The organism is Roseixanthobacter liquoris (genome assembly GCF_043195135.2).
Lineage (GTDB): Bacteria > Pseudomonadota > Alphaproteobacteria > Rhizobiales > Xanthobacteraceae > NCEH01.
Genome location: NZ_JBAFWP020000002.1, coordinates 113,593 through 168,987, shown reverse-complemented (window position 1 = coordinate 168,987; position 55,395 = coordinate 113,593). Strand labels below are relative to the sequence as shown.

At 64.2% G+C, this 55,395-nt stretch carries 57 protein-coding genes and 1 pseudogene (2 of these 58 cut by a window edge); 24 read left to right on the top strand and 34 right to left on the bottom strand.

Annotated features, from left to right (window positions below; all coding sequences use genetic code 11):
• The 11 genes and pseudogenes from V5F84_RS22640 to V5F84_RS22590 form a co-directional block, all read right to left on the bottom strand.
• Window positions 1-467: pseudogene (locus V5F84_RS22640) on the bottom strand (efflux RND transporter permease subunit) (its annotated part extends 16 nt beyond the left edge of the window); the annotation flags it as partial.
• A gap of 395 nt (window positions 468-862) precedes the next feature.
• Window positions 863-1,108 carry a hypothetical protein gene (locus V5F84_RS22635; RefSeq protein ID WP_394044405.1) on the bottom strand — a complete coding sequence of 82 codons (246 nt, stop codon included), beginning with the start codon at window positions 1,106-1,108 and terminating at the stop codon, window positions 863-865.
• A gap of 32 nt (window positions 1,109-1,140) precedes the next feature.
• On the bottom strand, window positions 1,141-1,536 hold the full coding sequence (locus tag V5F84_RS22630) for a hypothetical protein (protein WP_394044407.1): 396 nt from the start codon (window positions 1,534-1,536) through the stop codon (window positions 1,141-1,143).
• A gap of 780 nt (window positions 1,537-2,316) precedes the next feature.
• Window positions 2,317-2,958, bottom strand: a complete 642-nt coding sequence (locus tag V5F84_RS22625) for an NrsF family protein (protein WP_394044409.1) — start codon at window positions 2,956-2,958, stop codon at window positions 2,317-2,319.
• Window positions 2,955-3,512 carry a sigma-70 family RNA polymerase sigma factor gene (locus V5F84_RS22620; RefSeq protein WP_394044539.1) on the bottom strand — a complete coding sequence of 186 codons (558 nt, stop codon included), beginning with the start codon at window positions 3,510-3,512 and terminating at the stop codon, window positions 2,955-2,957. The genes V5F84_RS22625 and V5F84_RS22620 overlap by 4 nt, the downstream gene beginning before the upstream one ends.
• A 115-nt stretch (window positions 3,513-3,627) precedes the next feature.
• On the bottom strand, window positions 3,628-4,119 hold the full coding sequence (locus V5F84_RS22615) for a DUF411 domain-containing protein (RefSeq protein ID WP_394044411.1): 492 nt from the start codon (window positions 4,117-4,119) through the stop codon (window positions 3,628-3,630).
• A 146-nt stretch (window positions 4,120-4,265) separates the two neighbouring features.
• A complete protein-coding gene (locus V5F84_RS22610) occupies window positions 4,266-4,847 on the bottom strand; it encodes a c-type cytochrome (protein WP_394044413.1) in 582 nt (193 codons plus the stop codon).
• 140 nt (window positions 4,848-4,987) lie between these two features.
• The gene (locus V5F84_RS22605; protein ID WP_394044415.1) at window positions 4,988-8,152 is read right to left on the bottom strand and encodes an efflux RND transporter permease subunit; all 3,165 of its coding nucleotides are present in this window, start codon (window positions 8,150-8,152) and stop codon (window positions 4,988-4,990) included.
• On the bottom strand, window positions 8,149-9,552 hold the full coding sequence (locus V5F84_RS22600; RefSeq protein WP_394044417.1) for an efflux RND transporter periplasmic adaptor subunit: 1,404 nt from the start codon (window positions 9,550-9,552) through the stop codon (window positions 8,149-8,151). The genes V5F84_RS22605 and V5F84_RS22600 overlap by 4 nt, the downstream gene beginning before the upstream one ends.
• Entirely contained in the window at window positions 9,549-9,956 is a 408-nt protein-coding gene (locus tag V5F84_RS22595) for a FixH family protein (protein WP_132034848.1), read from the bottom strand. Before V5F84_RS22595 ends, V5F84_RS22600 begins: the two co-directional genes overlap by 4 nt.
• A gap of 128 nt (window positions 9,957-10,084) precedes the next feature.
• Entirely contained in the window at window positions 10,085-10,453 is a 369-nt protein-coding gene (locus V5F84_RS22590) for a hypothetical protein (RefSeq protein WP_132034846.1), read from the bottom strand.
• Window positions 10,454-10,688: 235 nt separating this feature from the next.
• Between V5F84_RS22590 and V5F84_RS22585 the strand changes: the two genes are divergently transcribed.
• From V5F84_RS22585 to V5F84_RS22555, 7 genes are all read left to right on the top strand, one after another.
• Entirely contained in the window at window positions 10,689-11,072 is a 384-nt protein-coding gene (locus tag V5F84_RS22585) for a hypothetical protein (protein WP_132034844.1), read from the top strand.
• 89 nt (window positions 11,073-11,161) lie between these two features.
• Window positions 11,162-12,631: a multicopper oxidase family protein gene (locus tag V5F84_RS22580; protein ID WP_132034842.1), complete on the top strand. Its 1,470-nt coding sequence runs from the start codon at window positions 11,162-11,164 to the stop codon at window positions 12,629-12,631.
• A gap of 15 nt (window positions 12,632-12,646) precedes the next feature.
• Window positions 12,647-14,527: a DUF3141 domain-containing protein gene (locus V5F84_RS22575; RefSeq protein ID WP_132034840.1), complete on the top strand. Its 1,881-nt coding sequence runs from the start codon at window positions 12,647-12,649 to the stop codon at window positions 14,525-14,527.
• A gap of 16 nt (window positions 14,528-14,543) precedes the next feature.
• Entirely contained in the window at window positions 14,544-15,128 is a 585-nt protein-coding gene (locus V5F84_RS22570; protein ID WP_132034838.1) for a Spy/CpxP family protein refolding chaperone, read from the top strand.
• Window positions 15,129-15,203: 75 nt separating this feature from the next.
• Window positions 15,204-15,497, top strand: a complete 294-nt coding sequence (locus V5F84_RS22565; protein WP_509277237.1) for a DUF2933 domain-containing protein — start codon at window positions 15,204-15,206, stop codon at window positions 15,495-15,497.
• The gene (locus tag V5F84_RS22560; protein WP_132034834.1) at window positions 15,494-16,171 is read left to right on the top strand and encodes a methyltransferase family protein; all 678 of its coding nucleotides are present in this window, start codon (window positions 15,494-15,496) and stop codon (window positions 16,169-16,171) included. The genes V5F84_RS22565 and V5F84_RS22560 overlap by 4 nt, the downstream gene beginning before the upstream one ends.
• Window positions 16,164-18,548, top strand: coding sequence for a heavy metal translocating P-type ATPase (locus V5F84_RS22555; protein ID WP_132034832.1), 2,385 nt, complete (start codon window positions 16,164-16,166; stop codon window positions 18,546-18,548). The genes V5F84_RS22560 and V5F84_RS22555 overlap by 8 nt, the downstream gene beginning before the upstream one ends.
• Before the next feature lie 32 nt (window positions 18,549-18,580).
• On the opposite strand, the gene V5F84_RS22550 is transcribed toward V5F84_RS22555, so the two are convergent.
• The 9 genes from V5F84_RS22550 to V5F84_RS22510 all read right to left on the bottom strand — a co-directional run bounded on the left by V5F84_RS22550 (window position 18,581) and on the right by V5F84_RS22510 (window position 26,111).
• Window positions 18,581-19,858, bottom strand: coding sequence for a type II toxin-antitoxin system HipA family toxin (locus tag V5F84_RS22550; protein ID WP_394044422.1), 1,278 nt, complete (start codon window positions 19,856-19,858; stop codon window positions 18,581-18,583).
• A complete protein-coding gene (locus V5F84_RS22545) occupies window positions 19,855-20,163 on the bottom strand; it encodes a helix-turn-helix domain-containing protein (protein ID WP_245504813.1) in 309 nt (102 codons plus the stop codon). The genes V5F84_RS22550 and V5F84_RS22545 overlap by 4 nt, the downstream gene beginning before the upstream one ends.
• Before the next feature lie 254 nt (window positions 20,164-20,417).
• Window positions 20,418-20,813, bottom strand: a complete 396-nt coding sequence (locus tag V5F84_RS22540) for a hypothetical protein (protein ID WP_165933833.1) — start codon at window positions 20,811-20,813, stop codon at window positions 20,418-20,420.
• 320 nt (window positions 20,814-21,133) lie between these two features.
• Window positions 21,134-21,373 (bottom strand): hypothetical protein, encoded by a 240-nt coding sequence (locus V5F84_RS22535; RefSeq protein WP_132034830.1) that lies wholly within the window; start codon window positions 21,371-21,373, stop codon window positions 21,134-21,136.
• A gap of 119 nt (window positions 21,374-21,492) precedes the next feature.
• Window positions 21,493-21,777 carry a copper-binding protein gene (locus tag V5F84_RS22530; protein WP_132034828.1) on the bottom strand — a complete coding sequence of 95 codons (285 nt, stop codon included), beginning with the start codon at window positions 21,775-21,777 and terminating at the stop codon, window positions 21,493-21,495.
• Between the two features lie 20 nt (window positions 21,778-21,797).
• Window positions 21,798-22,271: a cupredoxin domain-containing protein gene (locus tag V5F84_RS22525; RefSeq protein ID WP_132034826.1), complete on the bottom strand. Its 474-nt coding sequence runs from the start codon at window positions 22,269-22,271 to the stop codon at window positions 21,798-21,800.
• A gap of 35 nt (window positions 22,272-22,306) precedes the next feature.
• Window positions 22,307-23,707: a multicopper oxidase family protein gene (locus tag V5F84_RS22520; protein WP_132034824.1), complete on the bottom strand. Its 1,401-nt coding sequence runs from the start codon at window positions 23,705-23,707 to the stop codon at window positions 22,307-22,309.
• Between the two features lie 13 nt (window positions 23,708-23,720).
• Window positions 23,721-25,130 (bottom strand): TolC family protein, encoded by a 1,410-nt coding sequence (locus V5F84_RS22515; RefSeq protein WP_394044426.1) that lies wholly within the window; start codon window positions 25,128-25,130, stop codon window positions 23,721-23,723.
• A gap of 495 nt (window positions 25,131-25,625) precedes the next feature.
• The gene (locus V5F84_RS22510) at window positions 25,626-26,111 is read right to left on the bottom strand and encodes a hypothetical protein (protein ID WP_394044428.1); all 486 of its coding nucleotides are present in this window, start codon (window positions 26,109-26,111) and stop codon (window positions 25,626-25,628) included.
• A gap of 804 nt (window positions 26,112-26,915) precedes the next feature.
• Here V5F84_RS22510 and V5F84_RS22505 point away from each other — a divergent pair.
• The gene (locus V5F84_RS22505; protein WP_394044430.1) at window positions 26,916-27,551 is read left to right on the top strand and encodes a hypothetical protein; all 636 of its coding nucleotides are present in this window, start codon (window positions 26,916-26,918) and stop codon (window positions 27,549-27,551) included.
• A gap of 125 nt (window positions 27,552-27,676) precedes the next feature.
• Here V5F84_RS22505 and V5F84_RS22500 read toward each other — a convergent pair whose 3' ends face one another.
• The 6 genes from V5F84_RS22500 to V5F84_RS22475 form a co-directional block, all read right to left on the bottom strand.
• Window positions 27,677-28,300 carry a hypothetical protein gene (locus V5F84_RS22500; RefSeq protein WP_132034814.1) on the bottom strand — a complete coding sequence of 208 codons (624 nt, stop codon included), beginning with the start codon at window positions 28,298-28,300 and terminating at the stop codon, window positions 27,677-27,679.
• Window positions 28,301-28,437: 137 nt separating this feature from the next.
• Complete coding sequence (locus V5F84_RS22495) at window positions 28,438-29,454, bottom strand: HNH endonuclease (RefSeq protein ID WP_132034812.1); 1,017 nt, start codon at window positions 29,452-29,454, stop codon at window positions 28,438-28,440.
• 178 nt (window positions 29,455-29,632) lie between these two features.
• Window positions 29,633-31,933 (bottom strand): S8 family peptidase, encoded by a 2,301-nt coding sequence (locus tag V5F84_RS22490; protein ID WP_394044433.1) that lies wholly within the window; start codon window positions 31,931-31,933, stop codon window positions 29,633-29,635.
• A gap of 133 nt (window positions 31,934-32,066) precedes the next feature.
• Window positions 32,067-33,137: an AAA family ATPase gene (locus V5F84_RS22485; RefSeq protein WP_509277236.1), complete on the bottom strand. Its 1,071-nt coding sequence runs from the start codon at window positions 33,135-33,137 to the stop codon at window positions 32,067-32,069.
• 151 nt (window positions 33,138-33,288) lie between these two features.
• Window positions 33,289-33,981, bottom strand: a complete 693-nt coding sequence (gene scpB, locus V5F84_RS22480) for an SMC-Scp complex subunit ScpB (protein WP_132034807.1) — start codon at window positions 33,979-33,981, stop codon at window positions 33,289-33,291.
• A gap of 1 nt (window position 33,982) precedes the next feature.
• Window positions 33,983-34,930, bottom strand: coding sequence for a DUF1403 family protein (locus tag V5F84_RS22475; RefSeq protein ID WP_132034805.1), 948 nt, complete (start codon window positions 34,928-34,930; stop codon window positions 33,983-33,985).
• A 234-nt stretch (window positions 34,931-35,164) separates the two neighbouring features.
• On the opposite strand from V5F84_RS22475, the gene V5F84_RS22470 reads away from it, so the two are divergent.
• Genes V5F84_RS22470 through V5F84_RS22460 form a run of 3 tightly spaced genes read left to right on the top strand, consistent with a single transcriptional unit; the run spans window position 35,165 to window position 36,908 of the window.
• A complete protein-coding gene (locus V5F84_RS22470; RefSeq protein WP_394044438.1) occupies window positions 35,165-35,419 on the top strand; it encodes a type II toxin-antitoxin system Phd/YefM family antitoxin in 255 nt (84 codons plus the stop codon).
• The gene (locus V5F84_RS22465; RefSeq protein WP_394044440.1) at window positions 35,419-35,823 is read left to right on the top strand and encodes a type II toxin-antitoxin system VapC family toxin; all 405 of its coding nucleotides are present in this window, start codon (window positions 35,419-35,421) and stop codon (window positions 35,821-35,823) included. Before V5F84_RS22470 ends, V5F84_RS22465 begins: the two co-directional genes overlap by 1 nt.
• Window positions 35,823-36,908 carry a site-specific integrase gene (locus V5F84_RS22460; RefSeq protein ID WP_394044442.1) on the top strand — a complete coding sequence of 362 codons (1,086 nt, stop codon included), beginning with the start codon at window positions 35,823-35,825 and terminating at the stop codon, window positions 36,906-36,908. Before V5F84_RS22465 ends, V5F84_RS22460 begins: the two co-directional genes overlap by 1 nt.
• Before the next feature lie 47 nt (window positions 36,909-36,955).
• On the opposite strand, the gene repC is transcribed toward V5F84_RS22460, so the two are convergent.
• The 7 genes from repC to V5F84_RS22425 all read right to left on the bottom strand — a co-directional run bounded on the left by repC (window position 36,956) and on the right by V5F84_RS22425 (window position 43,776).
• On the bottom strand, window positions 36,956-38,233 hold the full coding sequence (gene repC / locus V5F84_RS22455; RefSeq protein ID WP_394044444.1) for a plasmid replication protein RepC: 1,278 nt from the start codon (window positions 38,231-38,233) through the stop codon (window positions 36,956-36,958).
• Window positions 38,234-38,514: 281 nt separating this feature from the next.
• Window positions 38,515-39,543 (bottom strand): plasmid partitioning protein RepB, encoded by a 1,029-nt coding sequence (gene repB / locus V5F84_RS22450; protein ID WP_394044446.1) that lies wholly within the window; start codon window positions 39,541-39,543, stop codon window positions 38,515-38,517.
• On the bottom strand, window positions 39,543-40,757 hold the full coding sequence (gene repA, locus V5F84_RS22445; protein WP_394044448.1) for a plasmid partitioning protein RepA: 1,215 nt from the start codon (window positions 40,755-40,757) through the stop codon (window positions 39,543-39,545). The genes repB and repA overlap by 1 nt, the downstream gene beginning before the upstream one ends.
• Before the next feature lie 496 nt (window positions 40,758-41,253).
• Window positions 41,254-42,342, bottom strand: a complete 1,089-nt coding sequence (locus tag V5F84_RS22440; RefSeq protein WP_394044450.1) for a hypothetical protein — start codon at window positions 42,340-42,342, stop codon at window positions 41,254-41,256.
• Window positions 42,339-42,776, bottom strand: a complete 438-nt coding sequence (locus V5F84_RS22435; RefSeq protein WP_394044452.1) for a type II toxin-antitoxin system VapC family toxin — start codon at window positions 42,774-42,776, stop codon at window positions 42,339-42,341. The genes V5F84_RS22440 and V5F84_RS22435 overlap by 4 nt, the downstream gene beginning before the upstream one ends.
• Window positions 42,773-43,051, bottom strand: a complete 279-nt coding sequence (locus V5F84_RS22430; RefSeq protein WP_298313925.1) for a type II toxin-antitoxin system Phd/YefM family antitoxin — start codon at window positions 43,049-43,051, stop codon at window positions 42,773-42,775. The genes V5F84_RS22435 and V5F84_RS22430 overlap by 4 nt, the downstream gene beginning before the upstream one ends.
• A gap of 371 nt (window positions 43,052-43,422) precedes the next feature.
• A complete protein-coding gene (locus tag V5F84_RS22425) occupies window positions 43,423-43,776 on the bottom strand; it encodes a MarR family transcriptional regulator (RefSeq protein WP_394044454.1) in 354 nt (117 codons plus the stop codon).
• Between the two features lie 89 nt (window positions 43,777-43,865).
• Between V5F84_RS22425 and V5F84_RS22420 the strand changes: the two genes are divergently transcribed.
• The 13 genes from V5F84_RS22420 to virB11 are packed head-to-tail and all read left to right on the top strand — an operon-like array spanning window position 43,866 to window position 53,984.
• Window positions 43,866-44,381 (top strand): hypothetical protein, encoded by a 516-nt coding sequence (locus V5F84_RS22420; RefSeq protein WP_394044456.1) that lies wholly within the window; start codon window positions 43,866-43,868, stop codon window positions 44,379-44,381.
• A 3-nt stretch (window positions 44,382-44,384) separates the two neighbouring features.
• Complete coding sequence (locus V5F84_RS22415) at window positions 44,385-45,047, top strand: lytic transglycosylase domain-containing protein (RefSeq protein WP_394044458.1); 663 nt, start codon at window positions 44,385-44,387, stop codon at window positions 45,045-45,047.
• A 5-nt stretch (window positions 45,048-45,052) separates the two neighbouring features.
• Window positions 45,053-45,355, top strand: coding sequence for a TrbC/VirB2 family protein (locus V5F84_RS22410; protein ID WP_394044460.1), 303 nt, complete (start codon window positions 45,053-45,055; stop codon window positions 45,353-45,355).
• Window positions 45,356-45,360: 5 nt separating this feature from the next.
• On the top strand, window positions 45,361-45,699 hold the full coding sequence (locus tag V5F84_RS22405) for a VirB3 family type IV secretion system protein (RefSeq protein ID WP_203193655.1): 339 nt from the start codon (window positions 45,361-45,363) through the stop codon (window positions 45,697-45,699).
• Complete coding sequence (locus V5F84_RS22400; RefSeq protein ID WP_394044462.1) at window positions 45,692-48,058, top strand: VirB4 family type IV secretion/conjugal transfer ATPase; 2,367 nt, start codon at window positions 45,692-45,694, stop codon at window positions 48,056-48,058. Before V5F84_RS22405 ends, V5F84_RS22400 begins: the two co-directional genes overlap by 8 nt.
• The gene (virB5, locus tag V5F84_RS22395; RefSeq protein ID WP_394044464.1) at window positions 48,058-48,753 is read left to right on the top strand and encodes a P-type DNA transfer protein VirB5; all 696 of its coding nucleotides are present in this window, start codon (window positions 48,058-48,060) and stop codon (window positions 48,751-48,753) included. The genes V5F84_RS22400 and virB5 overlap by 1 nt, the downstream gene beginning before the upstream one ends.
• Window positions 48,750-48,983 carry an EexN family lipoprotein gene (locus V5F84_RS22390; RefSeq protein ID WP_394044466.1) on the top strand — a complete coding sequence of 78 codons (234 nt, stop codon included), beginning with the start codon at window positions 48,750-48,752 and terminating at the stop codon, window positions 48,981-48,983. The genes virB5 and V5F84_RS22390 overlap by 4 nt, the downstream gene beginning before the upstream one ends.
• Before the next feature lie 3 nt (window positions 48,984-48,986).
• Window positions 48,987-49,919, top strand: coding sequence for a TrbL/VirB6 family protein (locus V5F84_RS22385; protein WP_348935366.1), 933 nt, complete (start codon window positions 48,987-48,989; stop codon window positions 49,917-49,919).
• Between the two features lie 39 nt (window positions 49,920-49,958).
• Window positions 49,959-50,240, top strand: coding sequence for a hypothetical protein (locus tag V5F84_RS22380; RefSeq protein ID WP_394044469.1), 282 nt, complete (start codon window positions 49,959-49,961; stop codon window positions 50,238-50,240).
• On the top strand, window positions 50,240-50,911 hold the full coding sequence (locus tag V5F84_RS22375) for a VirB8 family type IV secretion system protein (protein ID WP_394044471.1): 672 nt from the start codon (window positions 50,240-50,242) through the stop codon (window positions 50,909-50,911). The genes V5F84_RS22380 and V5F84_RS22375 overlap by 1 nt, the downstream gene beginning before the upstream one ends.
• Entirely contained in the window at window positions 50,908-51,768 is an 861-nt protein-coding gene (virB9, locus tag V5F84_RS22370; protein WP_394044473.1) for a P-type conjugative transfer protein VirB9, read from the top strand. Before V5F84_RS22375 ends, virB9 begins: the two co-directional genes overlap by 4 nt.
• Window positions 51,769-51,777: 9 nt before the next feature.
• A complete protein-coding gene (virB10, locus tag V5F84_RS22365; RefSeq protein ID WP_394044475.1) occupies window positions 51,778-52,950 on the top strand; it encodes a type IV secretion system protein VirB10 in 1,173 nt (390 codons plus the stop codon).
• A 14-nt stretch (window positions 52,951-52,964) separates the two neighbouring features.
• Complete coding sequence (gene virB11, locus V5F84_RS22360; protein ID WP_394044477.1) at window positions 52,965-53,984, top strand: P-type DNA transfer ATPase VirB11; 1,020 nt, start codon at window positions 52,965-52,967, stop codon at window positions 53,982-53,984.
• 1,334 nt (window positions 53,985-55,318) lie between these two features.
• Here the strand turns inward: virB11 and V5F84_RS22355 are convergent.
• Window positions 55,319-55,395 carry the 3' portion of a hypothetical protein gene (locus tag V5F84_RS22355; protein ID WP_394044479.1) on the bottom strand. The gene runs 727 nt beyond the window's last position, so only the last 77 of its 804 coding nucleotides appear in the window; the start codon falls outside the window, past its right edge; the stop codon is at window positions 55,319-55,321.

Sequence of the window (55,395 nt, the reverse complement as noted above, 5' to 3'; positions counted from 1 at the left end):
AGCGCAGGATCGGATACTCGCGCGTCGGTTGCCACTTCCCCGGGCACACCCCAACCCTTCACCGGGGCGTAGATGGCCGGAATCACCACCAGGGTGAGCAGCGTGGAGGACACCATGCCGCCGATCATCGGTACGGCGATGCGCTGCATCAATTCAGAGCCGGTGCCGGTGCTCCACAGGATGGACAACAGGCCCGCCGTGATGGCGACAACCGTCATCATCTTCGGACGCACCCGCTCCACGGCGCCGAGCATGATGGCCTCATGGAGATCGGCGCTGGCAAATGGGTATCCTTCCCGCGCGCGCTTCTCGCGAAGCTCGCCCAAGGCCTAGTCGAGATAGATCAGCATGACGACACCGGTCTCCGCCGCGACCCCGGCGAGCGCGACAAAGCCCACCGCCACCGCGACCGACATGTTGAAACCCAGCCACCACATCAACCAGATGCCGCCCACGAGGGCGAACGGTGTTATGCGACACACGGGACGGACAAGAAGAGCAACGGCCTGCTGCAATCATCAACTATGCGGCTGAACAACTTAGCGTCGATGCGCACCTGTACACCTTCTATGCACAGCGAACGCAGACGCACTTTGATCACGGTGGTTTCTGAACGAGTATCTTGGTCTCCGCGTCGCCACCAGGGACGATCGTCGCCCCACTCTTGTAGCTGCAATTAAAGCCGCCGCCGCTGTCGATCATGGAAAGGCGCACAGCGAGGGCGAAGGGGCTCGGTGGCGTCGACACCGTACGTGCTGCGATACGTCCGCCTTAGGTCGTCGCCGCACCGGCCTCTCCCGTCGCCGCGTGCTTCGGTCAATTACCCCTTCTTCTCCGGTTCAATTGGTGCATTCTTCCGTTGTTACTCGTTCGGATAAGAACCATGATCACTGCCCATCGAGCTCTGCATCATCATCTTGTTGCAGGTCTCCATCATCTGGTTCATCCGCGTCATCATATTCATCATTCCCTTCATGTCGCCGCCTCCCATCATGTCGGAGCCTTTTGTCGGGCCGGATGGGGCGTACTCAGCGTACAGGGGAGAGGCAAGGGCGAGCCCGCCGACGAGTGCGAAAGCAAGGGCGAAGATCTGTACGGACTTAGGCATGACAGGTTTTCCTTTCAGCGAGGGCCGTGACATCAGGGCTTGTCCACCGCGGGGGTGACGTCGACGGCCGAGACCGAGAGGGCCGGCGTGTTTGGCGGACCGTCTAAAGGAGCGACCAGCTGGAGCGGGGCCGTGGTCGGCGCGGGCTCCGGTGCATTATCACCCGGGGATAGCCGTGAGCCGGCTGATCCACCCGACATCTTGCTCATGCAAAGGCCGAGCGCGCACATGGCAACACAAGGCAGCACAGTGAGAAGAAGCGGCGCGATCCCGGCGCCCACCAGCCAGTTCCACTTGAAGACGAGGCCCAGACCGAGCGCGGTCAAGCCAAACATGAGCAGCCCCCGGCGACTGCCGGGAATGGAGCGGATCGCATTGGTTGCGGCGCATATGGCCGAATTCGGCGCAGAGCCGGTCGCGGGTGTCATGGATAATTTCCCATTGTTGCGACGCCGAATGATTGGCGACGGGGGATCGTTGAGGGCCTCGCGCCGTGGAGACGCCGAACTTCGAACGCCTCGCTGCCACAGGCCGGCGCCAGGTGTTTGTGGGCTGTTTCCAAGACCGACGGCTAACAGCGCGAGCGCGCCCGACCATCGCGCGATCGGGGAAGGTCACGGGTTCCCGAAATAGAGAGTGGGTAGCCCTTAACAGGTGGCCGCAGGCTCTCTGATGTGTCACTTGCAGACGTGTGACTTGCATGTCCACGGCTGGGACTTCGGTCCGCCTTGGTAGGTGCAGTTCCCCCAAGCACTGTCGTTCCGCCTGACAGGTGCAAGTCCCCCAGGCATCTTCGGTCCGCCTTGGTAGGTCCAGGCGGCAGATTGCTCGCCACTTCCGCATGGAGCCGCCTGGGCAAATGGGGTCGTTTCCTCGATCGTCCGAGCTTCGGTGGAGGACGACTGCTTGTTCGAAGTGGCGGCAGCATTTGCAATGCCGGAGACCGCCAGCAACGGCAGCAGCAACGTGGCTGCGAGAAGGCGTTTCATGATCATGGTCCTAGTCCTTATCGGTCAAAGAGCTCTTCGCGTGCTCTGACTATGAGTTCGGAGGGACCGACAGATCGGACACAGTTTCACAGGAATGTGAGATGGCAGAACCAGCGACGGAGAATGGCTTCGCGAGCCTGGACGTACCCTGATCGAGTAAGCAGAAACATAGCCCGCGCCGTCGTGCGGCCTTGGCGCACCACCGTGCCCAGGAGCAGCTCACCAACGCAGGAGCCATGGCCCGAGCTTGGCACCGGCGAAGCTACACAAGGCGATGGTCCCGCCGTACCAGAGGGCGACGAACGGCAGCGAGTCGTCCATGCAATGAAGCGCGTAGCCAGTCGCGCTCACGGCGCCGGCGATCAGGCCCACCAGGGCGCCTGTGCGCACAAGATCCGTCGGCGCCGTCCTACGCACCGCCCAGATGATCACAGCAAACGGTACGATGGCGATGGTGGGAATGGATAAGAGACATTCGAGCCATTGGTCTCCGGTGATCATCTTGTTCCAATGCGAACTCGGCGCCGATGAGAGACTGATGGCGGCGAGCAGCATGATCGCGATGAACGGCAACACCATCAAAGCGATCGATGTCTTTCGTTCCCCGCCGGGACGGGATAGCCTGATCAGGTAGATGGATGCCGGAACGAGGATTCCCATGGTGAAAGCGAGCTTCAAGAACAGGGATGTCAGGGCCCCCGCTTCGTCCAAGTCCGCACGAATGCCAAAAGTGAACAGCATGGCGCCAAGCGCCACTATAGCTCCGACGACGACGGCTGAGCTGAGCGTCCGCACGAATTGCCGACGGTCTACCCGCTCGACATTCGCACCCAGCATGGAGATCAAATCATCCGTCTTCATGTTCTCTTCTCCCGCGCGATCACGGCGGCCAGGGCCCTCAACCCCCGTTGTATGTTGACCTTTACTGCCGATTCCGAAGTGCCGCACTGCGCCGCAGCCTCGGTCACACTCAAGCCGTCCAGCTTCACGCACTGGATTGCGCACCGCATGCGATCCGGGAGCTGCCTCAGAAGCCTGTAAAGATCATATGCGCTTTCCACTTCGACGTGATCGTCATGCGCCATGAGCTCCCCCACGTCGTCGATGGGCACTTCCTTGAGGGATGCGCGTGTTCGGCGCAAATGGTCGACGAGCTTATAGCGCGCGATTGCATAGACCCAGGGTGTGAATAGCTCGTCAGGATGATAAGTATGCCGCCGTGTGTGCACGGCCAGGAGCACCTCCTGTACCAAATCCTCCGCCTCGGATGCATCCCGAGCGATACGCGCCAACCTTGTTTTGTAATAGCCGCGCAAATACCCGCTGAGCCGATCGAGAAGCATTCGATGCGCGGTCGAATCTCCGTCGAGACCAGCGGTCATCAGGCCCTTCAGCTCGGCCTCGCTCGCCGTCATGCGCGACGCTTGTCTCCGATCAGGCGTCACCTGGCGGCCAGCTCCCATGGGAGTGGTCATTATAGGGCCTTCGTTTGCCGGTGGACGTGGCCCGCGGCGAGGGACCCTCGCCCAGTCATAATTCCTGAGCACCGCGATAGTGCGCGAACGTGCGATTCCCTGCTTGCCCGAACAGAACCACCTCGTAGGTCTCCGGCGCCTTGCCGGGAGCCTCCATGCCGGGCGATCCAAGCGGCATCCCGGGAACGGCCAGACCTGTCGCCTGTGGGTGCTCGGCGAGGAGCTTCTTGATTGCGCCCGCCGGCACATGGCCCTCGATCACGTACCCGCCGATCTGTCCCGTGTGGCAAGCAGCCAAGGCGTTCGGCACGCCGAGCCGGACCTTGAGAGGAGCGAGATCCGCAAGATCCACCACCTCGACCGTAAAGCCGGAACGCCTCAGATGCGTCACCCAACCGCCACAGCAACTGCAGGTCGGGTCACGGGTCACGACCATCCTGGGCAGCATCTCAGCCGCCCAAGTGGCTCGCGACACGGTGAACATGGTGGCGACTTGCGTGGCACCAATTATCAACTCCCGACGTGTGCAAAGTAGATTTGGTTTCATGATGTTCTCCCGGTTAGGCTGCCTCGACGAAGACCTCAGCAGCCTGGCTTGATCCACGCGCTGATCTCTTCCGGCACGGCGAAGATCACCGATGCACGATCGCCCATCATGCCGGCGTCGAGGATGGCCGGCGCATTCCTTTCCGGTCATTCGCCACCCGAATCCGTCTTGAAGCGGAGATTGCGTTCCCAGAATTCATGTGTCCGGCCATCGGCTGTCGTGACACGGTAGGTGTTGCGGCAATAGGTGATTGCCTGCACCCGCTGAGCAGGTTCAAGCCGGCGCAGATTGGGGACGAGGCCGCCCCCCATCATCCCACCCATGGAAGCGGCGGGCGGCTCGGCTGCCGTGCGACCCGGAGCAGTCGCATCCTTGAGGAAGGCGATGAGGTCGGCGCGCACGTCGGCCTCCTTGATGCCCGGAAAGGTCATCCGATTTCCCGGAATCATATGTGCCGGATCGGCCAACCACGGATCGAGAGAGGCTTCATTCCAGACGACGTCGGCAGTCTTCAGCGCCGGCGAGTAGCGTTCGAAGCCTGCCAGGCTTCCAGCCTTGCGTCCCCATAGCCCGGCAAGGCTCGGCCCGGTCATGTTGCGGTCGGGCGCGAGCGAGTGGCACGCGGCACAGGCCCGGTAGGCTTGGCGGCCACGGGCGACATCACCTTCTGCCGCGAGAGCGGGTGAGACCAGGATGCAGACGATCGATACGGTGAATAGTGAACGCATGATCCGCCTCACCGGAACAAGAGGTATTTCACGAGGGCGGCAATCACCAGACCCAGGACGATGAGGCCGACGATGCCGAACAGGCCCATGCCCCACATCATCCCTCCATTCATCATGTCGGACATCATGTTCTCCGCCCTTCATTCCGCAGCGCCGAGCGCGGGATCGCGCACCCGCGCAGCGGCCTCCACCTCCCTGGGCAACTGCCAGCCCTTCACGAGGGCGTAGATGGCCGGGATCACCACCAGGGTGAGCAGCGTGGAGGACACCATGCCGCCGATCATCGGCACGGCGATGCGCTGCATCACCTCCGAGCCGGTGCCGGTGCTCCACAGGATGGGCACGAGCCCCGCCATGATGGCGATGACGGTCATCATCTTCGGACGCACCCGCTCCACGGCGCCGAGCATGATGGCCTCGTGAAGGTCGGCGCGGGTGAAGGGGCGTCCCTCCCGCGTGCGCTTCTCCCGAACCTCTCCCAAGGCCTGGTCGAGATAGATCAGCATGACGACGCCGGTTTCCGCGGCGACCCCGGCGAGGGCGATGAAACCCACCGCCACCGCGACCGACATGTTGAAGCCGAGCCACCACATCAGCCATACGCCGCCCACGAGGGAGAAGGGCAGCGAGAGCATGACGATCAGCGTCTCGGTCAGGCGCCGGAAGTTGAGATACAGCAGCAGGAAGATGATGAGCAGCGTGACGGGGACGACGATCTGCATCCGGGCCTCGGCCCGCTGCAGATATTCGAACTGTCCGCTCCAGCCGAGGGATGTGCCCGGCGGTAGAGCCACGGACGCGGCCACCGCCTTCTGCGCGTCGGCCACGTAGCCGCCGAGGTCGCGGCCCGCGATGTCCACGTAGATGTAGACGGCGAGTTGGCCGTTCTCGGTGCGGATCGAGGTGGCGCCGCGCGTGAGCTCCACCCTCGCCACCTCGCCGAGCGGGACGGATCCGCCGCCGGGAAGCGCAACCTGGACCTCGGTGGCGATGGCACGCGGGCTCGAGCGCAGGTCGCGCGGGTAGCGGATGTTGACCCCGTAGCGCTCCCGCCCCTCGACCGTCGTGGTGACGGTCTCTCCGCCCAGAGCGGTGGCGATCACGTCCTGCACGTCGCCGACGGCGAGGCCGTAGCGGCCGAGCGCCGAGCGGTCCGGGACGATGTCGAGGTAATAGCCGCCGATCACCCGCTCGGCATAGGCACTGGAGGTGCCCGGCACGGTCCTCAGCACGGCCTCGATTTGGCGTGCGATCTTCTCCATCTCGGCGAGGTCGGTGCCGAACACCTTCACGCCGACGGGCGTGCGGATGCCGGTGGAGAGCATATCGATGCGGGCGCGGATCGGCATGGTCCAGGCGTTCGAGACCCCCGGGAACTGGAGTGCCTTGTCCATCTCCGCCTTCAGGCTGTCGAGGGTGACGCCGGGGCGCCACTGGTCCTTCGGCTTCAGGTTGATGATGGTCTCGAACATCTCGGTCGGCGCCGGGTCGGTGGCGGTCAGGGCGCGCCCCGCCTTGCCGTAGACGGTGTCCACCTCCGGGAACGTCTTGATGATGCGGTCCTGCATCTGGAGAAGTTCCCCGGCCTTGGTGACGGAGATCCCCGGCAGGGTGGTGGGCATGTAGAGCAGCGTACCCTCGTCGAGACTCGGCATGAACTCGGAGCCGAGCTGGCGCGCGGGCCAGACGGTGACGGCCAGGGCCGCGAGGGCAAGGAGGATGGTGAGCGTCTTCGCCCGGAGCACGCCGCGGATGACGGGGCGATAGATCCAGATCAGGAAGCGGTTCACGGGATTGCGGTGCTCGGGGATGATCCGGCCACGGACGAAGATCACCATCAGGGCTGGCACCAGCGTAATCGACAGCAGGGCCGCCGCCGCCATGGCGAAGGTCTTGGTGAAGGCGAGCGGGCCGAACAGCCGCCCCTCCTGCGATTCCAGGGTGAAGATGGGCAGGAAGGAGACGGTGATGACCAGCAGGCTGAAGAACAGCGCCGGACCGACCTCGCTCGCGGCCTCCACCAGGATGTCGATGCGGGATTTGCCCGGCGGCGCGCGCTCCAGGTGCTTGTGGGCGTTCTCGATCATGACGATGGCCGCATCGATCATGGCGCCCACGGCGATGGCGATGCCGCCGAGGCTCATGATGTTCGATCCGATGCCCACCAGCTTCATGGCGGCGAAGGCCATGAGGATGCCGACCGGCAGCATGAGGATGGCGACGAGCGCGCTGCGCAGGTGCAGGAGGAAGACGATGCAGACCAGCGCGACGATGATGCTCTCCTCCACTAGCGTGCGCGTCAGGGTGTCGATCGCCGCGCCGATGAGGTTCGAGCGGTCGTAGACGGGCACAATCTCGGCCCCCTTCGGCAGGCTGCCCGCAATCTCCCTGAGACGCTGCTTTACGTTGTCGATCACCGTGAGGGCGTTGGCGCCGAAGCGCTGCAGGACGATGCCGCTCGCCACCTCGCCCTCGCCGTTGAGCTCGGCGATGCCGCGCCGCTCGTCGGGACCGATTTCCACCCGCGCCACGTCTCTGAGGCGCAGCGGAACGCCCCCGTCCGACTTCAGGACGATGTCCTCAATATCGGTCGTCGAGCGGATGTAACCGCGGCCGCGCACCATGAACTCGAACTCGGAGAGCTCCAGCGTGCGCCCGCCCACGTCACGATTGCTGGCGCGCACGGCATCACGCAGCATCGCCAGCGAGATGCCCTGCGCGCGTAGCCGCAGCGGATCAACGACGATGTTGTATTGCTTGACGAAGCCGCCGACGCTCGCCACTTCCGCGACGCCCTCGGCCTTGGAGGCGGCGAACCGGATCACCCAGTCCTGGAGCGAGCGGAGCTCTGCCAGGGTCATGTCCTTGGCAATCACTGCATACTGATAGACCCAGCCCACGCCCGTTGCGTCCGGGCCGAGGCTCGGGGTGATGCCGGAGGGTAGGCGCTGGGCTGCCGTGTTGAGATATTCGAGCACACGGCTGCGCGCCCAATAGGGATCGGTGCCGTCCTCGAAGATGACATATACGAAGGAGGCGCCGAAGAAGGAGAAGCCGCGCACCACCTTCGATTTGGGCACGGTGAGCATGGCCGTGGTGAGGGGATAGGTGACCTGGTCCTCCACCACCTGCGGCGCTTGGCCGGGATAGTCGGTGTAGACTATCACCTGGACATCGGAGAGGTCCGGGATGGCGTCGAGCGGCAGGGTCCTGACCGCGTAGATGCCAGCCGCAACGGCGAAGACGGTGCCGACGAGGATCAGGACGAGATTGCGCGCGGACCAGGCGATGAGCCGGGCGATCATGGCGTTTCCTCCGCCTTTGCCATGCCGCGGAGCGCGGCCTTCAGGTTGCTTTCGGCATCGATCAGGAAATTCGCGGAGACGACCACCCGGTCACCTGACGCGATCCCGGTGCGGATCTCGGTGTAGCCGTCGCCCTGAAGCCCGGTCGTCACGTCGCGCGGCTCGAAACGGCCATCGCCTTTGTCCAAGATCACCACCTGGCGCGTGCCGGTGTCGATCACCGCGCTGTCGGGGACAGCCACCACTAGGCTGCCGCTGCCCGCCGCGATCTCGACGTCGGCATACATGTCCGGGCGCAGCACGCCGTCCGGATTGGGGATCTCGATCCGAACCTTGGTGGTCCGCGTTTCCTTCGCCACCTGGGGATAGATGAGGGCCACGCGCCCCTCGAACGTCCGGCCCGGCAGGCTGCGGATGCGGACGGTTGCGGATTGGCCGGGTGCGATGCTGGCGAGGTCGTATTCGGGCACGTCGGCCAGCACCCAGACCGTGGAGAGGTCGGCGATGCGGAACAGGACCTCTCCCGCCGACATCCTCATTCCTTCGGTAGCGTTGCGCTCCAGCACCACCCCATCGCGCGGCGCGGGCCAGCGGAACGCCGGCGGCACCTTTCGCGTCCGCTCGATCTCCGCGATCACCTCCTCCGGGACGCCGAGGTTCGCAAGGCGGCGGTGGGAACCTTCATAGCCAGGGGTGATCAGGAGCTGGACGGCGGCGGTGGCGATATCGGCGGAGCGCAGCTCCAGCAGGGGCTGGCCCTTGCGGACCTTGTCGCCCGTGGTGACCTTCTCCACGATGCCGACGAAGGAATCCGCTGGAACCGCCACGACCGAGACGCTGCGCTCGTCCGGCTGCACGGTTCCGGGCACGCGCACCCGGCGCAGGATCGCGCGCTCGGATGCCGTCTCCGACCGCACGCCCGTCCGCTGCAACTTGCCCAGCGCGATCTTTACGATCGATCCGTCTTCGTCCTCGCCCTCATGGACCGGGATGTAGTCCATCCCCATGGAATCCTTCTTGGGCACGAGCGAGGTATCCGGCAGGCCCATGGGATTGCGGTAGTAGAGGATCTTCTTCGGCGTGGCGTCGGCCGCCGATAGCGCCGGGACGGGTGGACGGTCCTCGAAGCTCACGTCCTCGCTCGCCCGGACGGGCAGGAAGTCCCGCCCGTCGTCGGTCTTGCGGGGATCGAGCGAATAGGCCGGGCGGCCGTCGGGGTCCCGGTAATAGATGATGGGACCCGAAGCGACTGTGAGCGTTTGCCCCGCTGCATTCATCGAAGCGGGCGGGGGGATGGAGGAACCGGGGAGCACGACGCCGTGCTGCCCGACCCAATAGCCTCCGGCCCCCGCCGCCACGATGGCGACGAGGGTGAGGCCCGCAAGGGCGGTCCGTGTCACGGCACGGCCTTCAGGACCAGCTTGTCCTCGACCGTCCCGGTCTCGCCCTGGACTTTTGCGCCGAGCGACAGCCGCCAGCCGCCTTCCATGGAAAGCTTGGTCTTGAAGCGGTAGACGCCCGGCTCGGTGGAGGACACCTGCTCGATGGGCGAGGCCATCATCTCCATGCCGTCGGGCGCCATGTCGATGCGCTTGGCGAAGATGACGGCATCAGGCACCGCCTTGCCCGACTTCTTGTCGATGAGCCGGACGGCGACGATCGCGCCATCGCCGACCTTCACCTCGGTCTGGACGAGCTGGAACTGGTAGTCCTGGGGGTCCGCCCACGCCGAGGACGTGGTGACGGATACGGCAAGGGCCGCGAGCCCCGAAAAGAGGGGCCGCTTCATGCGGAAGGAAGTCATTTTCCGGTTTCCTGAATCATCGTGAGGACGCGCAGGAGCGGCAGCTGGGTGCCGCATAGCTGCGCATTCGTGCCGCGCGGCTTAAGCCACGCGCGCTCTCCGGCTCCCGGCGGGAGCCGACGATGGTGTCAGGTTCGCGGAGGCCTTGGCGGGGGTTCGGCGGCCAGGCCCGATGGAAGAGCCTCATCCCGCAGTCCGATGATGTCCGTCAGGCGAAGCGCCAACCTATCCGTGGCCGATGCCGACGGCCCCGGCTGGAAGCACTTGGCGAGGCAGGACATCATCAGTGGGCAGAGCTTCTGGCAGTCGGGCAGCACCGGCTTCTCGTCCGGGCAGCACGGCATGTCGCCCGCCATGGCCTCGTCGGTCATCGACATCGACATCGCCGCAGGCGACGGCTCCATCGGACCGACCGCCGCGGATGCGGCGAACGGCCCGGCAGTGAGCCCCACGATCACCAGGATCGCAAGCAGACGACGGAGAAGGGACCCGGACATGGCCGGAAGGTCTCACAGGCGGCAGGCAAATGGAAGTGAGGCGCTCCATCACATCCTTGCGTGGACCAAATCCGATCTCCGCGGAGGACGTGGTCCCTGGAATTCCGCGTCACCGCGTCCGGCCGGGAAAGAGCGGTAATCTGCACTCCCGAACGAGCCCGTTGATCCCGATCAAGGTGGTGCGTTTCGAGCTGCACCAGAATGATGTAGTATTCACTTTGGGTGAGCTAGGCACATGATCCGCTTCAGGCAAGCGATCGGGCACGTAAGGTTGCTGTCGGCCGTGCTGGTCGCGGCGGCGATGCTGCTCGCCCCGCTGGCCCAGGCGATGCCGGTACAATGCCACGATCACGCCGAGGATGCCCAGCACGCCACGATCGCGGACGGCCACGGCGCTGCGGTCGCCGATCACCATGACGAGCACGACGGTACGGCGCAGATGACCGACCATGGTGCATGCTGCGAGTTGGCCTCCAGCATCTGGGGCATTGCCATCGGAAGCACGGATACGGCGATCCAGCACTTGAAGTCTCTTGGCCATCATCCCCTGCCGTCTGACCGCGTTTTCCCCGGCCTCGCCGTCCCGCCCGGTCTCCACCCCCCTCGTTTCCCGATCTGAAGCTGCCTCTTCCATAGCTGTCGGGACTGCCCTCGGGCGTCCCTTGGATTGATGTCGGCCGCACGCCGACAGGAAACGAGCATATCAGAATGAAACGTCGTGATTTTCTCGGCCGTCTCGCGGTCGGGGCTGCCGCGCTTGGCGCGAGCCGGGCGTTCCCGGCCCTCGGCGCCGGCCAGACCCAAACCATACCCGTTCCGGGCGCCGATACCCTTGCGCTCCGTGCCGTCACCCGCACCATCGAGGTCAACGGAAAGGCCGCCCGCGTCTTCGGCCTCACGGCCGGAGCGAACAGCGGCCTCACGGTCGATGCGGAACGGACCCTGGACCTGTCGCTCTCCAACGAGATTGGCAGCCCGACCCTCATCCACTGGCATGGCCTCACCCCTCCCTGGGATCAGGACGGGGTGCCGGACAATCCGGCCTCTCTCCTGGCCGCAGGCGCCGCGCGCCGCTACGCCCTGCTCACCGGGCGCGGCGGCACGCAGTGGATGCATGCTCACACGCTCCAGGAACAGAACCTCCTGGCGGCGCCGCTGATCGTCCGCACAGAGGCCGACCGAAGCCGGGACGAGCAGGAGGTCGTGATCCTTCTCCACGACTTCTCCTTCACGCCAGCCGAGGAGATCCTGACGCGCCTGCAGCGGAGCACGTCCTCCGCCCATGGCGCGATGTCCATGCCCGGCATGGGCGGAGGCATAACCCATGCGGGGATGGGCTCCGGCATGGCCGGAATGATGCCTGGCGGAGGCCTGGCGGCCGCCGCCATGGACCTCAACGACATCGAGTACGACGCCTATCTCGCCAATGACCGAACCCTGGACGACCCCGAGGTGGTCCGTATCGAACGCGGCGGGCGGGTGCGGCTGCGCATCATCAATGGCGCCACCGCCACCGCCTTCACCATCCAGACCGGGGCGCTGACGGGCGACCTCGTCGCGGTGGACGGGCAGGAGGTGCAGCCGGTGACAGGCAATGCCTTCCCGATCGCCATGGGCCAGCGGCTCGACATCCGCCTCCAGGTTCCGGCGGGAAGCGCCCACCCGATCCTGGCCTTGCGGGAAGGCGCCCTCGAACGCACGGGCCTCATCCTCGCCGCTCCGGGCGCCGTGATCGCCAAGGTCCCCATCAAGGGCGGGACCAACGGACCCGTCCTCGATCTCGCCCTCGAGGGACGTCTGCGACCGCTTGCGCCGCTTCCGAGCCCGGCGGCCGACCGGCGCGTTGCCCTCACCCTCGCCGGGACGATGGAAGGGTATCGCTGGAGCATCGACGGGGCCGACGGGCTCCGCGTCCGTCGGGGCGAGCGCATCGAGGTCACGCTCGCCAACGCCACCATGATGGCCCATCCGATGCACCTGCACGGGCATCACTTCCAGGTGGTCGGCATCGGCGGCAAGGCGGTTGGCGGCGCGGTGCGGGACACCGTCCTGGTGCCGCCGATGACATCCGTGACGATCGCCTTCGACGCGGACAATGAGGGCCATTGGCCCCTTCACTGCCATCACCTCTACCACATGGCGGCGGGCATGATGGCTTTCGTCGACTACGCGTCGTGACGGCGGGAGGACACCATGACCATCCAAACCTCCCCCCGTTCGGACGTCGTTCCCTACCCGATGCCGCCGACTGCGGCCGGTGATGCCGGACGGCCGGACAACCCGGCGGTTTCCGATCCCGGTACCGTCTTCCGCGACCTCTTCGCCTATGCCGCCGATGCGGGTGAGAGATCGGTCCTGTTCTGGGACACGCTGCGGCAGCGGGCGGACAACATGCTGGCGCACGAGCGGGCAGGCAAGCCGCCGCTTCTCGACTTCGACCACGAGGTCCTGGCAGATGCACGGCGGTTCGAGCGGCCCGTCAACTACCTGCTCCTTCGGGTGACCCACGCCGGGGACGATTGCCTGGACGACTGCCTCGACCCGTCCAAGCCCCCTGTGGTGATCCTCGATCCCCGTGCCGGGCACGGCCCCGGCATCGGCGGCTTCAAGCGGGAGTCGGAAGTCGGCGTCGCCTTGCACCAGGGCCATCCGGTCTATTTCGTCGCCTTCACGCCGGAGCCCATGCCCGGGCAGACGCTTGCCGACGTGCTCCATGCGCTGCGGCGGTTCGTGGAAGAGGTGGCGAAGCGCCATCCCGGCAGCGCACCGATCCTCTACGGCAACTGCCAGGCCGGATGGGCGGTGACGCTCCTCGCCGCCGACTGCGCCGGGCTGACCGGCCCCACGATCCTCAACGGCACCCCTCTGTCCTATTGGGCAGGCGAGCCCGGCGTGAACCCGATGCGGATCGCGGCCGGGTTCGAGGGTGGCACCTGGCTTACGCATCTGCTCGCCGATCTCGGCGACGGCCGGTTCGACGGCGCCTGGCTGGTTCAGAACTTCGAGGGCCTCAAGCCGGAGTCCGTCTGGGAGAAGCACGCGAACCTCTACGTCGCGGTGGACACGGAGCGCCAGCGGTTCCTGGATTTCGAGCGATGGTGGAACGGGTTCTTCTTCCTCTCGCGGGAGGAGATCCTCGCCATCGTCGAGAACCTGTTCGTGGGCGACCGGCTGGAGCAGGGACGGCTTCGGATCTGCGATGGGTGCCACGCCGACCTCCGGCGCATCCGCAACCCCGTCGTGATCTTCGCCTCCTACGGCGACAACATCACGCCGCCACATCAGGCCCTTGGCTGGATACCCGCCGTCTACGCCGATACGCCGGACTTGAAGGCGGCGGGCCAGCGCATCGTCTACCTCGTCAACTCTCACGTCGGGCACCTTGGCATCTTCGTCTCCGCCAAGGTCGCCCGTCTCGAGCACCGGGCGATCCTCCAAAGCCTTCCCCGGATCGAGGCCCTGCCTCCCGGTCTCTACGAGATGCGGATCGACAATCCGACGGGCGATCCGGACTGCTCGGCCGATGCCTTCGAGGTGCGCTTCGAGGAGCGGCAGGTCTCCGACATCCGCTTCGCGCGGGCGGACGATGCCTTCCAGCGCGTGCGCCAGCTTTCCGAAGTCAACGAGAAATTCTACCGCACGTTCGCCAGCCCATGGGTCCGTGCGTTCACGACGCCATGGTCCGCCGCGGCCCTCGAATGGCTGCACCCGATGCGCGCCAGCCGGTATCTCCTGTCCGAGGGCTTTCTGCCCTGGATGCGCGGCATCCATCTTCTGGCGGACGGGATCGCCGCTCACCGTCATCCGGCGGCACCGGACAATCCCTTCAGGGTCCGCGAGGCTGGCTTCATCGCCGATGCCGCCGAAGCCATCGCATCCGCTCGAAGGCTGCGCGATTCCGCCTTCGAGCGGATCTTCGACACCACCTACGGACGATCGGCCCTGTTCCCGAGTTTGAACACGGTCCACCCGTCTCCGGCACCCCCTGAAGCGGGAACCGTAGCGAGCGCCTCCCCCGCGCCGGAAATGACGGAAGCCTTCAGCGAAGAACGAGCGGCTTCGGCCGCGCAATGACAGGAGCAAGCACACCATGACCACGTTCCGCAATCTGATGACGGCCGGTGCCCTGGGCGCGGCCCTGATCGCGTCGATGTCCGTCCACGCCGAAGATGCGCACCATCCGGCAGCCGCGCCATTGCCCGCGCCCCAATCCGCCGCCCCGATGCCGCTGCCTTCGGCTGCGCCCCCCGCCCAGGATCCGCAGCAAGGCGGAATGGGAAGCGGGATGATGGGCATGATGGGTGGCACGGGCATGATGGGCCAGATGATGGCACCGGCCCGCATCGAGGGGCGGATCGCCTTCCTCCGGGCCGAGCTCGGCATCACCGCCGCGCAGCAGCCGCTGTGGTATGCGTTCGCCGAGGCGCTCCGTTCCAATGCCCGGGGCATGACAGGAATGATGTCCGCCATGCAGGAGCAGATGATGTCCGGGCAAGGCGCCACGGCCGCGACCCTCCCGAAACGGATCGAGGCGCACGAACGCATGCTCGCCGCGCGCCTCGAAGCCCTGCGCAAGGTGAGGACGGCGCTCGACCCGCTCTACTCCTCCCTCGACGACGCCCAGAAGCGCACCGCCGACCAGCTCCTCATGCCCATGCCGATGGGCCTGATGTGAACCCGGCGGCGCCCGCGGAGCGGCTTCCCGCCGCGGGCGCCGGCCCGACCCATCTTGGAGAATCCGACCATGTCCATGCACCATGACGCAGATCATCTCGCCGCCGCCAACGACGACCGGGGTCGGCCAGCCGATCGCCCGTCGGGCGGCTTCTGGCGATCCAGGGGAGGCCTCGTCGCCATCGGCTTCCTCCTCATCGCGGCGTTCCTGCTGTTTTCCGAGCACCGCGCCCATGTCCTGGGCTACCTGCCGTTCCTGCTGCTCCTCGCATGTCCCCTGATGCACCTGTTCATGCATCACGGTCACGGCGGCCGGCACGACCACGGCGCAGGAGCCCCTCCGAGCCGTCCAGAGGGAGGCCCGCGATGAACGGATCTCCCGCCTATGGCCTCTGGGGCCTGGTGATCATCAACTCCGCGGTATTCATCCTGTTCGCCGCAAGCTTCGTCCGGCTGCGCACCTCCTTGGACTGGCGGTCGCTCGGCGCCTTCTCCGCCTTCGTCGTCGCGCTGTTCACCGAGATGTACGGCTTCCCCCTGACGATCTACCTGCTGTCGGGATGGCTCGGGCGGCAGTTCCCCGGGGTGGACTTCCTCTCGCACGATGCGGGACACCTGCTCGAGACGATGTTCGGGTGGCGCGTGAACCCGCACTTCGGCCCGTTCCACATCCTCAGCGACGTCCTGATCTTCGCCGGGTTCTGGCTGCTCGCCACGAGCTGGCACGTGCTCCATGCGGCCCAGCGGGAACATCGGCTGGCGACCACAGGCGCGTACGCCCATGTCCGCCATCCGCAGTACGTGGCCTTCGTCGTCATCATGTTCGGCTTCCTCATGCAGTGGCCGACCCTCGTGACCCTCGCCATGTTCCCGATCCTGGTGTGGGTCTACGTCCGCCTCGCCCGGCGGGAGGAGAACGCCTCCAGGGCCGAATTCGGCCCCGCATGGGACGCCTACGCGCGCGCCGTGCCGGCGTTCATCCCTCGGATCGGCATCGCATCCGGCCCGAAGCCCCACCATCCCGGAGCTCCCTCCCATGACTGAACCGCACGCCCATTCGGGCCATGCCCACCACCACGACCATGGCACGCATTCCCACGCAGGCACGGACGGGTCGCATGCCTCTCTCGTGAAGGATCCGGTCTGCGGTATGGAGGTGGATCCGGCGACCGCCACCCACCGCGCTACTCACCACGGGACGACCCATTACTTCTGCTCGGCGGGCTGCCAGGCGAAGTTCGAGGCGAACCCTTCGGCCTACGTCGCCGAGGGGCCCGCTCCCAAGGCGGACGGGAACAAGCCCGAGGGTGTGATCTACACCTGTCCCATGCATCCGCAGATCCGGCAGATCGGTCCCGGCAACTGCCCGATCTGCGGCATGGCGCTGGAGCCCGAGGTGGCGACACAGGAGACCGGTCCGAGCGCCGAACTCGTGGACATGACGAGACGGTTCTGGATCGGCCTCGTCCTCACCGTGCCGGTCCTCGCGCTGGAGATGGGCGGGCACCTCACCAACCTCCACATGCTGCTCGGCGCCAAGGCCGCTAACTGGATCCAGCTTGTGCTGGCGACCCCGGTGGTGCTGTGGGCAGGCTGGCCGTTCTTCGTTCGGGCTGGGCGCTCCCTCGTAACGCGCCATCTCAACATGTTCACGCTGATCGCCATGGGAACGGGGGTGGCCTGGATCTACAGCGTGGTGGCGACCGCCGTGCCTCAGGCCTTCCCGGATACGTTCCGCGCCGCCGACGGATCCGTCGCCATCTACTTCGAGGCGGCCGCCGTCATCACCGTCCTGGTGCTGCTCGGCCAGGTCCTGGAGCTGCGTGCCCGAGAGCAGACGGGCGGCGCCATCCGCGCCCTGCTCGACCTCGCTCCCAAGACCGCTCGCCGCGTGCGGGACGACGGCTCCGACGAGGACGTCTCGCTGGACGTGGTCGCCGTCGGCGACCGCCTCCGGGTTCGTCCCGGGGAGAAGGTCCCCGTGGACGGGGACCTGGTCGAGGGCCGCAGCTCCGTGGACGAGTCCATGATCACCGGCGAATCCATGCCGGTCACCAAGGAGGCCGGGGCAAAGCTCATCGGCGGCACGCTCAACCAGACCGGCGGTTTCGTCATGCGGGCAGGCCGCGTCGGGCGGGACACGATGCTGGCCCAGATCGTCCACATGGTGGCGGAGGCCCAGCGTTCCCGCGCGCCGATCCAGAGGCTCGCCGACGAGGTGTCCGGCTGGTTCGTGCCGGTGGTGATCGCCATCGCCATCCTCGCCTTCGCCGCGTGGGGCATCTGGGGACCCGTGCCGCGCTTCGCCCATGGGCTGATCGCCGCCGTTGCGGTCCTGATCATCGCCTGTCCCTGCGCCCTCGGTCTCGCGACGCCCATGTCCATCATGGTCGGCGTCGGCCGGGGCGCCGGTCTCGGCGTCCTCATCAAGAATGCCGAGGCTCTGGAACGCTTCGAGAGGATCGACACGCTGGTGGTCGACAAGACCGGAACCCTCACCGAGGGCAAGCCCAAGGTCACGGCCCTGAAGGCTGCAGAAGGGATGGACGAGGCGGAGTTGCTGCGCCTCGCTGCGACGTTGGAACGAGCGAGCGAGCATCCCCTGGCCGCCGCCATCGTCGCCGCCGCGCTGGAACGCAATCTCGCGCTCGGCACCGCCGAGGACTTCGACAGCCCCGTCGGCAAGGGCGTGACGGGCAAGGTCGACGGGCGCAGGCTGGTCATCGGCAGCCACCGCATCATGTCCGAGGAGGGCGTCGACCTCTCTTCCCTCACAGGGGAGGCCGAGGCGCTGCGCGGCGAAGGCGCGACCGTGATCTTCGTCTCGGTCGACGGGCGCCTCGGCGGTCTCGTCGCCATCGCCGACCCCATCAAGGCGACGACGCCAGCCGCCGTCGCGGCGCTCCGCGGCGCGGGCATCCGCGTCGTCATGCTGACCGGCGACAACAGGACGACCGCGCAGGCGGTCGCCCGCAGGCTTGGCATCGAGGAGGTCGAGGCCGAGATCCTTCCCGAAGACAAGGCGAAGGTGGTCGCGAGGTTGCGGAAGGAGGGCAGGATCGTCGCCATGGCGGGCGACGGCGTGAACGATGCCCCGGCGTTGGCCGCCGCCGACGTGGGCATCGCCATGGGCACGGGCACGGATGTGGCGATCGAGAGCGCGGGCGTGACGCTCCTGAAGGGTGACCTCCAGGGGATCGTGCGCGCGCGTCAGCTCAGCCGCGCCACCATGGGCAACATCCGCCAGAACCTATTCTTCGCCTTCATCTACAATGCGGCCGGAGTGCCGATCGCAGCCGGAGTGCTCTATCCCGCCTTCGGCTTGCTGCTCTCGCCCATCATCGCAGCCCTCGCCATGGCGCTCTCCTCGGTCAGCGTCATCGCCAACGCCCTGAGATTGCGGACGACATCGCTGGAATGAGACGTGAAAGATCGTCGAGGCGGTGCGACCCATCATGGGCCACGCCGGGGTTTCGGCGTGCCTTGCACGCCTAAGGCTCGGCCGATCTCCGTTGCCCTTGATCTGGGCACCTTGGCGACGTCGGCGAACTCGGGCCAGCGATCGATGGCCTCACGAACCTCGTCGATGATGCTTCGAGCCACGGACTCTTCGATAGACATCGTCTCCGCAACACGAAGAATGTCGCGCTCGCGCGGATTCCGACCCTCGCCCGCGATGTCCAGGTTGTGCTCACCTCCCGCACCTGGTGAAAAGGTGAGGTCATAGGCTGGTGTCAGGGTCCAGGAACCTTGTTCATCCATCCGGAATGCGTGGTTCTTGGCGTGATCGTCCCTATTCCTCGCGAACACGTTGAAGGTCATGCGCCTGAACATCTCCGAGAGCTCTCGTTGATCCCGCGTCAGGACCAGGACGATCTTGTGCAGCGTGATGTAGTCCAGGCTCGGCGAGCGGTGGTCGGCGTTGACCAGCGCGCTCGCCGTCTGGACGTGGACACGTCCTAGGGGGGTCCTGTCGAACCGCCGAGCGGCGAAGTAGCGCCCACCGGAGAGCGTTTCGATGAGTCGGGTCTCCGGCATGGAAATTCCCGCGGCATCCGCCATCACGGCATAGGCGTACTCCTCGGTCCCGATTTCATTGCCATCCTCGGCTCCGCGAAACTTCACGATCCATCGGGTGTAGGCCGGAGGCATTTCCTCGCCGTAATCCGGTCGGATGGAATCATCCGGACCGATGCCGACGTTTATCTTCGGCCTCGCTCCGCCCGATCCGCCCTGGGCGCCCCGTAGCACATCGATCTCCGATGTGCTGACATCGGCCATCACGAGTTCCGATTGCTCCGCGAACCAGTCGAGGTCATGGGAACCGCGGTCTTTCTCGTCTCCATCGAACTCGGGCGCATAGCATAACGCCCCCATGCCACCGGAACCTACAAAGGCCAGACGGTCGAGCGGGGTCAATGCAGTGAAATCCAGGCTTCTCCTGGCGAGCGACCTATCGAGCAGCTTGCGCCCCCAGCCATCGGGCAGACTGTCGTTGAAAACCCCATGGAGGCCTTGGAAGGGTTCGCGTGGCGCGGCATGTACCTCCGGCTTGACCGGCAAGTTGAATGGAGAGATTGGCAAGGGATCTACGATGAAGTCGGGATCGTACTCGAAAAATGCCCTGCGTTGTGCCGTGCCCCACGCAAGCCTTCCGACGGGGCGAGGGGTGTCTCCCACCTCAAGTGTGACCTTCAGTGTGGAGACCGTAGTGAATTGAGTCGACTTCACGTCCGACGCCCCCTCGCTCGTTTCGGCTTCTCGATCACATCCTCGATGGTGATTGGTTCGCGGGCAGGGAACAATCCCGCAAAGCCGGTTTCGGAATCGAGCGCGAATGCGATCTTGATCAAGCTGGCAAGGGAAATGACTCCGCTTCTCTCGAATAGCTTTAGGGTGCCGAGGCTCACCCCGCTCCGTTCCGCCAATCCGACCTGAGTCAGGTTCATCTCGAGCCGCTTGTCTCGGGCTCGGCGCGCGACGCCCCTCAGCACACCGCCAGGCGACTCGAGCTTTAGGGATGACATGATATCCATTGTCTTCCTCCGGCGGAATTAAGGGATAATATATTATCTATTAAATGATATAGATCAAGCTTTGGATGTCACGAATCTTGGTCGGAGGTGCCGGCAACCATCCCGAGTCCGGCAGGTCATAGCCGCAGGGAAGCACGCCATCGTTAGCGCAGATGGGCCGGGCAGCTTGACCCGGCCAGTGACCATGTCGAGACAATAGCCGCCCATCACCCGCACGGGACAGCAGTTTGGTAGCAAGTTGATTGTCGCGGGCCTCACCGGGGTTCAGTGTCAGCCGTCTCGGAAGGCCGTTGCTGCCTCGGTCGCCTTCTCTGGGCGATGCGCTCAAGGGACTGCGCTATCCTTGCAAACAAGCTACTGAAATCAGGAAGGTCAATCATCGCCAGCAGCAAGGCGGCGACCCAAAGAATATTTTGGTGGGTGAACATCGCAAGGAGGCATAAGACCGCGACAATCTCGTACTGAAATTTTTGTCCTTTGTGAGCGATATGCTCTGGCAAATGGTGCAAGCGCAGCACCAGTAGGCCCAAAATAAACGTGAAGAGCACCAGGAATATGCCCATCACTATCATCAGGATGTCGGGCTGGCCGGGCGCGGAAACGAACCATGGCACGTGCGCAGGGGAAATTGGCTGCTTTGGCTCGATCATGATGTCGCTGTCCGTATCGTCAGCCTCGCTTTCCATCGCGCGGGGCGCAAGGCAGATCGCCCTTCCTCCGGGAGGATTACTTAGGTGGTCTCTCCAGCAGGAGTTGATCTAAGTCTATATTCCAATGCCGCACTGCCAGTCCGGTCGAATACGTCGAAGCGAATATCCGTGCGAGTACCCCAGCCGCCGCACGAACGCCGCGTTGAAGCTTGTCGAGCTTTGGCACGCATTTCGTGCGGACCTCCGTCTGTCGTCGATCCGCACTATGGCTCTGCATGGTGGGTCCGATGGAACATGGCCGATGGATCGATCAAGTCGCGCTACGGATTGATGGTCGGCCTCCGCCCTGTAGCGCCCGCGGGACTGACGTCGGTCGCACCGTGCGGCGCGGCCACATCACTGCATAGCCGACGCACTGGTATGGCCGAACGCTGAACATCGCGGAATTCGTGACGCGCCTTCTCCTTCTGCGAGAGCCGCGACGAATACGGATCGGACAACGCTGGCGCGGTCGAAAGCGCGACCAGCGTCGTTGCCAGGATGATCTGCCTGATTGCCATGAGGGGGTCTCCTTCCGCCGTTGCGTCCGCGGATCAGGAACGCGGCATAGTCCGTGTCCCGTCCGCTGGATCGATCTTGGTTGCCCGCGGGGCGGTCTCCCGCCCCGCGGGTGTTCGAATCACTTCGCCTTCTGGATCTTGGTGACGGTGAGCCGTCCGTTGACCCGGTCGGCCTCGAACGTGACCTTGTCGCCCGCCTTCACGGCCTTGAGCATCGCCGGATCGCCGGCGGCGAACACCATGGTCATGGCGTCCATGTCCAGGTTCGGGATGGCGGCGTGCTTCAGGGTGATCTTGCCTTGCGCCTCGTCGACCTTGGTCACCTCACCGCTCACGGGAGCAGCCTGGGCGAACGCCGCGGCGGTCGTGAGCAGGAATGCTGCGGACAGCAACAGCTTGCGCATGATGGGTCTCCTTGGTTGGATCACTTGACGATGATGGTGCCGAACATCCCGGCTTCTCGGTGGCCCGGGATGAGGCAGGAGAAATCGAAGGTTCCCGCTTTCGTGAATTTCCAGACGATCTCGCCCGTCTTCTTCGGCATCAGGCGCTTGGCGTTGGGATCGTCGTGCTCCATGTCGGGGTTCTTGCGCATCTCCTCGGCGTGCTTGAGGTTGTCCTGAAGCGTCGCGAGGACGATCTCGTGATCGAGATCGCCGTTGTTGCGAAGCACGAACCGGACCTGCTCTCCGGTCTTGATCTCGATCTTGTTCGGGATGAACTGCATCTTCCCGTCCGCCTCGCTCATGACGACCTGAATCACGCGGGACGGCTGCTTCGGATTTCCCGGCTCGCCATAAGCGCGCTCCTCGCCATGGGCATGCCCTGCGTCGGCGAAGGCGGGAGCGGTGGACACGACCGCCGAAAGCAAGGCGGCGGCGATGAGGTATATCTTCATGGTTGGTCCTCTCGTTGAACCTGGGATGGGGAAAGTCAGTGCTGGTGTCCGCCCGCCCGCCCGGCGCCGGGCTTGACGACGTCGACCTCGATGGTCCGCGCGGGGTCGTAGGAGGGCGCGGGCGCGCGCTCGGCGGCCTTGTTCTCGCCGGTCCACTCGAACGCGACGGTGCCCGGCGGGTTCTTGAACCAGCCCGGGTCCTTGTAGTCGTTGCGCTCAAGGCCCTCGCGCACCTTGACCACCGAGAACATGCCGCCCATCTCCACCGGGCCGAACTGGGCGAAGCCGGTCATCATGGGCAGGGTGTTGTCGGGCAGCGGCATCTCCATTTCGCCCATGTCCGCCATGCCCTTGGCGCCCATGGGCATGTAGTCGGGCACGAGCTTGCGGATCTTGCCGGCCGCCTGCTTCAGGTTGGCCCCGATGTACGTGCGCACGTCGTGGCCCATGGCGTTCATGGTGTGGTGGGACTTGTGGCAGTGGATCGCCCAGTCCCCCTCGTGATCGGCCACGAAGTCGAAGGCACGCATCTGGCCGACCGCGCAGTCGATGGTCACCTCCGGCCAGGCGGCCGCCTCCGGCACCCATCCGCCATCCGTGCACGAGACCTTAAAGTCGTAGCCGTGCATGTGGATGGGATGGTTCGTCATGGTGAGGTTGCCGAACCGGATGCGGACCTTGTCGCCCTTTCCCACCACGAGCGGGTCGATGCCGGGGAAGGCGCGGCTGTTCCAGGTCCACAGGTTGAAGTCGAGCATCGTGTTGACCTTGGGCACGTAGGCCCCGGGCTCGATGTCGTAGGCATTGAGGAGGAAGACGAAGTCCCGATCCACGCGGCGGAAGGACGGGTCCTTCGGATGCACCACGAAGAAGCCCATCATGCCCATGGCCATCTGGACCATCTCGTCCGCATGGGGGTGGTACATGAAGGTCCCGCTCTTTCGGAGCTGGAACTCGTAGACGAAGGTCTTCCCCGGCTTGATGTGGGGCTGGGTGAGGCCGCCTACCCCGTCCATGCCGTTTGGCAGGATCTGCCCGTGCCAGTGGATGGTGGTGTGCTCCGGCAGCCTGTTGGTGACGAAGATGCGCACCTTGTCGCCTTCCACCGCCTCGATGGTGGGGCCGGGTGACTGGCCGTTGTAGCCCCACAGATGGGCCACCATCCCCGGCGCGATCTCCCGCACCACGGGCTCGGCGACAAGATGGAATTCCTTCCAGTCACCGTTCATGCGCCATGGCGCGGTCCAACCATTGAGGGTGACCACGGGCTGGTAGTCCGGACCCGTGGTCGGGAAGAGAGGCGGCTGCATGGTCGCCTCCTTCATGGTGGCGGCCTCGGGAATGGAGGCCGCCTGGACGCGGCCGGAGACCGCGCCTGCGCTCACCAGCGCCAGGGCGCCGGAGGCTCCGAGGAATCCTCGTCTTGAAACGGGCATGGTTCGTCTCCGATCAGTCGCTGGCACCGGCGGCCGCGGAGGCGAGAACGGTTTCCCCGCCTCCCGCACCGCCGCCGATGATGGCCGTCTGGAAATCCACCTCCGCCAGGAAGAAGTCGCGCTGGGCGCCGATGGCGGAGACGTTGCTGTCGATGCTCTCCCGCTCCGTGGTGAGCAATTCGAAGACGTCGATGAGCATGCCGTTGTATTCCAGCAGCGCCTGCTCATTGATGGTCTTGCGCAGGGGGAGGATCCTCGCCTGGTACTGGCGGGCGATGTCGTAGCTCGCCCGGTAGGTCACGTAGGCGGCCCGTGCCTCGGAGCGGACGTTCACCGCCTTCTCCATGAGGAGGTTCGCCGCCTGCATGTAGGTCTCCTGCGCCCGGCGGACGTTGGTCTCGCCGAGGTCGAAGATCGGCACCTGGACCTCCAGCTCGAATCCCTGGGGACGCAGGGTCTCCCCGTCCGCACGCTGGTAATTGCCGCGGTATCCCCCCTCGAGCAGGGAGACGAAGCGCGTCGCCTGCGTGAGGCCGAGGGACTTCGCCATGGCATCGAGCTCGAGCCGAGCCGCGATGAGGTCGGTGCGCTTGAGGACCGCCTCGACCTCCACCTGGGGTTCGGTCCGGATGCGCCCCGGCAGGCGCGGGAGCTGGGACGGCAGCCTGTAGCCGACGTCGTTGCCCCACAGGCCGAGCTGCCGGGTCAGGGCCTCCCGGTCCGTCGCGGACTTGAGGCGTGCCCGGGCGAGCTCGTTCGATACCTCCGCGTAGAAGGCGCTGGCCCTCGCCTGGTCGAGCTTCGTCGCCGCCCCCGTCTCGCCCAGCTTGACGGTGAGATCGGCGGCCGCGTCCGCCGTGAGGCGAGCCTTCTCGAGGAATGCCTCCGCCTGGCGCGACGCCACGGCCCGGTAATAGGCGCGACGTGCCTCGGCGGCGGTTCTGAAGGTCGCCTCGACCGCCCGCTGGCGGGCAGCCTCGAACTGGGAGCCGGCGATCTCGCTCCGGGCGGGGAGCGTCAGGAGCGCGAGCACGTTCGCCACCAGCCGCCGCTCCACGTCGAGCTCCCCGCCGCCGTTCAGCCGCTCCACCCCGAAGCTGGGATTGGGCGGAAGGCTCGCCGCCACGTAGGCGGCCTCGGAGATTCCGAGGGCGTTGTACTGCGCCTGAAGTCCCCGGTTGTTGAGGAGGGCGACCTGGAGCGCCGCACGGGCGTCGAGGGGCCGGGACAGAAGCGCGGACACGCGTGCCCGCGCCGTCGCGGCCTCTTCCTCGGACGTGATCTTCACCACCTGCCCGCCGATGTCGCCCGAGACCCGGCTGGCGACGGGGGCCATGCCGCCGTCGGGGGTGAAGGTGACGCAGCCGCCCAGCAGCAGCGCCAGTGGAATGGCGAGCACCATCCCGGAAGGAAGCGGAGCCATCACCGCCCTCCCTGGCCGGGCGCCAGGCCCTGGTTCTGCTCGATCCAAGAGCGGGGCGGCACAGGACGGTAGTCGACGTCGCCCGCCAGCACCGGAGCGTACCGGACGGCGGGCACGGCAACCGAGGGGTCGGCTGGATCCGGGCCGCTCGTGATGGGCGGCGGACCGGAACATGCGGAGACGAGGACGGCGAGGGCCGTCGGAAGCAATGACTTCATGAATGACCTCGGGGTGCGGCCCCGTCGGGGGCGCCGCTCTACAGCCGGGAACGGATGGGCTATGGGCGCGGGCGCGCAGTGCGCGGCCGCGGCCTGCCGTCGGCTGGGTCAGGGACCGGTCGAGGAGCGTAGGATTGCCGACCACCGAGGCCGGATGCCAGGGCAACCGGGGGCGGACGGCCTTGGTCCATGGACGTCAGGACCCGCTCGGTCGGGACGATCGAAGATCATCCGCGGCGAGCATGTCCGATACGTCCTCGACGAATCGCGAGACGGATCAGCCGATCTGGGGGCTGGAGAGCTTCGGGGGCCGGTCGAGCCGCATCACCGAAGCCTGGATACCGTCGGTGTCGGGCGGTAGGGCCTGCCTGCCGAGGACAAGGAGTGTCACCAACGGCGCGTGGAATGCGGTCGGGATGGCCATATGGCACGCCGCCGCGCAGCACGAGCTCGCATCGCCGACATGGGCATGACCGTCGCCGCAAGCCGCCTTGTCCGTGCAGGGATCGGCTGCCTCCGAGGCGTGATGATGGCCATCGGAGGCTTGTTGCGCCTCATGCCGATGCCCGCCTTGCGCCTCTGCCATCGCCCGGTGGTGGGCGGTGTCCCCGCTACCCAAAACGGTGCTTGCGTTCGCATAGCCCCAGCCGACCCCGGACGCCGTAAAGACGATCGCGGCGGCGAGCAGTACGAGGTTGCGAAGGGCACGAAGCATGCGGCGCAGGATAGCGGCTTCCTGCCGCATGGCAAGGGGTGAGCCCATGGTCGGTATCACGGTCGCGGGAACACCGGTACGTGCGTGCCGGAGTGGTTCGTCCCGTGGGAAAGCGACGCGGGGGTCGAGTTCAATCCACAGCGGCGCCGGTCACGCTTGGCGCGGGTGATTCCCTGTGAGTAGGCGTTGGCCAGTCGCATCAGGCCCTCGGATTTGGACAGCGGCCTCTGATTCTCAATGCCGAGCTCGGTCGCCAGCTGCATCGCCGCGGCAACGCGTCTCTTGGCCGGCGTGCGGGCCGACCGGTCGCCAGCAATCGGCCGACTTCGTCCGGAATAGATGCCAAGTGGTCGTTCTGCCGATACCCGGCAGCGAACGCACCAATCGGGGTGCCGCAGCGTCAACGCCGGACGACCGGTACCAGGCGGCTAGTGAGAGCCGGAGCGACCCAAGAGGCGCCTCCACGAGATCCGCCGCCGAGCCGCACAGCAGCCCCGGCCGGAGACGCCTAGCGCGATCGAGGGGAGGATAGGAACATTGCGGCGCAACGGCAAGTTCTTGCGCCCATATTGAAGGTGGAGGGAATTGAACCTTCGGAATGCGGGCTTGGCGTCCTACGCATACGGCTTGGACGAGCGGTCATGCGCATCGTTGGATCATCAGCAATCCGTAGCATCAGATAATTTGTTCTCGTTCTCCGCGTGAGCGAACCGCGTTCACGTCATGCCCGAGCGCTTCAATGCGCTGGTGAGGCTCAGGGTAAGCTGAACTGCCGTCAGATCACGCTCGGACGACGTGGTAGGATGTGGCGACTTGTCGTCCACACGCATGCGACGATTGGAATCTCGCGACATGAGTAATCTTCCGCCCAAAAGTCCCCGCTCTAAGCAACCTAAAGCCAGATCGGCCGCAGGCCGCAAAGTCATTCGACAAAACCTCTCAGACGGCGCCCGCATCTCCGAAGGAGTGCCGGATGCAATTAAGCTTGCCATGGCGGACGCGCTCATGGTGTTTTCAGAGATGGAGATGAGCGCCGAGCATTTCATTTGGGATGTGCTTGGACTCTCGGCTGACGATGGGAAGCTCGTCACGCAGATTGAGACAAAGGAAAAGATCGAACTCGCGAAAAAACTATCTCACCGCTATGGTTTGCCGCTCCATCGTCACGCGCGAACAACCGCGGACGCTTGGTCAGCGATACGCCTTGCGGTCGAAGCCAGAAACAAGATGGCTCATGGCATTTGGCGCATGATCGATGGCGAGACCCCTATCGTCGTATCGTACCGCATCCCAATTGAGGCTGGCCGCATCAACAGCGAACATTTTCCGCTTGATCGGATCGAGGCCGTTACCTCGGCCTGTCTACGAGCCAAGAAGCTCTTTGACGCGTTGTGTGCCCGCATAGCAACCGAAGGCAGGCCAAAACCACCCGTGCCGGCCCCGACACCCAACGACCCAGAATTCTCGAAAAGCGACGAATGGAGCTGAAGCGATATAGGCCCACCCCGCGGCGGAAATGAATGCCTGAGAAAATCCGAACCGGCCCATTCCCCTGCGCGCCCGACGCTTTCTTGAGAGTGGCTTAGATCAGCTCGTGAAATGTCGTACCGCACTCAACCGTAGTGCGGCTCTTTCACCGCCATGTGTAGCTTGTCGGCGCAGCCCCAGAACCGGGCGCAGGCGCCGGCGTAGCGTGACACGTCGCTTGGCCTCACCAGCAGAAGCTCGCTCTCCTCGGCGTTGGGCGGCAGCAGGTCCACATACCGAGAAGGTTCATAAGTCCAGCGATCGGGAGCATGCAAGCGTAAGTCTCTGACCGAAGGTCCGTCACCATGACGGTAAATATTGGCTACCAGGAACATTTCAATAAGGTTGAATCCAACAAGCCCGTCATCTAGGTCTATATTGCCAGTCCTAGCGCACAACGGTAGGTATTCCCGAAAGGGTTCTAATCCTGATTTGCGCCTTGCCATCGATACGCCCAAGCTGCGGCCCCAGAACCTGAGTTGCCGCTCGAACAGCGCCGCAAGCATCATGGTGAACGCCTTCGCCGCTTCGTTGGCTGTGTAGTTATCGACTATAGCCGCTGAGCGATCGAGAAGTTCGTCCATTGTTCCAGCCTCGCCGAATTGAAGCTCCGGATGTATTTGCAAAGCCTCAAGACTAGGGTGGATGAGACGTTTGAAGATTCGATCGATATTAGCTTGAAATATTCTCGGAACATTATCTTGTTGCATCGTGTTGACCCCAGCCTATTTACCAGAATTCAGACCCTCGCTCGAAATATTTCTACAAAATTGGTCGCGCGAGATCTCGGTCAGACGAGCATGAGTGAAGACTGGAGTGTCCTGGCAGAGCGTGGCAGGTCATTCTATCAGCCGGCATCTGGAGAAAGCGCCGGAACGGATCCCCCATCATGGGCCGCCCCCAGCGACGTTGCTCTGGTCGACAGGGATCTAAGTCGTAAACGTACGTGTTCCACCTTGTGGCATGTCGGGCATAGAAGCGTGAAGTCCGCGGTCGTTGTGTGCCGGGTCCCCTCCGCCAAGGGGTCATTGTGATGAACTTCCAGGAGGCTTCGCGGTTTGACACGGCTAGGGTCGAAAATCATCGCTGGGTCAAAAGCACAGGCGTCGCAACTGAGCCTTCCAGCACTTTGCCGCTCCCGGATGAACTGGTCCGCTTTCCAAGCGGCTCTCCGCCTAACTCGAATGCGGCGCTCCTCTGGCATTCCCTCTAAGGCACCCAGGTCCTGGTTGATGAACTTTTGAGTGCGCGCGTCGATCTGACTCCGCGCGGCGGCTGCAAAATCGTCCTCGATACCGATCCAAGCGCTCGCAGCTACAAGGGGTTCGATTTCCAAGTCGGCAATCAGCTGGCGCTCCTCATCGTTGAGGGCCCGAAGCGTAGCGGAAGAGTGTCGGTACAGGCGCCGGTATGCGATGTCGCCGAGCACGGCCTTCGCCTTTGGGCGCCCCTTGATCGCGTAGCTCTCGACGATTGGGAAGGCGACTGACCACCGATAACGCTTGCCATCCTGTGCCCACATATCCTGAATTCGCTTGTATTCCTCGTCACCTAGGATTGTTTCGAGCGGCCGGGCAGTCGCCCTAAGTTTATGTACAGCGATGAGCCGGCCCGCCAAATGTCCATGGGCTTCCCTCTCCGCCAGGTAGATAGGATCGTTCTGGTAGCCTGCGTTCGGTTCACTAAATTGCTCTGTGATGTACTCGATAACATAGCCCGCGCCATACTGCCGTTGGATCGTGCTTTGGCATTGATTTCTGGTTGCAAGATCACTGTCAGCAGGCGTGAAGCCGAGCCAAGATGTCCCGGCGAGCCAGTCAGCCTTGGAGGCGGTGACAGGAGCTGGAAGGTCTTTGATTTTCATCGGCCTTCTCACCCTAACCGAAGTTCGATTTAAGAACCTGCGCGTCGACCCCTGTTCTCGGCTTTGTCGTAGCCACCGAGGAGTTATTGTCGTTCAGCGCCGAGCTGACTTACCCTGCGCAAAATTAGGTCGCTCGCAACGCCCTTCTCCCGCTCCAAGGCCTCTTTTTTGCCCGTGTTCACCTAACCACCTGACGCAAAGCGTCTCGAACCCGATCACGTACTTCGTCGTAAATCTCTTCAACGCCCGGCATCGACAGCGTGATAGCGAGGCCGAACGGAACCGCATCATCTATTGCGGTGGCATCCGGCTCGCGCTGAACACGTAATGGCAGAGACATGCCGGATGCCACGATCGCAGCCTGATCGCCGCTCCAACACCGAGTGTAGACGGTTCCGCGATTAGTCTGGTTGCCATCGGGCTGGTTCCCGTGCGCCAGGACACCCAATTCACCGACCTCGGCAGGATCGAGGATCTTGAGCCGGACTGCGCGATACGCTTTGCGACCTGGGAGCACAGGCGTGAACCACGCAAGGGTAGCGGCAATAGAATGCGGCCGAGCCTTCCCACCGTACGCCGCCGGAATGGGTATCGATACGTCGACACCGCGCTCTCCACGCAGCGAACCTACCGCCCAGAACGTTGCTCTGTCACCAGTACATGCGACGGCATCTTCTGGATCGACCACACCATAGCCGAGGAACCGGCGAATATTGTCCTTCTGGCGCGACGCCTGTCCCCTCCCGGTTGGCCCGAGAAGCTCACGCACCAGCGCTGCCGTGTCCTCCGGCCAGCGCGCGGGATGCACCAGGAGTGCCTTGATGAGCACTGCCCTTGATACATTGGGCAACCGGAGAAAGTCTTCTCCGTATTCGCCCTCCAATGCGTCATGGATACGATGAGCTGTGCGAGACGCTATTGCGGTGGCCGCGCTCGTTCCATTCGTAAACGCTTCGGCATTCTCGAGACCTTGGCCGGCCGGCGGCGCGGCGACTCTAAGCCCCATCCCTCGTCCCGGGCGGCCTGGTGTGACAGTGATGGAGTCGCCGCTGCCGACAACACGGAGATGCTCGCGGCCACCTGGCATGAGGAAATCCGGCTTTACGGAATCGGCAAAGCCTGGACCCAGTGCGCTCGACGGATTGGCAGTGTCCAGTGCCGGGAATGGATCAACATTTGAGTGTGCGAAGTGCCGATCCCGCGTGGAAACCCAATCCCAGTTCCTGGCGCCAATTGTGAGACCGTTTACTGTCTCCGCAGGCGAAAGCAAACGGCGATCGCCAAACACTCCCGCAAGCGCATTGATCGTCCCGCGAGCTCGCTGCGTGGGATTGGCCTCTTCGAACTGCACGCTCGTCGAAAAAGCATGCATGGAAAACTCGTCGAGAACGTTCCCCGCACTAACTATGAAGAGGATGCCGAACCGGTAAGCCAGCCGATCGAGAAGGCGCGCCCACGGTGAGAGCTGACCATGGAATTGCCGACGTCTGTTACCGAGTGAGATGTTGACGATGATGACGTGGGGCGCCGAGGGCTCGGCGTTTCCACGCATCTGAAACACGGCCTGATAGATGAGGTCGACGATTAGCCGATCGGGAGGGAAGCCGTCTCCTGACCCAAGAACCGGGATGCAATGAACCCGCCGAGGCAGGGCGGGCTCTGGCCGATTGCGATCACCGTGTACGATCAGCGAGGTCATCGCCGTTCCATGCAGGCGTTGTGAAACCAGGGCATTCGCCTCGAGCCCGAACAGGTCCTCGATGATCAGGTGCCGCTGAAGCAAGGGATGCCCGGCCATCGGGACGCCATCGAGAACCGCAACGATGGGATCGGCCCCGACGTCCCTGCCTTGCGACGGCGTTTCGAGCGGTTGGTTGTCGACCAGATCGAGCAAGGACACCCGACTTTGCGGGCGTATGTACATAACGGGTTCGAGACCGGCTATGCTTGCCTGAGATCTCGCTGTGATTTCACGAACTGCACGGACGGGCAGGCGTGCCAGCACGGCATGGTATGCGATATCGTCCAATCGGGCTCGGCTGATAACCCTGCCGCCTTCGGCCTCGATGGCTTGGCTCAGAATTGCTTCACTTGTCACCCCGGAAGCCGTTTGAGGTCGAAAGATCAATTCGATTTCAAGCGGAATGACATCGTCATCGGATTTACCGAAGATCTCTTCGCTCAGAGTATCTCCGTCGGCTGGCTGTACCCGATCCTCAGGTCCCCATGGACGCAAGGCTCGAAGGCAAGCAAAAACATCTCGCCACGGCGTGAATCCATCGGGCATCTCGCGTCCAGCGCGCCAATTCCTCCATAGACTTTCAATATGTCGTAGAGCTCTGACGTCAGGAACCAGGAGATAAGCCACAGGTGACTTATCCTCGTCTTCCGGAAGCTCTTCCTCATCGACAAGTTCGAGACCGCGGACTTTATTGATGGCCTTCACGAAGGGCGCGATGCTTCCGCGGACTTCAAACACGAGCAGCCGCTCAGGCGCAAGTCCTGCGGGATCTGCCCTTAGCTCGAGGCCAGCCGGATCGCGAGCGAGGACCTCCGCCAATCGGCTGAATGTCGGCCCGAAGCGACTCTCCTGAACGTCGCTCGAGTAGGCCTCAGATCTCGGTGGCCGTGCCTGCCTTCCGAGGACTCTTGGCTGCGGCGCGCCTGGACGGAGTCGAAGGAGTGGTTTCGTCGGGTCGCTCGGCATCTGGCTCCTCTGGCTTCACACGAGAGGACCAGAGGTCAAGTTCAACGCGCAGGGCGTCATCAATGGAAAGCTCCCCCAAGCCCAATATTTGTCTTCTGCGGACATTTTGGCAGAAATCCAGCGCTTCTGCGTAACTTACACACCCGAGCTTGGCTGCCACCTTTTGCGAAGGGAGGCGCGGCTGCTCCGGCCAACGAGTTAGTATTCGGTCAAGGAACGCTTCGATTTGCTTCTTGTCCGGTGCAGGAAAGCCAAGACGGAGTTGGAACCGCCGCCACACTGCGCGATCCAAAAGCTCAGCATGGTTGGTAGCCGCAATAACGACCACATAGCTCGGCAATTGGTCGAGCTGCATCAGCAAGAATGAGACGACGCGCTTGATCTCGCCGGTCTCATGCGTGTCCCCACGTTCCTTCCCGATGGCATCGAACTCATCAAAAAACAGAACGCTTGGGCGTGTGCGGACATAATCGAACAGCCTTCTCAGGCGAGCGTTCGTCTCGCCCAGATAGCTACCAATGAGAGCGTCGTAGCGGACAACGAAGAATGGCAGTCCAAGTGCTTCCGCAACAGATTCAGCAAACGAGGTTTTGCCGTTTCCCGGTGGACCAGAGAGCAGCACGCGGTGACGAGGCTCATAGCCATGTGCTCTCAACACGTCGGCGCGGACATGCTCTTCGATGAGCTGTCTGCCGTTTTCCTGCACCGGCAGAGGCAGCAAGAGCTGGTTCATCTGAGCCCGCGGCTCGATCTCTAGAATCGCGTCCTTGCCGGGCCCTGCAAGATTTGCGGAGGCCGTGAGCGCCGGGGGCGTGACCGGAACGGCGGACATCGCCCTTTCGAGTCGGTCTGCAACGATATGATGATTTTGAGCCCGTTCTTCGGCCACCAGCGCCTCTGCCGTTGATCTCAGCATTTCCCGATCGCCGGTCGCGCCGGCGCGTACGAGGGAAACAAGAAGGTCGCTTCGTGCCATGATCGAAAAGGGCTTGCCGCGGGTGAGGCCTAGGGATCCGTCCGCCGAATCGTACACGGAAAGGTCAAAATTGTCCTCCGCCGGGCGATGATTTTCGGAGCGATCTAGACAATCCTCCAGCCAGCCGTAGCGCCGGTAGCTAGGCTCATCATCACTCCCCGAATACCTCTTCCGGATCGAGAGGCTCGCCTTCATCCCCGATCCCATCGCCACCTAGCGCCGGAAAATCCCCCGCCAGCAGCCGCTCTTTGCTGAGCAAGCCCGCATCCTCCAACGCTTCCATGTCCGGCAGGTCGCGCAGCGTGTCGAAGCCGAAGAAGCTGAGGAAGCCCTTCGTCGTCACGTAGGTGTACGGCGCGCCGGGCACCGGACTGCGCGGACCGGCAGCGATGAAGTCCAGGCCGCGCAGATGGCCGATGGTGTCGCGGCTGATCTCCTTGCCGAAGAACTGGCCAAGCTCGCCGCGGGTGATCGGCTGGAAGTAGGCGATGGCCAGGAGCACCAACTGCTCGGACTTCGACAGCGGCTTCGGATCGTTGGTGCCAAGGCCGGTGGCCACCTGGATCGCCTCCGCAAACCCCTTCTTGGTGCGATGCTGCCAGCCGCCGGCGACCGCCACCAACTCGTAGGGCCGGCCGCGCAGTTCGGCGCGGATGTCGTCGATGAGGAGGTCGATGCTGCAGTCGCGGCCAACGACGCGGGCGAGCACCTCGCGGGTCACCGGCGCGGGCGCGGCAAAGATCACCGCCTCGACCCGGCCCATCCATTCGCGCCAGCGCAGCTCCGGCGGCAGGTGCGCCAGCTCGGTGTCGAAGGGTTCGGGCGGGCGCGGGCGGCGGGCCATGTCAGAGCCCGTAGAGCTTGAAGCTGGATCGGCCGGACAGTTCGCGCACGGCGCCAAGCGTGACCAGGCGCTCGAACAGCCGGCGCGCCGCGAAGCGGGAGAGCGCGTCGGTCTGCAAGGTCCCGGGCACGACGTCGTCGTCGAGCAGCCGGCGCACCGCGTCGCCGGCGCCCTTGGCGCGTAGCTTCGGCACCACCGCGTCGAGGCCGGCGGCGCGCGGGGCGATCGAGGCGGCCAGCCGGCAGGCCCGGGTGGCGCCCTGCGCGACGGCGACACAGACGGTGACGTCGAGGCCGTCTCCCTGTGGCGAGAGGCCCCCTCCCCTCCCCGCCCGGCGGGGCCCGCCAGCCTCGGCCATCAGCAGCGGCACCGGCAGCGGCCAGCGCAGCCGGAGCGCCAGGACCTGGTCGGCCAGCCACCAGCCGAGCAGTTCCGCGCCAGGCTGCACTGCGGCCACAGCCCGGACGACCGCCGTCGCGGCGAGCGGCGCCGGCCGGCTGGTGGCCAGCAGGCGATCGATCTCATCCGGAAGAAAGGCCAGCCGATCATTCCAGGCAAGGCCGAGCAGCGCGCACACCGATTGGAGCGCCGCACTGTCCACCCCAGGTGAGCGCTCGGCCAGACGCCGCCACGCCGCCAGCAAGCGCCCGGCGGGCCCGGGATCGGCATCCGGCGGACGCAGATGCCAGGCGTCCCGGAGCATGCTTTCATCCTCCGCTCGACCCGCCTGACGCGCCGCCACGGCGGCGCAGGTCAGCGCCAGCCGGGCACGCCACGCGCCGGCCCAAGGCGGGTTCGCCCGCACCAGATTGTCCAAGGAATTCAAAGCTGCGCCGGCCAGGAAGGCTGCCTCAGGCAGGTCCGTCATCGGGCCGTGCGGCACCGCCCAGCCCGGCACGACCGGTACCGGCGATGGCGCTGCGGGCGCTGGAATCGGCGCGAGATCCATGCGCGAAGCCTAGCCGCGTTGTGCGCTTTTAGCTATCGTTATCCGCCTTATCCGCACGCCTTGTCTGAGAATAAGAACGTCCGATAATGTTGCATTATCGGACATTTCTCACCTTTATATAGAAGGGCGCCGCGGGTGCACCAAAACACCCCTCCCGGGGCACGGAAATCGGCGCATTGACGTGTCGGAGTCGGATCTTATATAGCTAGACAGTCTAGCTAGAAGGGTGTGCGCATGGATTGGCCGCTGCAGGATGCCAAGAACCAGTTCTCCAAGGTGGTGCAGAAAGCCCGTGCGGAAGGTCCGCAGGTCGTCACCCTGCGCGGCGAACGCGCAGCCGTCGTGCTCTCGGCCGCTGACTATGATGCTCTGCGGGCCGGCCGACCGACCCTGGTCGACGATTTGCTGTCAGGGCCGGCGTGGGACGATGCGCTCGTCGATACGGTGACACAGCGGGCCGTGCGCCCCAGCCGTGATGTGGCCTTCTGATGTACCTCGTGGACACCAACGTGGTCTCCGAGGCCCGGCGCGGCACGCCGGCAGCGGTCTCGTGGCTGCGCGCAATCGACCCGCTCAGCGTCCACCTCAGCGCCCTTACCCTCGGCGAGATCATGCGCGGCATCGCGCTGAAGCAGAAATCCGACCCGAAGACCGCTGGCCACCTCGCCGAGTGGCTGCGCAAGCTGCGCCATGATCATGCCGATCGGATCCTGCCGGTCAGCGACCAGATCGCCGTCGAGTGGGGGCGGATCGCCGCGCTTCGGCCTCGGGGCGATATCGATGGGCTGATCGCGGCGACGGCCATCGTCCACGACCTCATCGTCGTGACCCGCAACGTGGCGGATTTCGAGGACACCGGCGCGTCGGTGATCAATCCGTGGGATCCGGAATAATGACGGTCGAGACCGATCCGGAGCTGCGAGAGGGAGACCCGATCAATCCCCCCTCCCCTGCCCTCCCCGAACCGGTGAATCCGGTGCAATCCGCAGTGCCGGCGCATCTCGAGCGCCTCACCGAACGGGCGCGGACCTATGTCGAGGCGGCGAGCTCGGCGAACACCCGCAGGGCCTATGCCTCCGACTGGAAGCATTTTTCCGCCTGGTGCCGGCGGCAAGCTCTGGAGGTCCTCCCTCCCTCCCCCGAGGTCGTCGGGCTTTACATCACCGCCTGCGCGTCTGGCGCCGTCATCCCGGGCGACAAGCCGCACGCAGTCTCGACCATCGAGCGCCGGCTGTCGGCCATCTCCTGGAACTACACCCAGCGCGGCACGCCGCTCGACCGCAGCGATCGCCACATCGCCACCGTGCTCGCCGGCATCCGCAACACCCATGCCTCCCCTCCCCGGCAGAAGGAGGCCGTCCTTCCTGAAGACCTCGTCGCCATGCTGGAGACGCTCGACCGCGGCACGCTCCGCGGCCTACGCGACCGGGCCATGCTGCTGCTCGGCTTCGCCGGCGGCCTGCGGCGCTCCGAGGTCGTCGGGCTCGATGTCGGCCGGGATCACACCGAGGACGGCCGTGGCTGGGTCGAGGTCCTCGACAAGGGGCTTCTCGTCACGCTCCGTGGCAAGACCGGCTGGCGCGAAATCGAAGTTGGCCGCGGGTCCTCCGACGCCACCTGCCCCGTCGTGACGCTCGAGACCTGGCTCAAGCTCGCGAAGATCGGCCATGGCCCGCTGTTCCGCCGGGTGACCGGCCGGGGCAAGGACGTCGGACCCGACAGGCTCAACGACCGTCAGGTCGCTCGGCTGGTCAAGCGGACCGCGCTCGCCGCCGGCGTCCGCGGCGATCTCAGCGAAGGCGACCGGGAAGAAAAGTTCGCCGGCCATTCGCTGCGCGCCGGCCTCGCGTCGTCGGCCGAGATCGAGGAGCGCCATGTCCAGAAGCAGCTCGGCCATGCCTCGGCCGAAATGACCCGCCGTTATCAGCGCCGGCGCGACCGGTTCCGGGTGAACCTCACCAAAGCCGCCGGGCTGTAGACCCGGTTCCGGGGTTCCGCAGCCATCCATCCGCGCCGAGGGCCGCATCATGGCGTCTCGCCGGGGATCCGGCGACCAGGGCTCGCTGATCCCCGCACCGCACCGCCGCCCCCTGCCCCGTCGGCTTTCGCATCCAGCTTCGCACGCAGCAGCGCCATCACCATCGGCCAGGTCGAGAATTTCCCGTCCTGCGCTCGCTTCGTCAGGCTGCGCAGATAGCCCCCATGGCTCGATATGTGCTCGGCCCGCTGCAGGATCGCGGCGATGACCGTTGCCGCATGGGATTCACCCATGGCGGCGCAGGCGTCCTGATAGGCGCTCGGGCTGATCCCAAGGTAGCCCCGCGCCAGCTGCGCCGTCGCCAGGAGATCGCGCCAGCTTCGGATCTCACCTCCCGGCGCCAGCGCCACAATCTCCGGACAGGCTTCGAGGACGATTCCAAGTGGCAGATCCCGCTCTGGGAGCGGATGGACGTTGTCGGGAGCTACCGGATCCGCCTTCTCACTCTTCCGCAGGCCCTGTTCAGATTCATTTTTGGAGTCTGTGTTTGAATTCTGTTTGTGGCGCTCATTATGAGACTCATTGGCGTTTTGATTTTGTGATTTTACGAAGTTCTCCAGCACCTTATGCACAAGGGCGCGGAGCTCGTTTAGTTCAGCCAGAATGGCTTCAACCGTTGCCTTTGACGCCGACCGCGGCAGCCGTGCCATGAGGCCCTCATAGACCACGCGATATCCACGCCAGTCGCCAGGGACACCCTCCTCGATGCCGACGGCGATCATCTTCACAACGTCCCGCCGCGCGATCGTCAGCCGCTCGCGCAGGACCTGGAAGGCCTTCTTCTCCGCCTGGGTGGTCTCCGCCAGTCTTTTGAACTCATCCGCCCGGGCCACGATGGGCGCCAGGTCGAAGCCGTAGGCCTGCTCGATCTCACCCGCCGGTCCTTTGCGCGCGAAGCGCTTGCCGTTCGGGCTGTCTCTGCGAATGACCAGGCCGCAGTGCACAAGGATGGCGATATGCCTGCGGAGTGTCGCCGGCGCCATGCCGTTCGCGCGGTCGCTGAGCTGTGCATTGGACGGAAAGACGACGAGATCGCCATCTGCGCACATCGTCGTCTCCTGGTGGAACGACAGCAACGCGGTGAGGATCGCGAGCGCGCGGTCGGTCGCGCCGATTGCTTCCCTCGCCTCCCGGATATGCTGGAAGACCTTCCATTTGTGAACCACCACATCGGACGCGACGGCCTGAGCTGTCACTTGGCTGGCCAACAGGCCAAGCGACATCGACCGCCGCCCAAAGGGCGTCGTAGGTAGCTGCTGCGTCATGGTTCAGCCCTTCAGCTTTTTGGCAAAGCGAAAGCGCTCACCGAAACGGTGCCAATCTCCTGTCGGAGACTCTTGACTGTGATTCGCGGAAGTGAGATTCTCGGAGTTGCGACACTAACGAGAAGGGCTTCCGGGACACCTGTTTCGGGGGCCTTTCTTTTTACCTCATGCTTCCTCTTCAGTTGTTGCGCCTAACAGCGGCGTCGGCCGAGGCCTCCGCCATTTCCAGTGGTCCCGTCCAACCTTGTCAGCTGACAAGGTTTTAGCGCGCGACCCTGAAATCACTCATCGCCCTCTCGGGCGAAAAACCGCTCCATCAGGCCCGGCAGCTCCTCCTCCAGGAAGGCGCCAAATGCCTGCGCATGGCCACTCGAGACCGAAAACTTGATGTCACCCGCCGAGAACGTCGCCTTGCCGACCACCTTTCCCTTGGGGCTTTTGAGTTCGAGCTCGGAGCGCGCGCGCTCTACCGGTGCCTTGACTGCTGCCAACGCGCTCTTGAACCGCTCGTCCGACGGCAGATCCAAAACCTTGTCAGCTGACAAGGTTTTTCGGATGCGCGCGAGCGCGGCCTTGTCTTCCTCAACCGCGGACGCCAAGGCAATCCAGCGCGGGCGCCCCACCTTGGGCGCCCGCCCGATTGCCTCGATCACATCTGTTGGAAGCACCTTCGTGACTGCCCGAAGCCGGGCAAGCTCGGGGTCATCAATTGAAAGCGCCGCGCGAATATCCCGGGCCTTGATCCCCGCCTGATCCATGCGCCACGCAAAAAGCGAGCGCTCGATCCAGGAAAGATCCTGGCGGGCCGCATTCTCGATGCCCTGGGCGACAACCAGCTCGCTATCCGACAGATCGAGAATTGTCGCTTTGACTTTGATGCCCAATTCCGACGCTGCGCGCCAACGCCGGTGCCCGTAAACGACTTGATAGCGCCCCTCCGCACTCGGATGGCGCCGCACCTGAATGGGAACCTTCTGGCCTTCCTCCGATATCAGCGCCTTCAGCGATTCAAAATCCGCGCTGCTGTCATCGGGCAATCGATCCGGGAAAGGGGAGGGGTCAATCAGCACCGGGTCCAGCTCGGCGCCACCGCCCGCATCCACCATCGCGCGAAGCCGATCACGCTCTTCTCTCAGCTCCGAGAGCGAACGCTGTGTCGCCCCGATCACACCCGCACCCACGCGCGGCAACGGCTGGGGAGCCGAGGGCCTGCTCCCGTCTCCGGGCCTGTCGGAGCCGCCATCAGGCGCCGGATCGGAAAAAGCGCCGAAATTCTGCAGGATCGACTTCCCTGTGGGGCGCTTGCTCATCACGTCCGTCCCCAGCTGCTCTTGATGAGGTCCAGGATCTGATCGTTGACGGCATCAATCGATTCACGAGCACGCTTGACCGTCGACGCCGCGATGTTCCCCGCCTCCAGCTCATAGAGCGTGCGCTTCGCGAGCCCCGCTGTCTCGATCGCAGCACTCTCGACCGCGGTCGAGGTCAGCACGTCCTCTTCAAAAAGATGCCGAAGCATCGAGACAACGTGGACCTGCGACTGATCCATCGGATCATGGCGCGTCACCACATAGCGCAGGAAGTCCTGCTTCATGGTCGCGCCGGCGTCACGGATGACGGAGATCAGATCCCCCATCATCAGCAGGAACTGGCTCATGGACATCACGTCGAGCATGGCCGGATGGACGGTGACGAGGAGACCTGTCGACGCGTAGATGGCACCGAGGGTCAGGAATCCGAGGGAAGGGGGGGTGTCGAGAACGACGACGTCGTAGTTGTCCTCGACCTCCGCCAGCGCGAGACGCAAACGTTCGAAGAAAATGCTCTCCGTGTCCGCCTGCCGCTTCGACAGAAAGCGCGGCGTCTCATGCTCATACTCCATGACTTCGATATTGCCGGGAATGAGATCGATCCCGGTGAAGTAGGTCGGCCGGATAATGTCGGCGATCGGCCGGCGATGTTCGTCGTAGCGAAGCGCCGCATAGATCGTCTCGTTCTGCTGAACATCCATCTCGGGCTGCGCGCCGAACATCGCAGAAAGCGATGCCTGAGGATCCAGATCAATCGCCAGAACCCGATAGCCGTGAAGGGCAAGATAGTGGGCGAGGTGTGCGCTGGTGGTCGTCTTCGCGCTACCGCCCTTAAAATTGGCAACAGCCAGGATTTGCAGGTGTTCGCCCTCGCGGCGGTGTGGCAAAAACCGTAATGCCTCGCCGGGTCGCTGGGACGCAAACAGCTCGCGGAGCTCATTGATTTGCGCGAGCGTATAGGCCCGATGGTTGTTATCGAGCCGGGCCGGCACCGGCCCCTTGCCCTCATTCGACATCAGCTTGAGAGTCGATTCCGGGATCGAAGTCAGCTTCGACACCTCATGAATCATGAAGTTCCGGAGGCTCTTCTGAGCATCCGGCGGATACATCTGCTGCCTGCGAGCCTGCAGGTGTTCCGAGAGCAGGCCGGCGTGACGAACAATCTTGTCCGCTGGATCCTCTGCCTCAATGATGGTCATGGCTGGTGCAGCCATTGTCGCTCCGGCTCCTATTTGTCGGCCCCGATGCGCTTTAGCGCCCTGTGCCCGACAAAAGGTAGGCCACGATTCTGCCGCGTCGTCCAGAGGTTTAGTATTAACAAGTACTTAATATGGCCAGGGTTCAATCCCGTCCGGAATGCTTACTCCGCGCAGCATCCATTAATGGCTCCAGCCACTTAGCCCCTGGCGTGCCGCCCGCATCTGCGGCCATTGTAATGGCGGGAAAATGCCGGATCCAGGTCTTCGCCACCGTCTCCCCGACACCTTCACGAAGCCTGCGGCCGCCGAGTCCGAGTCGTGGTCAGGAGCATGTGCGCCCGATGGCAGTCTCACAGAACTCCGGCGTTCCGTCCGACGTCGCCGTTGACGGGAGGTCTCACGCACCTCCATTACCAGGATCATGGGATAGCGCGCCGAACCAGAGGGCGATGAGTTTCCCGTCGGAGACCGCCGTGCGCGAGGTGCTTTCGTGCATTCGCCCGGTAGCTCTTCAGAACCCATACAATTGATCCACCCATCGAAGCAAAACGCCGGCGTCGTGATCGGGAAGACGTACACGCTGGGCTTTCAAGGCCCGGGCGATGGCGTGACCAACATCGGGGTCGACCCAATTGCCGTGGATCATCAGGAAGAACCATCCGAACGGAAACCCGACTTCACGGTCGATCGCCTCGATGCGGTCCATCAGGATGTGCACGGATGCGCCCTCCGTCGCGGTCAGGCGCTCGCGTGGCATGCGGAGCGGCCGCGGAATGAAACCGATCTCGCGTTGCCCCCGATACTCGTAATCACGCACGTCCAGCGCCCAGTGGGCGAATACGCGCGACCTCGCAGCGCTGGACGCTTCCCAGTCTTTAAAGAACCGCACCTCGCGCGGCATGTGATCGAACCAATCCGGCACCGCCGAAAGAAACGGCGTCTCCCGGATGCCGTCCGGCCCGACCTCATGGATGACCCGCTGCTCCATCTCCGGGCGGCGCGCCTCGCGGGTAGCCCGCTCATGGCGCGCGCAGCGCATGAGGAAACTGCGGACGTGAATTACTGCACCGCCGGCGCGTCCGAGCACGCGGTAGACGGAACCTGCGATCCGGCTGGCTGGGGAGGGGGCTTCACGCGAAATCCAGGACGGCTCCAGAAGCTCCTCCGCGCGCGAGGGAGGCCACTGCGGATCGACGATCGGAGCGACCCGCCACTCCGTCTCACGGCCAAGCGAAATCTGCACATAGTCGGCCGGCCCGGAACCTGTCGGCGCGAACACAACCGCGCTGGTGCCGCGCCATTCAGTAATCTGCAGCTCTGTCTCCTTTAGACGGCGCCACAGCGCTCCGATGTCGCCACGCTCCCTGGCGACCTCTGCCGTCATCCACGATTGCAGCTCGCCGATCCGAGTGCCGTCCGGCTGGATGACGCTGCGGGCGTCGCGCCAATAGTCATCATCGATCTGGGCGAGACTGAATTCGAACCCCGGGAACGCACGGGTGAGGGCAGGGATCAGCGCCAAGTCGGCCGACGCCGGATCAAGCCCAGCCAGCACGGTTTCGAGCGATGCGACGTCGGGTATACGAACAGAGGCCGTCATTTCGATTGGCCGCCATCGGTCCAGGGGTTGAAAAGCGACACCCCGAGCGGCGCAAAGTCCTTAGTGTTGCGGGTGGCCAGCACGAGGTCGCGGTCGAGCGCCGTGGCGGCGAAAAACCCGTCCATCACGGAGAGCGCAAAGCCGCTCATGCGGGCCTCCGCCATCAAATCTCCCCAGCGTCCGGCAATCGCGGGGTCAATAGGCAGGATACGACCAGCGAAGCGCTCTGGGAGATCCTGTGCAAGCCAATCGGAGAGCGCGGTGCGCCGACGGCCGTCGTCCATCAATGCGATCCCACGCTTGAGTTCAGCGATCGAGGCTACACTTATGTAGGTCCGGTCCTCGTCGATCGCATCGAGCCAGGCGAGAACCCGGGGGTCGGGCGCCGGTCGCCGGACCTCCGACAAAACATTGGTGTCGAGCAGAACATTCACAGGTCGAGGTCGCGCGGCTGATTACGGACGCGCTCGAGATCGAGATCGACGTCTCGCAGCGGTGATGCAAGCAGGAACTCGGCCAGCGTGCCCTTGCGCGCCGTCTTGCGGGACCATTCCTCCGCCGAAACGACAACGACGCTCGGCTTGCCGTGCCGCGTAATGACCTGGGGGTCGCGTTGCGCCCGCTCGATGACCTCGGACAGACGCGCTTTGGCATCGGCGACCGTCCAGCTCTCCGATTGATCGGGTGCGGACTTTCTGGGCGTTGCCATGAGATCCCCCACAATGACCATAATGACTAACATAACTATATATGGCCGGCATGGGTTTTTCAACGTGCAATCAAATGCGGGCGCCGAGACAGGAGCCCCGTTCCCCCGGAAGATTCCGGACGCGCGCCGAGAAGCACCAACCTGCCATCCGACCCTCGGGCTCTGCTCGAAGCGGGAACGGAAGGGGAGGGGAGGGGCCCAACAGGCGCCCTCCGGTCCGGACGACCCTTGGTCTCGCCCGCCAAGAGCTGCCTACGTGCGATTCGGCCTGATCGCGGGGCACTGACCGAACTCGACCAGAGGTGCCATACTATCACAAATGCGATAGTTTGAGACGGCACCGGCTCTCGGCCGCCGCGTGGCCCGGCCCATCAACCACCCTGTAGGTTGCGGAGCCTCTTGAAGATATCGGGCGCAATCTTGAATTCGCGCGCCTGCCCACGCCCCATCGAGTTTTTCACCATCGTCTCCGTCAAGATCTTACGGATAACGAGCTGATCAATCGTCTCAGTGACGCCGCCGCGTGTTAGCGACGTCAACTCAATTATATTCGTTAGCGTCAGGCGTTGATTGCCCTGGTGCATATAATACAGGACGCTCATCATTCCGATTTGCTTGAGCCGCGACTGAGGGGTCTCGTCGTCGAGTGGGTTGTCGAGGATCAGCCGCAGGATAAGTGCCGAGAACGAGAGGCTGTGCCATTCGGCGTCGAGTGCTCTTGGCATCGGCTTAACTGATCTGTATATGATAGTTAACCCGGCATGAGATTGCGGCCGCCAAGCCTTTCCGGGATCGTTTCGGGAGGGTGGTGGGCATGATTTCCCCTACTGCTAGGGCGCTTTTCTGCGCATTCGTATTGCTGTCATCCTACTGCATTTCCAGCAGTAAAGCGCGCGCGGACGATTGGGGCTGCCAGGTTCTTCTCTGCCTTTCGAATCCAGGCGGTCCCATGCAGTTCGCCGAATGCGTTCCTCCCGTTCAGAGGCTTTGGAACGAACTCGCCAGAGGACGCCCCTTTCCCACCTGCAGTGGAGTCGGATTCCAGGCCTCCAGGCCTGGATACGAACCGTACTCTTGCGAGGCTGGCTATCGCCTGACCGCCCGGTTGGGACCCCAGGGGCAAGAAGCGGCCTGCGTGTCGGGTTCCCGCCAAGCCGTCGACAGCAGCCAGTGCGCGGGAAGCGCCAGCAATGGAAAGCCTCGTTGGGTCTCCGTCGGCGGGCAGAGCCAGTGCATGGCCTATGTGACGATGCCCCCAACGCTGCGTCCGCAACCCTATTTCGTCGATGTGACGATCGATGGACTCGGGACGCAGCGGGTGTGGTTCTAGCCTATGCCCGTTGCATTCGCAGACCTTGCGCAGACATGCGCACCGACCGTTCAGGTCGAGACCCTCGCCGCGGTCGTGAGCCTCGAAAGCGGCTTCTCGCCGTTTGCCATCCGCATCAATAGCGGCGCGCCCCTGCACGACCCGCCGAAGAGCAAGGCGGAGGCGATCGAGGTTGCCAGCACGCTGATCGCGGAACGACAGGACGTCGATCTCGGCCTTGGCGGCATCAATGCCGATGATCTCGGTCGCCTCACGCTCACCGTTGCCGATGCGTTCGATCCCTGCCTGAACCTCAAGGCGACCGCCCGATTGCTCGACCGCTACTACCGGGCGGCCATCGGCGGCGGTGCCCGCCCAGCCGAGGCGGCCACCGTCATGCTGCAAGCCTATTACGGCCGCGGCGACGCCTCCCTCGGCGAGATGGTCGGCCACGACAAGCAGGTGCGTGCCGAGGCGAAACGCCTCGCGCCGACACTGGCTTCGCTGACGATCGACCCGGTCGGCACGTCCGCCACAAAAGATCGCGTGGGGGAGGGGGCCGCGGCGGCGCCTCCGGCTGCCACGCCACACGTTTCCCGGCGCGAGGCAAAACCGGCGCCCTGGGATGTCTTTGCGACAGGGCGGACGTCTTCCGCCCTCGTCTTCCAGAACGAACAATCGGAGTGAGCCGAATGAGTGAAAGAGTGCGCGTTCGCCCGGTTGCAGCCATCATGCTGATGGCGGCCCTCTTCGCGATTGGGATGGCCGAGCCGGCATTTGCCCAGGCGTCCGGCGGTATCGAGACCGTCCTTCAGAACATCGTCACCCTGCTCACGGGCAACGTCGCCAAGCTCCTCGCGACGATCGCCGTGATCGTCGTCGGCATCGCCTGGATGTTCGGCTATCTCGACCTGCGCAAGGCCGCCTACGTGGTGCTGGGGATTGGCATCATCTTCGGCGCCGCCGAGCTCGTCAGCACGATCTCCGGCGGCTGACGGTCATGGCGCAGACGGTGCCCCTCGAAGAAGACACGCTGTTCCTTGCCTGCACGCGGCCGGCGATGGTCGCGGGCGTGACCATGGAGGCCATGGGCATCAACGTCATCCTGACGACGCTGCTCTACATCCTCGCGGGCTCGATCGCCTACGCCCTGGTCGGCATCGTGTTCCACCTCATCTTCAAGGCCCTGGTGAAGCACGACCACAACATGTTCCGCGTGCTGCTGGCGTGGGTCGAGACCCGCGGCCGCTCACGCAACGGGGGCTTCTGGGCCGGCACAACGCTGACGCCCCTCAAGCTCGTGAGGCGCTACAACGAAAAGGACCTCGGCCTTGCCTAGCGTCGCCACCGTCAAAGCCCGCGAGCTCGAGCCCGAAACCTTCATTCCGTATGTCCGCCACATGGACGAGACGACGATCGCGCTCGATTCCCGAGCGCTGATGGTCATGATCGCCCTTGACGGCGTGTCGTTCGAGACCGCCGATCCGCTCGACCTCAACGGTCTTCACCGCGACCTCAACACCCTCTACCGCAATCTCGCCGACGAACGCCTTGCGCTGTGGACCCACATCATCCGCCGCCGTGACAACGACTATCCCGATGGAGCGTTCGCCAATCCCTTCTCCGCGACCCTGAACGCAAAATATCGCGCCCGCATGGTGGAGGAGGACCTGTTTCGCAACGACCTCTATCTGACCCTGCTCTGGTATCCAACCCGCGATCCCTCCGAGAAGCTGGCGAAGCTCCTATCCCGCCTTCGCCGAGCCCGCCGGGCCGGACGGGAGCTCGACGAAGAGGCGCTCAAGCTGCTGCGCGACAAGGTTACCGATGTGACCGCAGGCCTCAAGCGTTTCCAGCCCCGCGTGCTTTCTCTCTACGAGCATGATGGCCTGCTGTTTTCCGAGCCGAGCGAGGTCCTGCACCAGATCATCGGAGGTCGGCGGGAGCGGGTGCCCCTCACGGAGGGGCGGGTTTCTTCTGCGATCTATTCCGACCGCGTCATCATCGGGCGTGAGACGGTGGAGATCCGCCACGAGGCCGAGACCCGCTATGCGGGTGTGTTCAGCTTCAAGGAATATCCCGCGCGGACGAGGCCCGGCATGCTCGCCGGCATCCTCACCACGCCGTTCGAGCTTATCCTGACGCAGTCCTTCGCGTTCGCCTCGAAGGCCGATGCCCGGACCATCCTGGGGCGCAAGCAGAACCAGATGGTGAGCGCCGGCGACAAGGCGAACTCGCAGCTCGAAGAACTCGATGGCGCGTTGGATGATCTGGAATCCAACCGCTTCGTGCTGGGCGAGCACCACCTCACGCTGTCCGTCTTCGCCACGTCGGTGAAGGACCTCACCGACAATCTGGCGAAGGCACGCTCTCACCTGACCAACGGCGGGGCCGTCGTGGCGCGCGAGGATCTCGGCCTCGAGGCCGCCTGGTGGGCGCAGCTGCCGGGCAACTTCCGCTACCGGGCTCGCTCCGGCGCGATCACGTCGCGCAACTTCGCTGCGCTGTCACCCTTTCATTCCTATCCCGTGGGCAGGAAGGACGGCAACGAGTGGGGCCCGGCCGTCGCAATGCTCAAGACGGCGTCGGGCTCGCCCTTCTATTTCAACTTCCACCACGGGGACCTCGGCAACACCTTCGTGTGCGGCCCCTCGGGATCGGGCAAGACCGTCATCCTGAACTTCATGCTCTCGCAGCTCGAGAAGCATGATCCGCACATGGTGTTCTTCGACAAGGACCGTGGCGCCGACCTCTTCGTACGGGCCGCCGGCGGCACATATCTGCCGCTGAAGAACGGCACGCCGACCGGCTGCGCGCCCCTGAAGGGGCTTGAGCTCACACCTGAGAACAAGGTGTTCCTGGCGCAATGGATCGCCAAGCTCGTGGGCGCGAAGTCCCGCGAGCTATCCGTAACAGACCTGCGCGACATTGCCGGCGCCGTCGACGGCCTCGCGGATCTTCCGGTCCAACGCCGCACCATCGGCGCGCTGCGTACCTTCCTCAACAACACCGACCCGGAGGGCATTGCCGCTCGGCTACGGCGGTGGGAAAGGGGAGGGCCACTGGGTTGGGTCTTCGACAATGAGACCGACGACATCGGCATCGGTGCCAAGTTCCTCGGCTACGACATGACGGACTTCCTCGATAATGAGGAGATCCGCACGCCGCTCATGTCCTACCTGTTCCACCGGGTCGAGCAGCTGATCGACGGCCGCCGCATCATCATCGTCATCGACGAGTTCTGGAAAGCCCTGCTCGACGAGGGCTTTCGCGACCTCGCCCAGAACAAGCTCAAGACGATCCGGAAGCAGGGCGGCCTCATGCTGTTCGCGACGCAGAGCCCACGGGATGCGATCGCTTCCCCGATCGCCCACACGATCATCGAGCAGTGCCCGACGCAAATCTTCACGCCGAATCCGCGCGGCAATCACGCCGATTATGTGGACGGCTTCAAGCTTACCGAGCGGGAATATCAGCTCATCGCGCGCGAGCTGTCCCCTGAGAGCCGTCGCTTCATCGTCAAGCAGGGGCACAACAGCGTCGTCGCCGAGCTGAACCTCACCGGCTTCGATGATGAACTCGCCGTCCTCTCCGGACGCACCGCCAATGTCGAGCTTGCGGATGCGATCCGCGCCGAAGTCAGCACCGGCCACGCGGACTGGCTTGCCCTGTTCCACCAAAGAAGGAGTGCAGGCTGATGTCCACACGCACCATGCTGCTGGCGGCCGCGGCCGCACTTCTCATCTCCGCCGGCGCGGCCCAGGCGCAGGGCATCCCCGTGATCGATCAGGCAGCCCTTGCCAAGCAGCTGGAGAGCATCGCGCAGCTCAAATCTCAGCTCGACACCTTGAACAAGCAGCTCCAGCAGGCGCAACAGCTCTATGGCTCGTTGAACAAGCTGACGAACATGGCAGACGTCGCGAGCGTGCTCAACGATCCCTCGATCCGCAAGGCGCTCCCCCAGGATTTCAATGCGATCGAAAGCCTGCTGAGCGGTGCGGGCTCGGGCGCCTTCGGGGATTCCGCCTCGAAGTTCCTGCAGGCCAATTCCACCTATCAGACCAGCGCCAACGACTTCTACGCCCAGGAGCTGTCGCGGATCCAGAACAAGAACGCCGGCCAGATGAGCCTTGGCCAGCAGATTTACGATGCCGCCACGAAGCGGATCGACGGAATCGATCAGCTCCGGCAGCAGATCTCGTCGGCCGGCACCTCGAAGGACGTGGCCGACCTGCAGGCCCGGCTCCAGGCGGAAGCGGCCTTCCTTCAGATCGATGTGGTGCGCATGCAGGGCCTGCGCATGGTGCAGCAGGCCCAGGCCCAGGTGGACGACCAGCGCAAGGCCGAGGACTGGCGCCGGCGCGTCGATACGATGAGGGCGGCGCTGCCATGAGGATGATCGTGGCCCTGTTCCTGATGCTTCCTCTTGCCGGGTGTTTTGAGCCGGGGGAGGGGACCCGCACCGTCAGTGATTACCTCGGCGACGATGCCCTGCGCGCCGCGCAGCTGGCGAAGTGCCGGGAGAATCCGGGCACGCTCGCCGAGACGCCGAACTGCAAGAATGCGACCGAAGCCGACGGCAAGGCCCGTCTCCAGCGGATGAACAAGGCGCTCGGAGGGTAGGGCATGTATCAGGTCTTCTCTTTCCTCGACGACCAGTTCAAGGCCCCGCTCGAGAACTTCATCAGCTCGGGGACTTCGGGCATCGCCTCCTGGGTGACGGGGCCGCTGACCGTCGCCCTGACGCTCTACGTTGTCATCTACGGCTTCCTCGTTCTGCGCGGCTCCATCCCCGAGCCCATCATGGAGTTTGCCTTCCGGGCGATGAAGCTCGCCATCATCCTGATGCTCGTGCAGAACGCGTCCAACTATCAGACCTATGTCACGAAGGTGTTCTTCGAGGACCTGCCCACCGAGATCTCCGGGGCTCTCAACACGGGGTCAGCGCCGAGTGCCTCGGCTTTCGACTCCCTCCTCGACAAGGGCCAGAAATCAGCGAACGACATCTGGGCGAAAGGGTCTTGGCCCGTCGACGTCCTGACCGGCGCGGCCGGGCTGGTGGTGATCGTCATGACCTTCATCGTCGCGGCGATCGGCTACGTGGTGTCGCTTTATGCGCGCGTCGCGCTCGCGATCGTCCTGGCCATAGGTCCGATCTTCGTCGCGCTGGCCATGTTCCAGTCAACCCGCCGGTTCACCGAGGCGTGGATCGGCCAGATGGCGAACTTCGTCATCCTGCAGGTCCTCGTCATCGCAGTCGGATCGCTGCTGGTGACCTGCCTCGATGCCACCTTCGCGACCATGGACTCCTATGCCGACGTGCTGATGCGTCCGATCGCGCTCGGCGCCATCGCGCTCGCCTCGCTGTACGTTTTCTACCAGCTCCCTGGCATCGCGTCCGCGCTCGCGGCGGGCGGAGCTTCGCTGACCTATGGCTACGGCGCCGCCCGCGATGCGCATGACAGCACAGTCGCCCGGAGCACAAGACGCGCTGCACGCGCCATCGGCCGCGGCATCCGCACCGCGGGCGGCAACGCCCGATCGGGCGGAGCAAGCTGACGCGAATTGCCGAGATCAGAATTCAAACCCAGGTGGTGCATGTTGCGTGTGTTCGTATTGCTTGGCGTGGCGTCTGTCCTCAGCGGATGCGCATCGCTGTCCTACCCCTTGCCGAAATGCGACGGCTACGCCCGCCGGCCGCTCAACCGGGCCATGTGGCAGTGGGAGGAGAGCGGCAGCCCCAAACGCCAATCCGAGGCCGTGCCCGCAGCCGCAGGCGGCGCCACAGCATTCACCGAAGAGGCATCGCCGTCGTCGGCTGGGCCATTCGCGCATCTCGACATCGCCCATTCGTATCGATCTTGCGCGGGGCAGGGGTGATGGTGACGAACGATAGCCTCAAGAGCTACTTCGACAAGGCACGGCGCTTCGACCAGGATCGCTTGATCAGGGCGGAGCGCTCGGTGCGGATCGCCTGGTTCGTGGCAATCGTCGCAAGCATTCTCGCGGCCATGGCGATCGCCGCCGTCGCGGGCCTGACGCCGCTGAAGACGGTGCAGCCCTTTGTCGTCCGGGTCGATAACTCCACGGGTATCGTCGATGTGGTCTCAGCGCTGACCTCGACCGCCGGAACCTATGACGAGGCCGTCACCAAATACTTTGCGGCGCGATACGTTCGGGCGCGGGAGAGCTATGTCTGGAGCGAGGCGGAAGAGAATTTCCGAACCGTTTCCCTACTGTCCACCCAGGCGGAGCAGCAGCGCTTCGCCGCGCTCTATCGCGGGAGCAATCCGGAATCGCCGCAGAACATCTATGGGCGCAACGCCACCGCCCGGATCAGCATCGTCTCGATCTCGCTGATCAATCCGCATGTGGTGTCCGTCCGCTACATCCGCACGGTCACCCGCGGGGAGGATGTGCGCACCACCCACTGGGTGGCGACGCTGACCTTCGCCTATGTCAACGCGCCCATGTCCTCGACGGATCGCCTGGTCAATCCCCTCGGGTTCGTCGTGAGCGAATACCGGGCCGATCCGGAGGCCATCAATTGAAGCGCGTCGCCCTCATTTCCGTCGTGGCCTGGGCCTGCCTTGTCACATCCGCGCATGCACTGGAGACGCCCGCCAGCGCGCCCCAGGACAACCGCGTCCGCTTCGTCGATTACGAGCCCTACAACATCACGAAGATCGTCGGCTCGCTGCGCTCGTCGGTTCAGGTCGAGTTCGCGTCGGACGAGGAGATCGCCCATGTGGCGCTCGGCAATACTGTGGCCTGGGAGGTGGCCCCCGCCGGAAACATCCTGTTCCTGAAGCCGCGAGAAAACCAGCCGGTGACGAACATCTCGGTGGTGACGACGCGGCGCGATGGGTCGACCCGCAGCTATCAGATGGAGCTCACCGTACGCGATGGCTCGGTCGCCTCGGGCCAGCCCACCTACTTCTATGTGAAGTTCCGCTATCCGGCCGACGAGACGGAGCGCAGGCGCCAGGAAGCAGCTGCGCGGGCGCAGGCAGCCCAGGCCGGCTATGCCGATAAGGTGCTCACCTTCCACGAGCAATATGGCCCGCGAAACTGGCGCTATTCGGCTCAGGGCTCGGCCGCCCTCGAGCCCGAAGCGGTCTACGACAACGGCAAGCTCACGACCTTTGCCTTCACCGGCAATCAGGAGATGCCGGCGATCTACATGGAGAACTCGGACGGGACCGAGAGTCTCGTGCCGAAATCGGTCGAGGGCGGCCTGGTGCTCGTTCAGGCCATCAGCCGCAAGTTCATCCTGCGACGCGGCGGTGATGTGCTCTGCATCTTCAACGAGGCCTATGACCAGGTCGGGATCAACCCGGGCACCAATACGACATCTCCCTCGGTCGAGCGGGTCGTGAAGCCACAAGCGGCGCCCAGGGCGCAATAGGGGCGGGCGATGGCGGACGAAATCGAAAGCGGCGTGCCGGGAGAGCGAGGACAAGCGGTCACCGGCCGGCGGCAAGACAACCCGCTGCGGAAGCGCGGGGCGGTGGTGCTGGCTGTCATCGCATTTGTTGGCTTCGCGCTTTGGTCAATGCGAGACCGAGGGCGGCAGACCGAGAACGAGAAGCCGGAGCGCGTCGTCATCCGGCAGGCGACGGATTTCGAGCCGGCCCGCCAGCCGCCGACACCACCACCCACGGTGCCGCAGGTGCAGTTGCCGACCCCCGTCGCCACGCCACAGCCGGCTCCAGCGCAGGACCCGATGCTCGACGCCGCCCGGCGGGCGCCGGTGATGGCATTCGGCGCCCAGCGGAGTACGGCTGGTGGCCGTCCGACCGCCGACGCGCCTGCTGATGCGCAGGCGGGCTATCTACCCCTCAATGCCGCTCGCGGCGGCTTGAACGGTCCCGGCGAGAACGAGGACCAGCGCTTCGGCCGGATGATGACGCCGACGCGCCTCGAAGGGTCACGCGCCGGCACGCTGGGCAATCGAGACTTCATCATCGCCATGGGCACGTCGATCCCCTGCATCCTGGAAACCGCCTTGTCCTCGGACCAGCCGGGCTTCGCCAGTTGTGTCATCAATCGCGACGTGCTGTCGGACAATAGCCGCGTCGTGCTCATGGAGAAGGGGACGCAGGTCATCGGGGAGTATCGCGGCGGCCTGCGCCGGGGGCAGGCTCGCCTGTTCGTCCTTTGGAACCGAGCCAAGACCCCGAAGGGCGTCATCATCACGCTCGCCTCGCCGGCCACCGACGCCTTGGGCCGGGCTGGCATGGACGGCTATGTCGACACCCATTGGTGGGAGCGCTTCGGCAGCGCCCTGCTGCTTTCCATTGTCGGCGATGCCGCCAACTATGCGCAGGGCCAGCTCCAGCAAGGCGACATCCAGGTCCAGAACAGCGCCAATGCCGGCCAGCAGGCGGCCGCCATTGCGGTCGAGCAGTCCATCAACATTCCGCCAACGTTGGAGAAGCACCAGGGCGAACTGGTCTCCATCTTCGTCGCTCGCGATCTCGACTTCTCCAGCGTCTACGGCCTGCGCGTCACCGAGCCTCGCAACACGATCTACGATCGCGGCGTGCTCGGAGACTTCAGCCGTCGCTCCACGCTGGTCACGAAATAGGCGAGGGGAGGGGGATGAGCGATGCCGCCGACGCCGGCGTTGTCCGTGAGCTGCTCTCACCCCTAGGACACTTTCTGAAGGATGAGTCGCTTTATGAGATCGTGATCAATCGCCCAGGCGTGGTGCTGACTGAGGGTCCCGGTGGATGGCGCACGCACGACGCGCCGGAACTGACCTTCGAAAAGCTGATGCGCCTTGCGCGCGCCGTCGCCAGCTACTCGCACCAGGCCATCGACGAGGCCCACCCGCTCTTGTCCGCCACGCTGCCGGACGAACACCGCATCCAGATCGTCATTCCGCCCGCCACCACGAAGGGCACGGTGAGCATCACGCTCCGCAACCCGTCCGCGGTGACGCTGACGCTCGGCGATCTAGAGACAGGGGGCCTCTTCTCGGAGGTCAGCCCGCTCGCCGACGAGCTCTCCCCCACCGATATGAGGCTGCTCGGCCTCTACCAGGACGGCAGCTACATGGCGTTCCTCCGGGAGGCAGTTTTGGCTCGGAAGAACATCATCATCTCGGGTGCGACGGGGTCGGGCAAGACGACGCTCTCAAAGGCATTGATCCAACATATCCCGGAGGACGAGCGCCTCATTACCATCGAGGACACACGGGAGCTCGTGATCCCTCAGGATAATCACGTACGGCTGTTTTACTCCAAGGATGACCAGGGGCTCGCAAAGGTCGGCCCGAAGGAACTCCTTGAGGCTTCACTGCGCATGCGTCCGGATCGCGTCCTGCTCCAGGAGCTTCGGGACGGAACGGCGTTCTACTACATCCGCAATGTCAATTCCGGGCATCCGGGCTCGATCACGACCGTGCACGCGGATTCAGCGCGGCTCGCCTTCGAGCAGCTCACACTGCTCGTCAAAGAATCCGATGGCGGGCACGACCTGGAGCGGGGCGATATTCGGGATCTGCTTGAGATCGCCATCGATATTATCGTTCAATGCAAGAGGGCAGCGGGTCGGTTTCGAGTGACGGAGATCTATTTCGATCCCCACCGGCACACCCCATTAGATCAACATCGATGAAGGGGACTTACAAGGGCCGCTTGGGATGATCTCCTCTCCCAAGAGAGTGGCCACATTTCTTTTCATAGCATGGAATTTATGAGCCCGAGGCCTAGGCGCGTGCCTTCCCTTTCGGATGTTCATGCCCTTCAGGTACCATTGCACAGTCGATTCGCGGGTGCACTCCAGGCCATGCTTCCCACTGCTCCAAAATCCAAACTTATCATCGGTTCTAAGGCTATCATTGATAGCACATGCACGGATGCGCTTGGAAAAATGAAGCACGCACCTCGAATAGAGACCGACTTTACGGGTTCATTTGTGAAGAATGCCGTTCCCACCCTAAATGACTTATTTAGTAAGTCATTCAGCTCATATCGAGTTAAGACACAAATAATGGCCGTCTACATACATCAGACGCCAAAAGTGAGATTTTTGGGTACACCCGCTCGCAAAATGCGGACCAAGCAGTGCGAGCTGGGTGACATATTGCTGGTCTTGTCCCACAAGCGAAATCCCCGAAAAACCTATTGGCGAGGAGCTTTGTGGCAACTCAAAATGAATGATGGCTCACAACACAAAGCGGCGGATCCACAATATTGGTTATATAAGGATTGGCCGCCTTTCGATGTATATACCGGCGGTCTTCAGCGAGGCCATAGAGACTTTAATGGAGATACACGATCGGGATACTTCGGGCTGGTATCTCCTTCGAACTGGCTAATTTGCCCCCCGGCGCCGGTGATCGGACCGTCGAGCTCAGGAGTGATCGAAGCGGGGCGGTTCATCGTCGAAATGATGTATTCCGTGGATCCCGCGCAGCGCGGGCGCGTTGATCACATTGGACGACGGGTTTTTACTCGGCCTTATCCATTGTTTCCTTATACGTGGAGTCATACAATATGGGAACTACTTAATATCACCGGCGCCAAGCAGTTTAACGCAAAAAGCCTCTACGATGGGCCTCAGCCACGGATCAGTCTGTTGTACAGTTCCGTCCCTCAATCCGTTCCCGTAAGTTCGTTCCCGCCTCCGGGCGAGAGAGAAAACGGCCTATTGGTCGTGATCCAGTCAACGGACGCCACAGAATTTGATGCTGAATCCGATTAGGCTTCTGGCGCTCTCGTTGGTTCCGCCAGAACACCTAGCACGGCCTGCTCCAGGTGGCGGAGGCGCATCACGAGCGCGCACAGAAAAGACTATAAGCCATTGTTTTTATTGCATAATCTTCCTTATGCGACAGCTAATGGGCGCATCGTCAACGCAGCCGCTTAGGCACAAGGTTGCAATTGACGCAGCGGCCCTGGACCAGTGTGGGCGCCACGCATTGGAGGCGAACCGACGGTCACTCTCGGTCAGAAATGCCAGCCCAGACTGGCGATCGGGCCATGCATGACGGCATTGTAGCGAAAGGAGCCCGTGCCGAGGCCGG

What these genes read in the sequence shown, in the direction of transcription:
- V5F84_RS22635 (WP_394044405.1), bottom strand. Translation starts at nt 1,108, where the DNA reads ATGCCTAAGTCCGTACAGATCTTCGCCCTTGCTTTCGCACTCGTCGGC.
- V5F84_RS22630 (WP_394044407.1), bottom strand. Translation starts at nt 1,536, where the DNA reads ATGACACCCGCGACCGGCTCTGCGCCGAATTCGGCCATATGCGCCGCA.
- V5F84_RS22625 (WP_394044409.1), bottom strand. Translation starts at nt 2,958, where the DNA reads ATGAAGACGGATGATTTGATCTCCATGCTGGGTGCGAATGTCGAGCGG.
- V5F84_RS22620 (WP_394044539.1), bottom strand. Translation starts at nt 3,512, where the DNA reads ATGACGGCGAGCGAGGCCGAGCTGAAGGGCCTGATGACCGCTGGTCTC.
- V5F84_RS22615 (WP_394044411.1), bottom strand. Translation starts at nt 4,119, where the DNA reads ATGAAACCAAATCTACTTTGCACACGTCGGGAGTTGATAATTGGTGCC.
- V5F84_RS22610 (WP_394044413.1), bottom strand. Translation starts at nt 4,847, where the DNA reads ATGCGTTCACTATTCACCGTATCGATCGTCTGCATCCTGGTCTCACCC.
- V5F84_RS22605 (WP_394044415.1), bottom strand. Translation starts at nt 8,152, where the DNA reads ATGATCGCCCGGCTCATCGCCTGGTCCGCGCGCAATCTCGTCCTGATC.
- V5F84_RS22595 (WP_132034848.1), bottom strand. Translation starts at nt 9,956, where the DNA reads ATGACTTCCTTCCGCATGAAGCGGCCCCTCTTTTCGGGGCTCGCGGCC.
- V5F84_RS22590 (WP_132034846.1), bottom strand. Translation starts at nt 10,453, where the DNA reads ATGTCCGGGTCCCTTCTCCGTCGTCTGCTTGCGATCCTGGTGATCGTG.
- V5F84_RS22585 (WP_132034844.1), top strand. Translation starts at nt 10,689, where the DNA reads ATGATCCGCTTCAGGCAAGCGATCGGGCACGTAAGGTTGCTGTCGGCC.
- V5F84_RS22580 (WP_132034842.1), top strand. Translation starts at nt 11,162, where the DNA reads ATGAAACGTCGTGATTTTCTCGGCCGTCTCGCGGTCGGGGCTGCCGCG.
- V5F84_RS22575 (WP_132034840.1), top strand. Translation starts at nt 12,647, where the DNA reads ATGACCATCCAAACCTCCCCCCGTTCGGACGTCGTTCCCTACCCGATG.
- V5F84_RS22570 (WP_132034838.1), top strand. Translation starts at nt 14,544, where the DNA reads ATGACCACGTTCCGCAATCTGATGACGGCCGGTGCCCTGGGCGCGGCC.
- V5F84_RS22565 (WP_509277237.1), top strand. Translation starts at nt 15,204, where the DNA reads ATGCACCATGACGCAGATCATCTCGCCGCCGCCAACGACGACCGGGGT.
- V5F84_RS22560 (WP_132034834.1), top strand. Translation starts at nt 15,494, where the DNA reads ATGAACGGATCTCCCGCCTATGGCCTCTGGGGCCTGGTGATCATCAAC.
- V5F84_RS22555 (WP_132034832.1), top strand. Translation starts at nt 16,164, where the DNA reads ATGACTGAACCGCACGCCCATTCGGGCCATGCCCACCACCACGACCAT.
- V5F84_RS22545 (WP_245504813.1), bottom strand. Translation starts at nt 20,163, where the DNA reads ATGGATATCATGTCATCCCTAAAGCTCGAGTCGCCTGGCGGTGTGCTG.
- V5F84_RS22540 (WP_165933833.1), bottom strand. Translation starts at nt 20,813, where the DNA reads ATGATCGAGCCAAAGCAGCCAATTTCCCCTGCGCACGTGCCATGGTTC.
- V5F84_RS22535 (WP_132034830.1), bottom strand. Translation starts at nt 21,373, where the DNA reads ATGGCAATCAGGCAGATCATCCTGGCAACGACGCTGGTCGCGCTTTCG.
- V5F84_RS22530 (WP_132034828.1), bottom strand. Translation starts at nt 21,777, where the DNA reads ATGCGCAAGCTGTTGCTGTCCGCAGCATTCCTGCTCACGACCGCCGCG.
- V5F84_RS22525 (WP_132034826.1), bottom strand. Translation starts at nt 22,271, where the DNA reads ATGAAGATATACCTCATCGCCGCCGCCTTGCTTTCGGCGGTCGTGTCC.
- V5F84_RS22520 (WP_132034824.1), bottom strand. Translation starts at nt 23,707, where the DNA reads ATGCCCGTTTCAAGACGAGGATTCCTCGGAGCCTCCGGCGCCCTGGCG.
- V5F84_RS22515 (WP_394044426.1), bottom strand. Translation starts at nt 25,130, where the DNA reads ATGGCTCCGCTTCCTTCCGGGATGGTGCTCGCCATTCCACTGGCGCTG.
- V5F84_RS22510 (WP_394044428.1), bottom strand. Translation starts at nt 26,111, where the DNA reads ATGGGCTCACCCCTTGCCATGCGGCAGGAAGCCGCTATCCTGCGCCGC.
- V5F84_RS22505 (WP_394044430.1), top strand. Translation starts at nt 26,916, where the DNA reads ATGAGTAATCTTCCGCCCAAAAGTCCCCGCTCTAAGCAACCTAAAGCC.
- V5F84_RS22500 (WP_132034814.1), bottom strand. Translation starts at nt 28,300, where the DNA reads ATGCAACAAGATAATGTTCCGAGAATATTTCAAGCTAATATCGATCGA.
- V5F84_RS22495 (WP_132034812.1), bottom strand. Translation starts at nt 29,454, where the DNA reads ATGAAAATCAAAGACCTTCCAGCTCCTGTCACCGCCTCCAAGGCTGAC.
- V5F84_RS22485 (WP_509277236.1), bottom strand. Translation starts at nt 33,137, where the DNA reads ATGGCACGAAGCGACCTTCTTGTTTCCCTCGTACGCGCCGGCGCGACC.
- scpB (WP_132034807.1), bottom strand. Translation starts at nt 33,981, where the DNA reads ATGGCCCGCCGCCCGCGCCCGCCCGAACCCTTCGACACCGAGCTGGCG.
- V5F84_RS22475 (WP_132034805.1), bottom strand. Translation starts at nt 34,930, where the DNA reads ATGGATCTCGCGCCGATTCCAGCGCCCGCAGCGCCATCGCCGGTACCG.
- V5F84_RS22470 (WP_394044438.1), top strand. Translation starts at nt 35,165, where the DNA reads ATGGATTGGCCGCTGCAGGATGCCAAGAACCAGTTCTCCAAGGTGGTG.
- V5F84_RS22465 (WP_394044440.1), top strand. Translation starts at nt 35,419, where the DNA reads ATGTACCTCGTGGACACCAACGTGGTCTCCGAGGCCCGGCGCGGCACG.
- V5F84_RS22460 (WP_394044442.1), top strand. Translation starts at nt 35,823, where the DNA reads ATGACGGTCGAGACCGATCCGGAGCTGCGAGAGGGAGACCCGATCAAT.
- repC (WP_394044444.1), bottom strand. Translation starts at nt 38,233, where the DNA reads ATGACGCAGCAGCTACCTACGACGCCCTTTGGGCGGCGGTCGATGTCG.
- repB (WP_394044446.1), bottom strand. Translation starts at nt 39,543, where the DNA reads ATGAGCAAGCGCCCCACAGGGAAGTCGATCCTGCAGAATTTCGGCGCT.
- repA (WP_394044448.1), bottom strand. Translation starts at nt 40,757, where the DNA reads ATGGCTGCACCAGCCATGACCATCATTGAGGCAGAGGATCCAGCGGAC.
- V5F84_RS22440 (WP_394044450.1), bottom strand. Translation starts at nt 42,342, where the DNA reads ATGACGGCCTCTGTTCGTATACCCGACGTCGCATCGCTCGAAACCGTG.
- V5F84_RS22430 (WP_298313925.1), bottom strand. Translation starts at nt 43,051, where the DNA reads ATGGCAACGCCCAGAAAGTCCGCACCCGATCAATCGGAGAGCTGGACG.
- V5F84_RS22425 (WP_394044454.1), bottom strand. Translation starts at nt 43,776, where the DNA reads ATGCCAAGAGCACTCGACGCCGAATGGCACAGCCTCTCGTTCTCGGCA.
- V5F84_RS22420 (WP_394044456.1), top strand. Translation starts at nt 43,866, where the DNA reads ATGATTTCCCCTACTGCTAGGGCGCTTTTCTGCGCATTCGTATTGCTG.
- V5F84_RS22415 (WP_394044458.1), top strand. Translation starts at nt 44,385, where the DNA reads ATGCCCGTTGCATTCGCAGACCTTGCGCAGACATGCGCACCGACCGTT.
- V5F84_RS22410 (WP_394044460.1), top strand. Translation starts at nt 45,053, where the DNA reads ATGAGTGAAAGAGTGCGCGTTCGCCCGGTTGCAGCCATCATGCTGATG.
- V5F84_RS22405 (WP_203193655.1), top strand. Translation starts at nt 45,361, where the DNA reads ATGGCGCAGACGGTGCCCCTCGAAGAAGACACGCTGTTCCTTGCCTGC.
- virB5 (WP_394044464.1), top strand. Translation starts at nt 48,058, where the DNA reads ATGTCCACACGCACCATGCTGCTGGCGGCCGCGGCCGCACTTCTCATC.
- V5F84_RS22390 (WP_394044466.1), top strand. Translation starts at nt 48,750, where the DNA reads ATGAGGATGATCGTGGCCCTGTTCCTGATGCTTCCTCTTGCCGGGTGT.
- V5F84_RS22385 (WP_348935366.1), top strand. Translation starts at nt 48,987, where the DNA reads ATGTATCAGGTCTTCTCTTTCCTCGACGACCAGTTCAAGGCCCCGCTC.
- V5F84_RS22380 (WP_394044469.1), top strand. Translation starts at nt 49,959, where the DNA reads ATGTTGCGTGTGTTCGTATTGCTTGGCGTGGCGTCTGTCCTCAGCGGA.
- V5F84_RS22375 (WP_394044471.1), top strand. Translation starts at nt 50,240, where the DNA reads ATGGTGACGAACGATAGCCTCAAGAGCTACTTCGACAAGGCACGGCGC.
- virB10 (WP_394044475.1), top strand. Translation starts at nt 51,778, where the DNA reads ATGGCGGACGAAATCGAAAGCGGCGTGCCGGGAGAGCGAGGACAAGCG.
- virB11 (WP_394044477.1), top strand. Translation starts at nt 52,965, where the DNA reads ATGAGCGATGCCGCCGACGCCGGCGTTGTCCGTGAGCTGCTCTCACCC.